Genomic DNA, 57,173 nt, shown 5'->3' with positions numbered 1-57,173 from the left:
GCAGCGCTTCGGCGGTGTGGGTCGTGGTCTGGAAATCCTCGACCACGACGCGGAAGCGATTGATCGCGGCGGTATAGTGATCGCGGCGCAGATAGTAGCGGCCGATCTCCATCTCCTTGCCCGCCAGATGGTCGAAGGCGAGGTCGAATTTCAGGATCGCGGAGCGGGCATATTCGCTGTCCGGGTAGCCTTCGATCACGGCGCGCAGGGATTGCAGCGCTTGGAAGGTCAGCCCTTGGTCGCGGCCCACTTCGTCGATCTGATCGTAATAGCTCAGCGCCAAGAGGTACTGCGCATAGGCGGCGTCGTCATCGGCGGGATAGAAATCGATGAAGCGCTGCGCGGCGGAGCGGCTGTTGGGATAGTCCTGATCCTTGTGATAGGCGAAAGCCTGCATGATCAGGGCGCGTTTGGCCCATTCGGAATATGGATAGAGACGCTCGATTTCGGCGAAATAGAATGCCGCTTCGCCGGGGTTGTTGTTGGTCAGCTCATATTCGCCGCGCTCGAAAATCTGCTCAGCCGAATAGGTTTCAAGCGGGATTTCCTGCGGGTTGAAGAAGTTCCCGTCAGAGCGTCCGTCACCACCGCCGCAGGCTGCCAATGTCGCGACCAGAAGCACCGCACTGATCGTCCGCTTGCGCGATCCCGCTACCGTCATGCCCGCACCCCTTGCATCGTCCAACCCATGGTCTTTGACCCTCTTGCGCATGTGACTAGCACAATAAACTGCGTTGCAAAACGCCCATTCCGCCCCCGTCCGCAGGCGGCTGCGCGGTGGCGCATCGCTGGGTCAGGCTTGTCACTTCGGCTTAGTGAATACAAGGCATTGGCAGGGCGTTCAATGGCACTTCGCCGCCTAAGCGCCCTGCGCTTTGCGGTGCTCCTCCCCTGTCCCGTGATCAGGCGACCTGCGGGATTTCGTCCCAGATCAGGCCGGAGCCGGGCAGCCGCGCCGTTTGCGCCGCATCGCAGGCCACCAGACGCACGGCGTCCGGCGTGGCAAAGAGCGCGCGCAGCAGCGTGTTGGTCAGCGAATGGCCCGCGCGTTTGCCGTCGTAATGGCCCAAAAGCGGTGCCCCAGCCAGCGCCAGATCGCCGAGCGCATCGAGCATCTTGTGCCGCACAGGCTCATCCGCGTGGCGCAGGCCGCCGGGGCTGACGACGGCATCGCCGTCAAAAACCACCGCGTTCTCACCCGCTTCGCCACCAAGCGCCAGACCATTGGCCTGCATGGCCTCGACATCCGCCTGACGGCAGAAGGTGCGGCTGTCGCAGAGTTCGCGCGCGAAAGAGCCATTGTTCATCACCAGCGACTTGCGCTGCTGGCCGATGGCGGCATCGGCAAAGTCGATTTCAAAGTCGATGCGCAGCGTATCGGCGGGCGAGATCGTCGCGACCGCGTCGCCATCCTGCACGGTAACGGTTTTCAGCACTTCGAAGGCCATCACGGGGGCTGCAAGCTGGCGCAGACCGCGCTGCATGATGCCGCGCACGAAAGGCACGGAGGAACCATCGAGGATCGGCACTTCGGGGCCGTCGATCTCAATCAAAAGGTTGTGGATGCCGCAGCCCGCCACGGCGGCCATCAGATGCTCGACGGTCGAGATCGACAGGCCGGTGGGGTTTTCCAGCTTGGTGCAGAGCGGCGAGCGGTTCACCGCGTCCCAGCGGGCGGGGATCAGACGGTCACCGACCGCCACATCGCTGCGCGAGAACCAGATGCCGTGATGGGCCGACGCCGGGCGCAGTGTCACCGTCGCAGGCAGACCGGAGTGCAGGCCTGTGCCAGTAAAACTTACCGCTGATTTGATCGTTGTCTGCACCGGGTCATCCTCAAGCTTCGAACATCTTCTTGTGTGTTGAACTCTGGATTAAGGGGCGGGTTCGTTTTGCTCAACTCAATCTTTGCAACGGTCTGAAACATCACTGCAACATTTGAGCGCGGCTGCGCTTACCCGGAGGCAAGGCGTTGTTCTAAAAAGAAAAAGGGCCGCCCTAAAGCAGCCCTTTCGTCATCTATCGTGATCAGTTCAGTTGGCCTGACGGCGCAGGAACGCGGGGATTTCGATGCGTTCTTGATCGGGATCGTTGTTTTCCTGCGGCTGCGGCGCGGCAGCAGAGGCACGGGTTTGCACCGGCGGCTGCTGACGCGCGGGGCGGGCTTGCGCCTCGCCTTCGCCGTGGCCGGTCATCCGGTTGATCAGGGAGTTGATGCCGAAACGGCCCTTATCGCCCTGCTCACCCTGCTGCTGCTGGGCCTGACGGTGCTGCTCGGGCGCGGCCTTCTGAGCGGCGGCGCGCAGACGGGCCAGCGCTTCGGGGGACGGTGTGCCGGGGGTCGGCGCACGCGGTGCGACGAAGGCTTCGGGCTCAGCTTCGATATTCTCTTCCTGACGCGGCTCGAATGCGGCGACCTCAGGTTGGTAGGCCGGTGCGGGCAGACCGTCGTCATCTTCGACAACGTTCTCGTCCTCATACTGGTCCTGCTCACGCTGTGTCGGCTGGAGGTCTTGGAACAGGGCAGCCTGTTCAACTTCCTGCGGCGCTTCGGCGGCCACAGAGGCAGCGACCGGCGCCTGTGCAGCGGACACCTGCGCCACATCGTCAACCGATACGTTCTGACGCAAAGGCTGGCTCATGGAGCGGCGCGGGACCGGGATTTCGGTGTTCACATCTGTGGCGTCGATGCCGGTGGCGACAACGCTGACGCGCATCAGGCCACCAAGGCTTTCGTCCAGCGTGGAGCCGACGATGATGTTCGCTTCGGGGTCCACTTCCTCGCGAATGCGGTTGGCCGCTTCGTCGAGTTCGAACAGGGTAAGGTCCTGACCGCCGGTGATGTTGATGAGCACGCCCTTGGCACCGCGCAGGCTGATTTCGTCCAGCAGCGGGTTGGCGATGGCTTTCTCGGCGGCTTGGATGGCGCGATCTTCGCCCTCGGCCTCGCCTGTTCCCATCATCGCCTTGCCCATCTCGTCCATCACGGCGCGGACATCGGCGAAGTCGAGGTTGATGAGACCCGGACGGACCATCAGGTCGGTCACGCCCTTCACACCTTGGTACAGCACGTCATCGGCAAGCGAGAAGGCTTCGGTGAAGGTGGTCTTTTCGTTCGCCAGACGGAAGAGGTTCTGGTTTGGAATGATGATCAGCGTGTCGACGACCTTTTGCAGCGTCTCAACGCCGTCTTCGGCTTGACGCATGCGCTTGGCGCCTTCGAATTGGAAGGGCTTGGTCACGACGCCGACGGTCAGCACGCCCAGTTCACGCGCGGCCTGCGCGATGATCGGAGCCGCCCCGGTGCCGGTGCCGCCGCCCATGCCAGCGGTGATGAAGCACATATGCGCGCCAGCAAGGTGGTCGACGATCTGCTCAATGCTCTCTTCGGCAGCGGCAGCACCGACAGAGGCACGCGCGCCCGCGCCCAGACCTTCGGTCACTTTAATGCCCAGTTGCACGCGGTTCTCGGCCTGTGCTTGCTGAAGCGCCTGTGCGTCGGTGTTGGCCACGACGAAATCAACACCGTCAAGTTGCTTTTCGATCATGTTGTTGACCGCGTTGCCGCCTGCCCCGCCAACACCGAAGACGGTGATACGGGGTTTCAGATCATCATGTCCTGGCATTGAAAGGTTGAGTGTCATGTGCTGTCCGCCTGTCCAGTTATCCGCGTTCTGCGGGAGTTTTTCGACCAAATTTACCCGACCCTACCGGGCTAGGGCCGCATCGTCACCTAAAAAACATCGTTTTGACGCTAAATATGGGCAGAAACTTGCCAGTTTCCGCCTTATCTCGGGCTTCTCACCCGATATTGGGGTCACCAGTTGTCTCTAAACCATTTCACCGCGCGTTTGAGCGAGCGGGACGGGTAGCGATCGGCGGGAATGTCGAAATCCCACCATTCGTCCTGCGGATGCGCCGCGAAAAGCGCCAGCCCCACGGCAGAGGCGAAGCCCGGCCCGGTCGCGGCCTGCGGCAGCCCATGCACGCGCAGCGGACGCCCCAGACGGACCTGTTGGCCAAGGATCTTGCTGGCCAACCCGTCAAGGCCCGGTATTTGACTGCCCGCCCCGGTAAGCACAATCTGTTGGCTTGGCAAGTGGTCGAAACCGGCGGCATCCAGCCGAACGCGGACCTCTTCGAGGATCTCTTCGACACGCGGGCGCATGATGCCGATCAACTCCGCCCGGCTGGCGGTGCGACGGTCGTGTTCGTAATCACCGGTCTCGCCGCCGATCTCGATCATGTCGCGGTCGTCCATGCCGGTGGCATGCACCCCGCCGTAGAAGGTCTTGATCCGCTCGGCATTGGCCATCGGCACTTGCAGGCCCATGGAGATGTCGGAAGTGACGTGATCCCCGCCCATCCGCACCGTATCGGCATAGATCATATGTTTCTTGATAAAGATCGACAGGCCCGTGGTGCCACCGCCAAAGTCGATACAGGCGGCACCTAGCTCCTGCTCATCTTCGACCAGCGCCGAGATGCCCGAGGCGTAGGAGGATGAGGCGATCCCGGCCAGTTCCAGATCACAGCGTTTGATGCAATGGGCCAGATGCTGCACCGTATCGGCGTCGACGGTCAACATATGCATGTCCACCGAGAGGCTGTTGCCCAACTGGCCGCGCGGGTCGGCCAGACCGGAGCGGTGATCCAGCGCGAAGTTCACCGGCTGGGCGTGCAGCACCTCGCGGCCCTCGCCATATTCCGGCACGTCGCAGCCCGCCAGCACCCGCGCCACGTCTTGCTCCGAGACCGATTGCCCCTCCAACTCGACCGAGGCGTCGAGCCCATAGCTGCGCGGCTCCCCGCCCGAGAAACAGGCGATGACGTGATCGACGCGGATACCAGCCATTTTCTGTGCGGCCTGAAGCGCAGTGCGGATCGCGCGCTCGGTCTCGCCCATGGCGCAAATCTCACCAAAGCGGACCCCGCGCGAGCGGGTGGTCGCCGCCCCGATGACCCGGAACCCCGACTGCCCGGCCAAGGACCCGATGTCGCCGCTGTCGCTATCAAGCCCCGCTCCGTCAAAGCGCAGCACCAGACAGGCGATCTTGGAGCTGCCCACATCCAAAATGGCAACCACCCCGCGTTGGATCGCCAATTTGCGCATGTGCCGCATCGAACGCTGACTGTCGTATAGGTCCATCATTTCGTTACTGTCCCGATTCCAATGGCCATCTTACTGGCCGGAAAGCTGCCTGATGTGCCACCATTCGCGGGTGGCATCTTCGTTCATTCTAAGGGTTGGTCTTGCCGCCAACCGCATGTCCACACGCGCCACGTCCCGCGTAAGAACCTCTTGTGCGCCTTCCAGCGCGATCACCCGTTCCAGCGCTTGCAGCGCGTTTTCTTCGGGCAACATGATCGTTTGATCGCGGTCCAGCACCACGTCCCAGCGGCGCTGACCAACGCGGACCAAACCGCGCAGCCGGTCGCCCAAGACATTCGCGGCCCCGATCAGCCTGAGCGCCTCCGGCACCGCTTTGTCAGCCCCTGCCCCGGCGATCAGCGGCAGGTCGGCATGATCGCGACGCGCCTCGATCCGTGCCACATGGGCACCGGTATTGTCCACCAAAGCCAGCCCCGTTTCACTGCGCCAGACGGCCACAGGCACGCGCGGCGTTACGTCGATTTGCAGCACGCCGCCGGGGCGGATGCGCACATTGGCCTGTTTTACCCCGTCGATGTCGGTGATCTTCTCGCGGATCTGCGGCAGATCGAGATCGAAGGAGGACAGCGGGAATTCCAGCGGCAGCGCGGTGCGGATTTCGGTCGAGAGCATGTCGCTCGCCCCGTCGATGGCCATGAGTTTGACCATGAACTCGGGCCGCTCTTCGATGCTGGCGCGCACGTCGGCGATGGCCTGCACCACGGTGCCGCGCCGCTCCTCGTCCGCCATATAGATCGTGCCTGCCAGCAGGCTCAGCGTGAAGGGCAGCCCCACGCGCAGGGCAAAGCGGAAACCCGGCGTCAGCATCAGGCGCTGCATGCGCCATGACCACCGCGATGGGGCGGGGTCGGCCTTGACCGTTTCCGGGCGGCGGCGGATCAGCGATCGCATGTAGCGTCCTCCACCATCCAGGCGCATAGCTCAGGGAATGAAATGCCGCAGGCGGCGGCCTGCTCGGGTGAGAGCGAAGTGGCAGTCATGCCGGGCTGGGTGTTGGTCTCCAACAGGATCAGCCCCTCGGGGCCGCGCGCCTCGTCCCAGCGAAAATCGGTGCGGCTGATGCCCTTGCAGCCAAGCGCCGCATGGGCGCGGCGGGCATAATCGAAACACAGATCGGTGATCTCTTGCGGCAGATCGGCGGGCACCACATGGCGCGAGCCGCCGGGCTTGTATTTCGCGTCATAGTCATACCAGCCGGTGGTGATGATATCCGTCACCGCCAACGCCCGGTCGCCCATCACGGTGGTGGTCAGCTCACGCCCCGGCGCGAAAGTCTCGACCATCACCTCGGCGGGCATGTCTTCGGACAGTTGCGGCGGGCCGTTGTTTTCCTCGGCCACGAGGTACACCCCAACCGAAGAGCCTTCGTTATTGGGCTTCACCACATAGGGCGGCGCCATGACATGGGCGGCCATCACATCGGCCTTGGGCGCGATGACGCTTTCCAACACAGGCAGCCCCGCGTGGCGGAACACATCCTTGGAGCGCTGTTTGTCCATCGCAAGCGCCGAGGCCAGCACGCCGGAATGGGTGTAGGGCAGCTTGAGCCATTCCAGCAGCCCCTGCAAACAGCCATCTTCGCCCCAACGGCCATGCAGGCAATTCAGAACGGCATAGGGGTTGAGATTGATCAGAACGGCTGGAAGATCGCGGTCGGCTTCGACCTCGATCACGTTATATCCGCCATGTTCCCGCAAGGCAGCGGCGCATGCACGCCCACTGGACAGGGACACCTCACGCTCGGCCGAGGGGCCACCCATCAATACCGCCACTGTCGGGGTCTGTCCGCTCGACTTACCCACCAAAGTGCCTCTTCGCCTCGGACCGTTTGCGGCCCCTATCGTTGTTTTCTTTGCTTCTGCCGTGGCTTAGCTGCTGCGCCGCGGCTTAGCTTTGCGACGCCGGATCGCCCAATTTCTCACCGACGCGCTTAATTTCCCATTCTAGCCTTATACCGCTTGAAGCGTAAACCTTTTTTCGCACCTCTTCGCCCAATGCCTCAAGATCATGGGCCGTGGCGCCGCCGGTGTTGATCAGGAAGTTTGAGTGCTTCGGGCTCATCTGCGCGCCGCCTACGGTGGCCCCGCGCATCCCGGCGTCGTCAATCACTTTCCACGCCTTCAGATCATGCACGTCATCCGCCTTCCCGGTCGAAGAGAAGCCCGCCGGGTTGCGGAAAGTGGACCCGGCGCTGCGGTCTTTAGTGGGCTGGCTCTCATCCCGCTTGGCAAGCTGCTGCTCCATCCGGGCGTGCAGCTCCTCCAGCTCGCCTTTGGGCGGCGCAAAGGTCGCCCCGATCAGCACCGCGCCCGGGGACAGATCGCTTTGCCGGTAGCGGAAGTTGAGGTCATCTGCCGTCAGGGTCACCACCTCGCCCGCGCGGGTCACGGCCCGGGCCGAGACGAAGTGATCCGCCGTGTAGCTGCCGTAACAGCCTGCATTCATGCGCAACGCGCCGCCGATGCTGCCGGGAATGGTGCGCAGAAAGGTCAGATCCAGCCCCGCATCCGCCGCTTTGCGCGCCACATGGGCGTCGAGCGCTGCGGCCCCCGCCGTCACCTGATCGCCGTCGACCTCGATCCCGTTGAAACCGCGGCCCAGCCGGATCACCACCGCCCGCAGCCCGCCGTCACGTACGATGAGGTTGCTGCCCACGCCCATGGGGAAAACCGTCACCCCTTGCGGCAAACGCCGCATGAAAAGGCACAGGTCCTCCACATCGGCGGGTTGGAACAGGTAATCCGCAGGGCCGCCGACGCGGAGCCATGTCAGGTCGCTCAGGGCGCGATTTGGGGTCAGCCTGCCGCGCAGGTCGGGAATGTTCAGCTTAATCATGGCGCCGGACTTAGCGCATTTATAAGGCGGGGCAAACCATCAAGACGACGGCGGATCGACGCGGCTCTCGCGCCAGCGTTTGGCTACCCGCCCCGCAAGCCAGCCCAGACCGAAACCGCCCACCGCATAGAATAGGACGGAAAGCTGCGCCAAAAGCGCATGCGGCTCGAACACCCGCGCATCCAGCCCGAAAACCATCCATGTGGCATTGAGCGCAAAGCCTGTCGCCAGCACAAGAAAGAACCACAGTACGCGGGCGCGAAAACCGGTCCAGATACAGGCGACCATCCAGACCGCAAAGACCGACAGCAGCGCCACGAGGGTCGGCGTCAGGGTCATTCCGCCGGGCCTTTGACCCGGCCTGCCCCGCGGCGCAGCCAGCGCACGAAATAGACCACCGGCCAGCGCAGCACCGAACAGCCCCCCGCCAGCACCAACAGGCCCAGCCACGGGCCGTGCTGCGCGGTGACGAAACCAACGATCGGTATGCCCACGGCGATCAGCAGATAGGCGCTGCGCCAATGGGAATCCTTGCTGGGCGTCATGGCAAGGATGTTCGCGATCACGAACCAGAAGCAGGCGAGGATGAGAGAGAGGCTCATTTCGGCAGCTCCGGCTTTTGGCCCCGCAGCCGCGCCCAGAGATAGCGCAGCGGGTTGCGGAACATCGACAGGAACGCCAGCAGCGCCAAAAGCGCATAGGCCCAAGACTGGGTCACACCGATGGCGATGATCAGCAAGGGCGCGGCAATCAGCAGAACCACCCCCGGCAGGTATTGAGAGCGCAGCGGCAGCATGGCCACGGTCACGGCGGCGAAGACCCAGAGGATCGACAGCCAGACGAGGGTCACGCAGCTGCCCCCTTGGCCGCGCGTAGCGCCTCGGGCAGGTCATTGGCCCAGCCGCTGATCGTGCCCGCCCCAAGGCAGACCACCATATCACCCGGGCGCGCCTCGCGCAGGACCAGCTGCGTCAGCGCCTCGGCATCCTCCACCGCATAGGCGTGGCGATGGCCGTGCTGGATCAATCCCGCGACCAGCCCGTCCCGGTCGGCACCGGGAATGGGCTCTTCGCCCGCGGCATAGACATCGGCAATGCCCACCACATCGGCATCGTTGAAACAGGCGCAGAACTCGTCGAAGTGATGCGACAGGCGGGAATAGCGGTGCGGCTGGTGCACGGCGATCACGCGGCCCGCGCTGGCCTGCCGCGCAGCTTTCAGCACGGCGGCGATCTCGACCGGGTGGTGGCCGTAGTCGTCGATGATGGTCACGCCGTCCACCTCGCCCACGCGGGTAAAGCGGCGGTTCACCCCGCCGAAGCTGCCCAAAGCGTCGCGGATTTGCTCAAGCTTCATCCCAAGGTGCCGCGCCACGGTCACCGCCGCCAGCGCGTTCGAGACGTTGTGATCGCCGGGCATAGGCAGGGCGCAGTGCTCGATCACCTTGTCTTCGGACTGAAGATGCACGTCGAAATACGCCACGCCGTCTTTGTAATGCAGCCCCACGGCGCGGACATCGGCCTGCGCGTTGAACCCATAGGTCATCACGCGGCGGTCGGTGAGCTTGCCCACAAGCGACTGCACTTCCGGGTGATCGGTGCAACAGACCGCCAGCCCGTAGAAGGGGATGTTCGAGACGAAGTTCAAAAACCCCTGCCGCAGCGTGTCGAAGTCGCCCCAATGCTCCATATGCTCGGGGTCGATGTTGGTTACGATGGCGATGGTGGCGGGCAGGCGGTTGAAACTGCCGTCGCTCTCATCCGCCTCGACCACCATCCAGTCGCCCTGCCCCATGCGCGCGTTGGAGCCATAGGCATGGATGATTCCGCCGTTGACGACCGTGGGGTCGATACCGCCTGCGACCAGCAGTTCTGCGACCAGCGTGGTGGTCGTCGTTTTCCCATGTGTCCCCGCCACGGCGATGTTGGACTTGAGCCGCATCAGCTCGGCCAGCATCTCGGCCCGGCGGACGACCGGCAAGCCACGGCGGCGCGCCTCGTCCAACTCGGCATTGCCCGGCTTGATCGCCGAAGAGATCACGACCACCGCCGCGCCTTCGATATTCTCAGCCGCCTGCCCTTCGAAGATACGCCCGCCCAATTCGGCCAGCCGCACGGTGATCTTGGTGGTTTTGAGGTCCGACCCCTGCACCTTGTAGCCGTGGTTCAAAAGCACTTCGGCGATGCCGGACATGCCGATGCCGCCGATGCCGACGAAATGGATCGGGCCGACATCGGTCGGCAGTTTGGTGGCGGCGGCGTTCATTGCGGGTGTTCCTCTTCTGCGGGGGTGAGCGTGCCTTGGGCGGCAAGCTGCTCAACCATATCGGCCAATGTCTCGGCCGCGTCGGGTTTGCCGACCGAAAGCGCGGCGCGCGCCATCTGCATTGCCCCTTCGGGCATCTCAAGCACGGCGAGGATCTGGTCGGTCATGATATCTGGATTGGCTTTGCGTTCGGGCACCATGATCGCGGCCCCGGCTTCGACCAAGCCGCGGGCATTGGCGCTTTGGTGATCCCCCGCCGCGGCGGCAAAGGGGATCAGGATCGACGGACGCCCGATCACCGACAGGTCGGCCACGCTGGAGGCACCGGAGCGGCTGATCACCAGCTGCGCCTCGGACATGCGGCGGGGCACATCGTCAAAGAAGGGGCGCACATCGGCGCTGATGCCGGATTCGGCGTAGTAGTCCGCCACCCGCTGGCCGTCTTCGTCGCGGGCCTGATGGCTGACGCGGATGTTGCGGATCATGTTCATCGGCAGGGCCGCAAGCGCCGGGGGCACCACGTCCGAAAGGATGCGCGCGCCTTGGCTGCCGCCCATGACCAATACCTCCATCGGGTAGTCACCCGGCGGGATATAGGCGGCACCGGCGCGGTCCAGAACGGCGGCGCGGACCGGATTGCCCACATGCCAGCCCTGCACGCCCTCGGGTAGCTTGGTGGGCCAGATGCCGCAGGCCACGGCGTGAACCCGTTTGGCAAAAATCTCATTCACGCGGCCCAAAATGCCATTCTGCTCGTGGATCATCCGGGGCATGCGCAGCGCCCAAGCAGCACCGAGCGCCGGGATCGACGGATAGCCGCCAAAGCCCACCACGACCGATGGCCGGTCGCGCAGCATGTTGAGGCCCGAGCGGACCACACCGGCGGCGATGCGGAAGGGCACCAGCGCCTTGGCCACCACCCCGCCGCGGGCAAATGTGGCGCTGCTGATCTGGGTGATCTCGACCGCTTCGGGAAAGCCGCCGGTATAGCGCGCGCCGCGCGCATCGGTGCTGAGCTTCACCCGCCAGCCGCGCTTCAACATCACCTCGGCCAAGGCCTGCGCAGGAAACATATGCCCACCGGTCCCCCCGGCGGCGATGATCAACAGTGGGGCAGCCATCAGCGGCGGCCCCGGCCCAGAATATCGCTGATCTCACCCTGCGGGCGGGTTCGGGTAAAGGCCAACAGCATGCCCACGGCGATGCCGCTGGCGATCACCGAAGAGCCGCCGTAGCTCACGAAAGGCAGGGTCATGCCCTTGGCGGGCAAAAGCCGCACTGCCACACCCATGTTGATCATTGCCTGTACTCCGAATGTGCAGGCCAGCCCGGTTCCGGCCAGCCGGATGAAGGGGTCACGCTCGCGCACCAGACGCAGCAGCGACCGGACGACCACGACAGTATATAGGGCGATAATGCAGACGACCATGATCAGGCCATATTCCTCGGCGGCGACGGCGATGATGAAGTCGGTGTGCGCGTCAGGCAGCGACCATTTCACCTCGCCCTCGCCGACGCCTACGCCGAAAAGCCCGCCCTCGCGGATGGCGTTGGTGGCATAGCCAAGCTGGGTGGTCGGATCGACATCGACGCTAAGAAAGCCATCAATCCGCCGCGCGAAGTGTTCGGAATTGGAATAGGCGAATGTGCCCGCCAGAACCACCAGCCCCGCCATGCCGACCAGCAGCACCATCGGCGCGCCTGCGACGAAATACATCACGCCCCAGCCGAACAGCACAAGGCAGGCCTGCCCGAAGTCGGGCTGCATCGCCAGCATCAGCACGATGGAGATACACAGCGCGAAGGACCAAGATTTGCCCGGAGGGCCATTAATCTCGGTCGCAGCAGCCATCATCCATGCGGCGGCGACCATGAAACCGGGTTTCAGAAATTCGGAAGGTTGGAACGAGGCGAAGCCCAGCGAATACCAGCGCGTCGCACCCTTGCCGAAATCGGTGCCGAAGAAAGGCAACAGCGCCAGCGCCACGAAGGCGACCACAAAGCCCAGCACCGCCAGACGCCGCACCAGCACCGGGGACATCATCGAGGTCAGCAACATCGCGATCAGCGCCAATCCGCCGAAAAACGCCTGTCGCTGCACATAGTGGAAAGCATCAAAGCCGTTTTTCGCGGCCAAGGGCGGGGATGCGGCCAGCCCCAAAAGCATGCCGACGGCAAAGAGGATCAACACGCAGGACAAAGCCCAACGGTCGACCGTGCGCCACCATTTTGGAAGGATCGGTTCACCATCCCGCACCGGGACCGCGCCATAGACCATCTCTGTCATGGGTATCTGCCTTAACTGCCTCAACGGCCCCTTTGCGGGGTCTCATCCGGGCAGAATAGCCCGAATTGTCATATGAAGCTAGTGCATTTCACCCCGCTAAGGCGGGCGGGGTCAGCGGGGCTTTGCCAAGCCCCGCTGACGGGCGATCAGGTCGCCCCTTCAACGCGCGCGATCAGGCGGCCTTATGGGTGCCGCGCACCGGGTAGCCCTTGTCGCGGACGAATTTGAGGCCGTTCAGCAGACCTTCCAACTCAGGCCGCGCGAAGGGCGCGTTGGAAATGTCGATGATCTGCACCTTGCCCTCATCGTTGATAACGAAGGTCGCAGGTTCGGCGAAGGGCCGATCGGTCTCCTGCGGGCTGCGCGGGTCAGAAATGTAGAGCCCCAGTTCCGCCATCTGGTCGAGGCTGAGGTCATAGCCGATGGGCAGGGTCAGGCTGTCTTCCTCGGCCATGGCCTTGGCCTTCTCTTCGGGGTCGCCGGAAACGGCGATCACATCGACGCCTATCTCATGGAACTGGCTTTGCAGCTTTTCCAATTGCGCGAGATACTTTTTGCAAATCGGGCAGTGCAGGCCGCGGTAAACCACCACCAACTGCCAATCGCGCCCCTCTTGTGGCTGGCCCAAGGTCAGCGTGCCGCCGCCGAGCTTGCTCACGTCCATCTTCGGAAAATCCTGTTCTGCGGTCAGTTTGGTCATTCTCTGCTCCTTTCGTCAGTTGCGTTGCACCCCAGCTATGGCGCCTTGGCAAAGCGGCAACCGGTCTCACGTCTTCTTGACCGGGGCGGCACATTGAGGCAGAGCGCGCCCATGCAAGTCGATACAGCCATTATCGGAGCCGGTGCCGCGGGTATGATGTGCGCTGCCCATGCGGGCGGGCGGGTGCTGGTGGTGGACCATGCCAAAGCCCCGGGCGAGAAGATCCGCATCTCGGGTGGCGGGCGCTGCAACTTCACCAATATGTATTGCGAACCGCAGGCCTTTCTCAGCCAGAACCCGCATTTCGCCAAATCCGCTTTGGCCCGCTACACGCAGTGGGATTTCATCGAACTGGTCGACCGCCACAGGATCGCCTGGCATGAGAAAACCTTGGGCCAGCTTTTCTGCGACACGAGCGCGAAAGAGATCATCGCCATGCTGCGCGGGTTGATGCAGAACGCCGGGGTCGATCTGCAACTGAAGAGCAGCGCCAGCAATTTCGCGAAGGTCGATGGGCAGTTCAGCTTCGACCTGCAAACGCCTGATAAGTCGGTGAAAGTCACCGCCCGCAACCTCGTGATCGCCACCGGGGGCAAGTCGATCCCCAAGATGGGCGCGACCGGTATCGCCTATGACATCGCGCGCCAATTTGGGCTGAGCGTCACCGATACGCGGGCCGGGCTGGTGCCCTTTACCTTTGCCGAAGGCCGCTTCGCGCCGCTGGCCGGTGTGGCCACCCCGGCGCGTATCACTGCCGGAGAAGCCGCGTTTGACGAAGCACTGCTCTTTACCCATCGCGGCCTCTCTGGCCCCGCCGTCTTGCAGGCGTCCTCCTACTGGCGCGAAGGCGAGGCAATCACCGTGAACCTTGCCCCCGAAGGCACCCTGCTGGACGCGCTCCGCGACCAGCGGCAACGCGCGGGGCGGCGGAACTTCACCACCGTTCTCGCGCAACACCTCCCCGCGCGGCTGGTGGAGCATTTGGGGCAGGCGTTCGACCTGTCGGGCAATCTGGCAGATTGGTCCGACGCGCGGCTTTCCGCATTCATTCAAGGCATCGAGAACTGGCAGCTTCACCCCGGTGGCACCGAAGGCTATCGCACAGCAGAGGTCACACTGGGCGGGGTCGATACCGACGGGCTATCCTCCAAGACCATGGCGGCGAAAGAGGTGCCAGGGCTCTATTTTATCGGCGAGGCCGTGGATGTGACCGGTTGGCTCGGCGGCTATAACTTTCAGTGGGCGTGGTCTTCGGGCATGGCGGCGGCACGGGCGATTGCGGGCTAGGCACCGCCCTACTCCGCCAGCACCTTCTGCACCTGCGCCACGAAATCCTCACCGCGGCGCTCGAAACTGTCGTATTGATCGAAACTCGCTGCCGCCGGGGCCAGCAGGACGACATCGCCCTCTTCTGCCTCTGCCGCCGCCCGCGCCACGGCCTGTTCCATCGTGCCGCAGACTTCGGTCTCTGCCGTGAGTTGCATGGCGAAATGCGCGGCTTCGCGCCCGATAACATAGGCTTTGCGGACCGATCCTTGCGCGTCTGCCAGCCCTTTCAGACCGCCCTCTTTCTCAAGCCCGCCGCAGATCCAGCGGATGTTCTTGAACGCCGCCAGCGCCTTGGCCGCGCTGTCGACATTGGTGGCCTTGCTGTCATTGACGTAGCGGACGCCATGCGCCTCGGCCACGGTCTGGCTGCGGTGCGGCAGGCCACCGAAACTGTGAAACGCCGCCTCGATCACCCGTGGGGCAAGGCCAAGCGCCCGGCAGGCGGCATAGGCCGCGCAGGCGTTCTGGTGGTTATGCGCGCCCGGCAGCCCTTGGATGCCGCGCAGGTCGATCGCGCCGACCTGTTTGCCGCGCCGGTATTCGCTTAAAAACCCCTTGCGGGCAAAGACATGCCAGCCGGGCCCCGCAAGCTTGGTCTCGGCGCTGATGCGGATCACACGGTCGTCGCTCGGCCCCTCGCTGAGTTGCCCGGCAAGGAAGCGGCCCTCGGCCTCATCCACGCCGATCACCGCGCGGTCCGGGCCACCTTCGGCAAAGAGGCGACGCTTCGCGGCATAGTAGCCCCCCATCCCCGCATGGCGGTCCAGATGGTCGGGGCTGAGATTGGTGAAGACCGCCACATCGGGCGTCAGCGCGCGCGCCAGTTCGGTCTGGTAACTCGACAGTTCCAGCACCACGACCTCCCCATCCACGGCGGGGTCGAGGTCCAACACACCGCGCCCGATGTTGCCCGCCAATTGGCAAGGCCGCCCGACATGCTCAAGAATATGATGGATCAGCGCCGAAGTCGTCGATTTCCCGTTCGAGCCGGTCACCGCCACCACACGCGGGGCCACGTCGTAATGATCCCATGCCAGCGTGGCGAAGCTTTGGAAAAAGAGGCCGATGTCATTGTCCACCGGCACCCCTGCAGCAAGCGCCGATGCCACCACCGGGTTCGGCGCGGGGTAGAGATGTGGGATGCCGGGGCTGACAATCAGCCGGGCGATCTTGTCCAAGGCACCGGGGGCGTTAAGATCGACACAGGCGAAGCCTTCCCGCTCGGCCCGCGCCCGTGCGGCGGGGTTGTCGTCCCAGCAGCTGACCTTGGCCCCGCCCGCTTGCAACGCGCGCGCCGCACTCAGGCCCGAGCGGCCCAATCCCAGCACCGCCACGCGTGCGCCTTCCAAGCCCTGTACTGGAATCATCTGCAATCCCCTGCTACCCGTTGACCCCAGAATGGGGGCATGATGCGCCCATCACAAGCCAGAGGCCGCCGAAGATGTCCAGCCCCGCCAAACCTGACCTTGACGATGTGTTGCCGCGCCTCAATGCCATGATGCGCGAGGATGACCACTGGGGTGACGTGGCGGCCTATATCCCGCAACTGGCCAAGGTGGACCCGGCACAGTTCGGCATCGCCGTGGTGACGGCGGATGGCAAATGTCATGTGGCGGGCGATACGCAGGTGCCCTTTTCGGTCCAGTCCATCACCAAGGTCTTTACGCTGGCCATCGCGCTTGGCCGCTCGGGCGACCAACTGTGGCACCGCGTGGGGCGGGAGCCTTCGGGCCGGGCCTTCAACTCCATCGTGCAGTTGGAGCAGGAACAGGGCCGCCCGCGCAATCCCTTCATCAACGCAGGTGCGATCGTCACCACGGATGAAGTCTTGGGCAACCGCGAGCCGCGCGAGGCGCTGGCCGAGATCCTGCGTTTCGTGCGCGAAGCGGCGGGGACCGACGACATCCACATCAATGATACCGTCGCCGCGTCAGAGACCGATTTTGGCCACCGCAATTTTGCACTGGCGCATTTTCTGGCGAGCTACGGGAACCTCATCAACGCGCCGGAACGCACGCTCGGCACCTATTTCCACCATTGCGCGATGGAGATGACGGTGGAGCAACTGGCCATGGCGGGCCGTTTCCTGATCGAAGCGCCGGACGTGCCGCGCTTGGTGGCCCCCAGCCGCATCCGACGGCTCAACGCGCTGATGCTGACCTGCGGGCATTACGACGGATCAGGCGATTTCGCCTATCGCGTGGGCCTGCCGGGCAAGTCCGGTGTGGGCGGCGGCATCCTGGCCATCGTGCCGGGGCGGGCCAGCATCGCGGCCTGGTCGCCGGGGCTCAATCGCTATGGCAACAGCCAAAAGGGCACCGAAGCACTGGCCCTTTTGGCGCGTCACATGGATTGGTCGATCTTTTAAGGGCTTAGCGCACCTTCAGCGTCGCCAGACCCAGCAGAGCGAGGATCAGTGAGATGATCCAGAAACGGATCACGATCTGCGGCTCGGCCCAGCCCTTTTTCTCGTAATGGTGGTGGATCGGTGCCATCAGGAACACCCGCTTGCCGGTGCGTTTGAAGTAGAGCACCTGCACGATGACCGAGAGCGCTTCGACCACGAAGAGCCCGCCGACCACCGCCAGCACCAATTCGTGCTTGGTGGCCACGGCGATGGCGCCCAAGGCCCCGCCAAGCGCCAGCGAGCCAGTGTCGCCCATGAAGACGGCGGCGGGCGGCGCGTTGTACCACAGGAACCCGAGGCCGCCACCGAAGAGACCGGCGGTAAAGATCAGGATCTCGCCCGTGCCCGGAACGTAATGCACGTCAAGATAATCGGTGAAGTCGACCCGGCCCACGGCATATGCGATGACGCCAAGCGCGCCTGCGGCGATCATCACCGGCATGATGGCCAGACCATCCAGTCCATCGGTCAGGTTCACCGCATTGGCCGAGCCGACGATGACGATGATGGCAAAGGGCACGAAGAGCACCCCGAGGTTGATCAACGTGTCTTTGAACACCGGCAGCGCAAGCTGGTACTGCAACTCTGCCGGATGGTATTGCGCGGCCCAGTAGCCCGCGATGCCCGCGATCAGAAAACCTAGCAAAAGCCGCAACTTACCCGGCACGCCATCGGTGTTTTGCTTACTGACCTTGGCGTGGTCGTCGGCATAGCCGATGGCGGCGAAACTCATGGTGACGAAAAGCACCAGCCAGACGAAAGGATTGTCGAGCCGCGCCCAAAGCAGGGTCGATGTCAGCAAAGCCCCCACGATCAGCAGCCCGCCCATGGTGGGCGTGCCCGCCTTGGCGAAATGCCCCTCTGGGCCGTCATCGCGGATCGGCTGGCCCTTGCCCTGCCGCTTGCGCAGCACTTCGATCAGCGGTTTGCCGAAGATAAAGCCGAACACCAATGCCGTCAGAAACGCCCCGCCCGCGCGGAACGTGATATAGCGAAACAGGTTAAAAAAATCGCCGCCATCCGACAGCAGCGTCAACCAATAGAGCATATATCGCGTCCTAACTCATCATGTGGGGTGAATCGCCGATCAGGCGGTCGGGACCGGATGGCCCATTTTGCGGATGGCGTCAACAATACCGCCCAGCTTCATCGAAAGCGACCCTTTGATCAGCACGACATCGCCGGAATCGAGCCTTGCGCGGAGTCCTTGCAACATCTCTTCGGCGGTTTCCGTCCAATCGCCGCGCTGGTGTTCGGGCAGATTGTCGTAAAAGGCTTTCATCAGCGGGCCGACGCAATGCACCACGTCGAGCGCGCGGGTAGCATCCAGATCGGCGAGACCGGCGTGCAGCGCCACGGCCTCGGGGCCGAGTTCTTTCATATCACCGACAAAGGCAATCCGCCGCCCCTTGCTGACGCGCCCGATGTCATGGGTCACTTCCGAGGCGGCCAGTACTTCGAACGCGGCGGCCATGGAGGTCGGGTTGGCATTATAGCTGTCGTCGATCAATTCCAGCGCCAAATGGGTATCGACAGTATCCAGCAAAATACGTTCGCGCACCCCGCGCCCCGCATAGGGCGACCAGCGGCCCAGCGATTGCACGGCCAGCGCCCGATCCGCGCCAAGCGCCTCGGCCACTGCCAATGCGCCAAGCGCGTTCATCGCGAAATGCCGCCCCGGCGTGGCGATCTTGAAGATCAGCGGCGCGCCTTCGACTTCGGCTTGGGCCACGGTGGCATCGCCTTGCACCTTGACCTCGCCCAGTTTGTAGTGATGCCCTGCCTGCCCAAAGGTCGTCTCGCGCAGGCCGCGCTCCAGCGCTTTGGCCAAGACGATATCGCTATGCGCGTGGTCCGCGTTGATCACCGCCACGCCACCCGGCTCCATCCCGTCAAAGATGCTGGCCTTTTCCACTGCGATGGCGGCGACATCCTTGAAGGCTTCGAGGTGGACGGCGGCGACATTCGTGACCATCGCCGCATCAGGCCGCGCCTGTTTGGCGAGGGGGGCAATCTCTCCGGGGTGGTTCATGCCGATCTCGATCACCGCGTAATCGGTATCGCGCGGCATCCGCGCCAGCGTCAGCGGCACGCCCCAGTGGTTGTTATAGCTGTCGACGCTGGCATGGGCGCGGCCCTGATCGCCAAAGATCGCCAGCAGCATTTCCTTGGTCGAGGTCTTGCCGACGCTGCCGGTCACCGCCGCCACCTTGGCCTGTGGGCCGAGGCGCGCGCGCCCTGCCCGGCCAAGCGCTTCGAGCGCCTGCTGCACATCCTCAACGATCAGCAGCGGCGCGTCTGGGGCCACGCCTTCGGGAATATGGGTCACGAGCGCGGCAGCGGCCCCTTTGTCGAGCGCTTGGGCCACAAATTCATGCCCGTCCCGCGCGGCCTTGAGTGCGACGAAGAGATCGCCGGGCTGCAAGGTCCGCGTGTCGATCGAGACACCGTTGCAAGCCCAATCGCCCTGCGCCTGTCCGCCCGTGGCCTCCGCCGCTTCGCTCGCTGTCCAAAGGCTCATGCCAATCTCCCGTCCAGTGCCGCCACGGCCACGCTGGCCTGTTCCACATCGTCGAAAGGCAGCACGTCGTCGCCCACGGTCTGCCCGGTCTCATGCCCCTTGCCCGCGATGAGCAGCGCGTCGCCCGGCTCTAGCGCATCCACACCGCGCAGGATGGCTTCGGCGCGGTCGCCGACTTCCATCGCGTCGGGTGCGCCGCCCAGCACGGCGGCACGGATGCTCGCCGGATCTTCGCTGCGCGGGTTGTCGTCGGTGACGATGACCATATCCGCATGTTGCGCCGCCGCCTGCCCCATCAAGGGGCGCTTGGCCCGGTCCCTATCACCGCCCGCGCCGACGATGGCGACAAGCCGGCCCATGACATGCGGGCGCATGGCGGCGAGTGCGGTGGCCACCGCATCGGGCGTATGGGCGTAATCGACGAAAACCGCAGCGCCATTGTCGCGGGTGGCGGCAAGCTGCATCCGGCCCCGCACGGTGGTGAGATGCGGCAGCGTGTCGAAGACCTCTTGCGGGTCGGCACCGCAGGCGATGACCAGACCGGCCGCCAGCAATACATTGTCGCCCTGAAAACCGCCGATCAGATTGAGCCGCTTTTGATAGGTCTTGCCGCGCCAGCTAAAGCGCAGGTCTTGGCCCGTGGCATCGAACCGCTGGCCTTGCAGATGCAGATCGCCCCCGTCGCGGCCCACGGTGATCACCTCACAGCCCCGCGCGCGGGCGATGGCGGCGATATCGACGCCTTTTTCATCGTCGATATTGACCACAGCCGTCCCATCTTCGGGCAGGACACGGGCGAAAAGCGCGGCTTTGGCGGCGAAATAGGCCTCGAATGTCTCGTGATAGTCCAGATGGTCTTGGGTGAAGTTGGTAAAGCCCGCCGCCTTGAGCGTCACCCCATCCAGCCGCCGCTGGTCGAGCCCATGGCTCGACGCTTCCATCGCAGCATGGGTGATGCCATTCGCCGCCGCCTCGGCCAGCGTGCGGTGCAGGGTGATCGGCTCAGGCGTGGTATGGGCCAAGGGGGCGGCCCATGCGCCCTCTACCCCGGTGGTGCCGAGGTTTACGGCAGGCAATCCCATTTCAACCCAAATCTGGCGCACGAAAGTCGAGACGGAAGTTTTCCCATTGGTGCCGGTGACCGCGATCATCGTGGCGGGCTGGCCGCCGAACCAAAGCGCCGCCGTGCGCGCCAGCGCCTCCCGCGGGAGACCGGAGACCACCAGCGCAGCATCCGAGCCTGCCAGTTCCTCGGCGGCGAGTTTGGCGCCCGCCGCATCGGTCAGCACCGCCGCCGCGCCCATGCGCAGGGCGTATTGAATGAACTCCGCCCCATGCACACGGCTGCCGGGCAGAGCCGCGAAAAGCGTGCCCTCGCGCACTTCGCGGCTGTCGACCGCGATGCCGGTGATCATGGGGTTGGCCCCCGCCCGCGCGGTCAGCCCGAGAGAGGAAAGGGGTACGGCCCGGTCGGTCATAGAGATGTCTTTTCAGTTGCTGCTGGTCAGCGTTAGCACAGCGTCGTTCACCGGTTCAACAGCGGGGCGCAGCCCCAGCAAAGGCGCGATGCGGCGCACCATCTCGGCGGCCACGGGCACGGCGGTCCACCCCGCCGTGCGGCGCGGTTTCGGGCCCGAAGTCTCAACCGGTTCGTCCAGCGTGACGATCAGCACATATTTCGGATCGTTGATCGGAAAGATGCTGGCGAAAGTGTTGATCACCTTGTCGTCGTAATAGCCGCCCGTGGGCTTGGGCTTGTCAGCGGTGCCGGTCTTGCCCGCGATCTGATAGCCCGGCACCTCGGCAAAGCTGGCCGTGCCATCGGTCACCACCTTGCGCAGCATCATCCGCGCCTGCGCGGCGGTCTCTTCGGACATGACGCGGGGGCCGAGTTGGGGGGCGGATTGTTTCAACAACGTGGGCTTTACCGCGCGCCCGCCATTGGCGATGGCGGCATAGCCCGCGGCAAGGTGCATCGGCGTGCTCGACAGCCCGTGGCCGTAGGAGATCGTCACGCTGGACAGCTCGGTCCAGCGGCTCGGCAACAGCGGCTTGCCGCCCGAGGCTTCAACGATCTCAAAGGGGGTCGGCTCAAAGAAACCGAGGCTTTTCAGGAACTCCTGCTGCCGTTCGATACCGATTTCCAGCGCCATCCGGCCCGTGCCCCGGTTCGAGGAATGCACGATGATGTCGGCAACGCTCAGCTTGCCGTAGTTCTTGTTGCGGAATTCGCCGATGCGGAAGCCGCCAACCTTCATCGGGCCGGAGGTGTCGATGATCGTGTCGGCGTTGAACAGCCCCAGTTCCACCGCCTGTGCAGCGGCGAAAATCTTGAAGGTGGAGCCGAGCTCATAGACCCCCTGCACCGCGCGGTTGAACAGCGGGCTGTCCGAGGCATCGCCTTGGGTCAAAGGCCGGGGCCGGTTGTTGGGGTCGAAGTCCGGCAGCGAGGCGACCGAGATCACCTCGCCCGTGTGCACATCCATCAGAATGCTGGTGGCCCCTTTGGCGTTCATCAGCTTCATGCCGCCATAAAGCACCCGCTCCGCCGCGGCCTGCACGGTCAGGTCGAGCGACAGCTCTAGCGGTTTGTTGCCATTGGCCGGGTCGCGCAGATAGTCGTCGAAATACTTCTCGGCCCCCGCCACGCCGATCACCTCGGCGGCATGGACGCCTTCCTTGCCATAGCTCGCCCCGCCCAGCACATGGGCTGCAAGCGAGCCGTTGGGGTAAAGACGCATGTCGCGCGGCGCGAACAAGAGCCCCGGATCGCCGATATCATGCACGGCCTGCATCTGTTCGGGGCTTATTTTCTTCTTGATCCACAGGAACTTGCGCTTGCCTGTGAAATCCTTAATCAGGCGTTCTTCTTTCAGATCGGGAAAAATTTTGACCAGCTTTTTCGCGGCCATCTCCGGGTCGATCATGTGGCGCGGCTGCGCATAGAGCGCGTGGGTCTCGAAATTGGTGGCCAGAAGGTTGCCGTTCCGGTCCGTGATATCCGCGCGCGAGGCCGAGATCACGGCCCCCGGCGCATGGCCGCGCGGCTCGGACGGTTCCGACATCGCCAGCAGACCCATACGTCCGCCAATCACGGTGAAGGCACAAAGGAAACAGACCCCGAGCACAAGAAGCCGCCCCTCGGCGCGCATCCGCGCCTTGTCGCGCATCTGCTCGTGGCGGATGCGCTTGTTCTCACGTTCGATCGCATCGGGGTTTTCCCCCTTCTCGCGGGCGTCGAGGATGCGGGCCAGCGGGCGCAGCGGGGTGCGGATCATTCAACCTTCTCCTCGGAAAGACCGTTCAGCGCCTCGTAATTCATCGTCGAGACATCCACAGGATCGGTGATCGGCAGCAAGGGCTGGGGCGGATAGGCGACTTGATCGACCTGACCAAACTGGCCGGGATGCAGCGGCAGCAGGCCCAGACGGTCAAAGTTCAGATCCGCCAGATCGCGCAGCCGGTCCGGGCGGTTTTGAAAGGCCCATTCGGCGCGCAGCACGGCCAGACGGGCGTGGGCGGCGCGGATATTGGCATGCAGCCTGTCGGCATCGCTTAGCGCCTGCTGGGTCGCGTAATTCTCGCGGTAGGCCCAGAAGGCCAATCCAACCACGGCAATGGTGGTGAGGATATACATTACCGTGCGCATCACTCAGATCCCCCTGACCATCGGCATGCCGATGGTTTTCGCGTCAATCTCACCACTGGGCGCGTCGGTGCGCGTGGCGACCCGCAGCTTGGCCGACCGGCTGCGCGGGTTCTCTGCCAATTCCTGCGCATCGGGGCCAATCGCCTTGCGGGATTTCAGCGTGAACTGCGGCGGCGCCTGCTCAAGCGCGGGGGCGAAACGGTTGGCATTGCCCCCGGCACCGGCACGCGCGGTAAGGAAGCGTTTCACCATGCGGTCCTCGACCGAATGAAAGGTCACCACCGCCAGCTTCCCGCCCGGCTTCAACGCCCGCTCGGCGGCCATAAGCCCCTGAAAAAGTTCGCCATATTCATTGTTCACCGCAATCCGCAGCGCTTGGAAACTGCGGGTTGCCGGATGGCTCTGGCCGGGCTTAGAGCGCGGCAGGCACCCTTCGACCAGCTTTGCCAATTCCAACGTGGTGGTGATCGGCGCTTCTTCGCGGGCACGGACAATGGCCTTGGCGATCCGTCGCGAGGCGCGCTCTTCACCGTATTGAAAGAGGATATTGGCGATCACCTCTTCCTCGGCCTCATTGACCAGATCGGCAGCCGAAGGGCCATCTTGGCTCATCCGCATGTCGAGCGGGCCATCTTTCATGAAGGAAAAGCCACGCTCCGCCTGATCGAGCTGCATGGAGGAAACGCCGAGGTCCAGCACCACGCCATCGAGGTCTTGGGCATATTCGTCCATCCGCGAGAAGACGCCCTGTTGCATGGTGATCCGATCGCCATAGTCACCGGCCCATGAAGCCGCCATCTCAAAGGCCAGCGGATCGCGGTCGACGGCCACCACACGCGCGGCCCCGGCCTCAAGCAAGCCACGGGTATAGCCGCCCGCGCCAAAGGTGCCATCCAGCCAGACCCCCTCTACGGGCGCCACGGCAGATAGGATCGGGCGCAGCAGAACGGGGGTGTGAGGGGCGGAAGGGTCAGAGGCAGCAACCATTCCCTCAGATCTCCATATCACCATCAAGGAACGAGAGCGGATCGACATCGTCGGGCAGTTCCTGCTGCCATGCCTCTTCCTCGGTCTCGTAGGTTTCGGGCTTCCAGATTTGGAAGGTGTCACCGGCGGCGATAAAGAACGCTTCACCGTTGAGTTCAATCTTGTTGCGCAGTTTGGCGGGCAGCACCAAACGGCCCGTCTCATCTACCGTCGTGGGGAAAGACTGGCCGTGGAACAGACGCTGAAGCGCCTTGCGCTGCATGGAGCCACGCGGCATGCGGTCGATCTTGGCGTCAACCTCTTCGATGGCTTCCATGGTGTAGCATTCAAGGTAGTTGCGGCGGTGGTCGCCATAGACGATGACCAGTTCGGGATTGTCGCCGTTCTTCCAGTTCGGGTCGCCAGCCTCCAACACACGCCGAAAAGAGGCTGGGATAGACACCCGCCCCTTCGTATCGACCTTGTGGTGGCTTTCGCCTCTGAACCTGCGGCTCACTTGTTGTCCCTGCCTCTTGCGCCTTTGCGCTTAAACTCGTTGTCCGCCTCAATCCCCTGCCCCGGAAATGGAAACGGCGGGTTGATCTGCTGCCACTGATCAACCCGCCGCCCACGTCCCGCAGCTTGGCGGGGGAAGTCCGACTGCGCGCGCCACCTGGGGGGATGTCTGCTCGCTCGCGCGCCGGATCTCTTTGGTCTGATGAAAGCGAGGTGCCTGTATGAAACCTGCTAGGTTTTGATTTATTTTGGGGTCGTTTGCTGCCCCGTGTCCCGTTCTCATCCGATGCATTAGGGATGCCATGGGAATTGATGGGCGTCTAGATATTTTTTGGATTTCCGCCCAATATTTTGTTTTGCACAGGCTGTGAGAACAACATCTGGTATAACTTTTCGGGTGCCGCGTGGCTTAATTTGGGATTATTTAAGTCCGAAACACTATATCTTGTTAACGAATTGCGACCTGCACAATATCCCACAGTTTCCCACTAAAATTTGCTCACATAGTTATCCACAGGACGTGTTCGTTGCTTGTTCCGCAGAATGCGTCCAGGGCGTTCGAATTGCACGCCAATTCCCGTGGCTGCGAATCGGGCAAGACCCCCAATAGCGCAAGGGGCGCCCATGATTTCCCAGACTTCCCATGCATTCCCGCGACTTTTCCCATGACCTCCCAGCGGCCCATGCTTTCCCAGCCGCACAGCCCCTGCTGTCAGCGGTATCTTGTCCTTTCGGCCCACGCACGGCATGTAATGGCGCGAAACGGAGGGAGTGCATCATGATCCAAGCCACGGCTCTATTCACCCACGCGCTGAACATGCTGTTTCACGCGCCCTCAACCACGCTGCGGGTGATCCTGCCTGCGGTGCTTTGGGTGATGGGGGCCGCCGCTGCAGCGGGCTTGCTGGCGGGGGATGCGCTTGGGGCCATGGATCAGGTGATCGAGAACGCCGCCCCGCCGCCTGCGGGTCAACTTCTGATCCTGATCGCCTGCGGGCTGGCGGGCATCCTTGGCTATGCGCTGATGGCCATCCTCTGGCACCGCTATGTCTTGCTTGATCACGACGGGAGCGCCCTGCGCCCGGGCATGGGGCTTTTCTGGGCCTATGTCTGGCGGGCCATCGTTCTGGGTTTCGTGCAGTTTCTCGCGGCCATTCCCATCGGCCTCGCCATGCTACTCTTGGGCGGGCTGACCGGGTCGAGCCCGGCGGCACTGCTGTTGATCGGGCTGGTGGCGGGGGTGGCCTTTCTTTGGCTGGCGCTGCGGCTCAGCCTCGTGCTGCCCGCCGCCGCTCTTGGCCACGTCATGTCGGTCCGCGACAGCTGGCGCGCGACCGAGCCTTTGGCCGGCACGCTTTGGGCGCTGGCCGTGTTGCTGGCGGTGGTGAACACGTTGCTCGGCGTGATCGCCAGCATGTTGCTGCCCGCCGACCCCGGCCTGCGACTGATGCTGGATTCCCTGCTCTACCTTATAGAGGGGCTGGTTTTCGTCTCGATGCTGACCACACTTTATGGCTACCTGATCGAAGGGCGCGAGCTGGGTTAACCGCCCGCGCCGCCCCCATCAGGCCATGCCACCCTCAATCAAGCCCTTTGCGAGCCGGGCATAGGCATCGGCCATCGGCCCCTCGCCCGCGGCGACTGGCGTACCGCTATCCCCAGCCAAACGGGTATCGAGATCAATCGGCAGGCTGCCCAAAAGCGGCACGCCCATCTTTTCGGCCTCCGCCGCCACACCGCCTTGGCCAAAGATCTCATGCTGAGAGCCACAATCGGGGCAGACGAATGTCGACATATTCTCGATCAATCCTAGCACCGGGGTTTTCAATGTGGCGAACATGTCGAGCGCCTTGCGCGCGTCGATCAGCGCCACGTCCTGAGGCGTGCTGACCACGATGGCGCCCGAAAGCTCGGACTTGGTGCAAAGCGTCAGTTGCACATCGCCGGTGCCGGGTGGCAGATCGACAAGCAGCACGTCCAGTTCACCCCATTCCACTTGCCCGAGCATCTGCTGCAGCGCGCCCATCAGCATCGGCCCACGCCAGACAACGGCCTTGCCCTCCTCCAACATGAAGCCGATCGACATCATGGTGACGCCATGGGCCTGCAAGGGAATGATCGTCTTGCCGTCGGGGCTGGCGGGGCGCTTGTTGACCCCCATCATGCGCGGCTGGCTGGGCCCATAGATATCGGCATCCAGAAGCCCCACCTTGCGCCCGGCCCGCGCCAGCGCCACGGCAAGGTTGGAACTGACGGTGGATTTACCCACACCACCCTTGCCCGAGCCGATGGCGAGGATGCGCTTCACGCCGCTGGGTTTCATCGACCCCTCTTGCGGTTTGGGATGCCCGCCGACCTTGAGACTGGGCGCTTTCGGTGCGGGGCCATGCGCGGTCAGCGCGACCGATACATCACCCACCCCCGGCAGATCGCGGACCACCTGCTCTGCTGCGTCGCGCAAAGGTGCCATCTGCCGCGCGACATCGGCATTGGGCGCTTCGATGACGAATCGAACCTTATCACCTTCGACCACCAGCGCGCGGACCAGATCATGGGACAGCAGGCTCTTGCCGTCGGGCAGTTGCACCCGCGCCAGCGCCGCTTCGACTTCTGCTTTGGTCACAGACATGCGCAAATTCTCCTCTATTACGGCTTCTGAAATGGCAGGTTCTGCGCCAAGCGCAAGGGGACGGCCCCTTTTGCATAGGGAAGAGGCGCAATGCCCAAGGATTACGCAGGGGTACCATGTTTTTGCCGCATAGCAGCATTGCAAAAAGAAATATTGTGCAAGCGCAGCAATTAGCGCTAACTTAGGTTCATAGGCAGAGCCAAGCGCCCCGCTTTCGGAAAGACCAGACACATTCTTCCTCCTCCCGAATGTGTCTGATTTTACCAAGACTTGGATGCATCCACTCCTCCTCCCGGATGCAGGCAAGTTTGGAAAGACCAGACGCGTCCATCCTCCTCCCGGATGTGTCTGTTATTGGCGGCGACATCTACCTCCTCCCAGATGTCGTCGCCCCCTTTCCCCCCACCCCATATATGACAGTTTTATGACCCTGCGCCCTTTTGCCGCGCGGGCAAAACCGTTTTTTATCAACAAGTTGCACCACTCAGAACCTATGCGCTTTCTGCATAGCGGCATTGACTTTATGCCCGTTGTGCAAATGCAGAAAGGGCGTAAATAGCAGGCAACGAGATGATCCACAGATGAAAAAAGAGGCGCCGAAATGGCTTACATGAACACAACCACCGCAAACACAACTTCCGTCTTCGCCCGTATCGGCGGCGCATTCGAAGCACTGGCAACCCGCTACAAGCAGCACCGTCTGTACCGCGAAACTTTCGACGGTCTGAGCGCGTTGAGCAACCGTGAACTGGCCGACCTTGGTCTGAGCCGTTCCGAACTGCGCCGCGTCGCATGGGAATCTTCCCGCGGCTAAGCAGAGATAGAGATCGGACGTCAGAACCCCTCCCTGTTCTGTCGTCTGAAAGCCGGGGTGCGCATCAATTTCCTCCTCCCTGAATGAGGCGGACCCCGCAAGGAGACCCGAAGCCGACCCTCCCTCGACGCTTCGGGCCGACATAGAAACGGCGGCACCTTCCTCCCAAGGTGTCGTCGTTTTTGTTTGTAAGGCCCTGTTTGGACAGGCTTTCGGTAGCCCGCCACAGGATACGCTTTTAGAAGGGCACGTCTTTCCCGCCGGTCAAGAAGCGCGAGACGACCTTTTTGGTCCCGGCCTTCTCAAAGGCGACTTCCATCTTGTCACCTTCGATGCCAATCACTTCGCCATAGCCGAATTTATCGTGGAAAACACGCTCGCCCATCTCAAAGGCGGCGACCGCTTGCATGTCGATCGTGACATTGCGGCTTTCGCGCGGCTGGCTGGTGCCCCGCGCCCCGCTGCGTGATTGCAGGCGTTTCCACCCCGGTGAATTATAGACATTCGCGCTTGCCGCGCGGTCATGTAGATCCGATTGCGGCATGGCCGCGCCAAAACCACCGCCGTAAAGCCCCGGCGGGGTCAGCACATCCACATGTTCTTCGGGCAGCTCATCAATGAAACGCGACGGCATCGCATTCTGCCATTGGCCAAAGACCCGGCGATTGGCGGCGAAAGAGATGGTGCAAATCCGCTCTGCCCGGGTGATGCCGACATAGGCCAGCCGCCGCTCCTCTTCGAGCCCCTTCATCCCGCTTTCATCCATCGAACGCTGCGACGGGAACAGCCCATCTTCCCAGCCTGGCAGGAAAACCATGGGGAATTCCAAGCCCTTGGCCGCGTGCAACGTCATGATCGAGACCTTCTCGCCATCGCCCTCCTGCTCATTATCCATGATCAGGCTGACATGTTCGAGGAAGCCCTGCAGGTTCTCGAACCCTTCCAAGGCTTTGACGAGTTCCTTAAGGTTTTCCAGCCGCCCCGGCGCTTCGGGCGTTTTGTCATTCTGCCACATGCCGGTGTAGCCGCTTTCGTCGAGAATCATCTCGGCCAATTCGACATGGGACACTTCGGGCGGGCCGTAATCCACCCGCAACGGCGCGGCACCATCATCGAGCACCGAGTCGTCCTCGCTGATCTCGATCCGCGGACCTTGCAGCATGGACGACCAACGGTCGATCCCGTCGATCAAAAGCCGCAGTTGCGCCGCCCCTTTGCCGCTGATCCCGCCATGGGCGAGAAGGATTCGTGCGCCTTCGACAAGGTTCACCCCATGATCCCGCGCCGTGCGCTGGATTTTCTGCTGCGCCTTTTCGCCCAAACCCCGCTTGGGCGTGTTCACGATCCGCTCGAAAGCCAGATCATCATCGGGGCTGGTGACCACGCGGAAATAGGCCATGGCGTCGCGGATTTCCAAACGCTCATAGAACCGCGGGCCGCCAATCACCTTATAAGGCAGGCCAATGGTCAAAAACCGGTCCTCAAAGGCGCGCATCTGGTGGCTCGCCCGGACGAGAATCGCCATATCGTCAAGCGAGAAGGGGTCGAGCCCCCTCGTTCCACGCTGCGCGGATTCGATCTCATCCCCGATCCAACGGGCCTCTTCCTCGCCATCCCAATGGCCGATCAGGCGGACCTTTTCGCCCTCGGTCTCTTCGGTCCAGAGCGTCTTGCCCAAGCGCCCCTCATTGCCCGCGATCACGCCCGAGGCGGCGGCGAGGATATGCGGGGTGGAGCGGTAATTCTGCTCAAGCTTGACCACATGGGCGCCGGGAAAATCCGTTTCAAACCGCAGGATGTTGCCCACTTCAGCCCCGCGCCAGCCATAGATCGACTGGTCGTCGTCGCCCACGCAACAGATGTTCTTGTGCCCCTGCGCCAAAAGCCGCAGCCACAGATATTGGGCCACATTGGTATCCTGATATTCGTCGACGAGGATGTATTTGAACCAGCGCTGATACTGCGCCAACACATCCGGGTGCGCCTGGAAAATCGTCACCATATGGAGCAGCAAATCGCCGAAATCGGTCGCGTTCAATTCGATCAGACGACGTTGATATTGCGCGTAAATCTCCGGCCCGCGGTGGTTGTATGCCCCGGCATCCGCGCTCGGGATCTTGTCCGGGGTCAGCGCGCGGTTTTTCCAGCCGTCGATGATCCCCGCCAGCATCCGCGCGGGCCAGCGCTTGTCGTCGATCCCTTCGGCGGCGACCAATTGTTTGAGCAGGCGCAACTGGTCATCCGTATCGAGAATCGTGAAATTGCTTTTCAGTCCCACCAATTCCGCATGCCGCCGCAGCAGCTTGACGCAGATCGCGTGAAAGGTGCCGAGCCATGGCATCCCCTCAACCTGCTGGCCCAGCATCTGGCCCACGCGGGTCTTCATTTCCCGCGCGGCCTTGTTGGTGAAGGTGACCGCCAGAACCTCATGCGGGCGCGCGCGCCCGGTGTTGAGCAGATGCACGATTCGCGCCGTCAACGCCCGCGTTTTGCCGGTGCCCGCCCCGGCGAGCATCAGTACGGGGCCATCCAACGTCTCGACCGCGGCCCGTTGGGCGGGGTTCAACCCCTCCAGATAAGGCTGCGGACGCGCGGCCATGGCGCGGGCGGACAGGGAGGCACCCTCAAAGGCGTCCATTTCGTCAAAATCACTCATGCCCGCAATCTAGCGCGTCCGGGGTACGAGATAAAGAGACGTTCCTCAAATGTTCTTTCGAAAGATATTCAAGTCCCGATTTTGCGCCACTGCGGGCAAAACCGGGTGAATTTAAAATGCGGGGGAAATCTTTACCCGTTGATAATGCTTTGGCGGCAATCTGCTGCCACAACGATAAACAAGAGGAACCGCTCATGTTCAGAAACGATGATACTTCGGTCCTGCGCCGAGAGATTGACCGGTTCAAGCTGCCGATGTTCATTGCGGAATTGAACGCGGACAGCGGGCATTTCGAACTTTTGGCCCTTAACACCGCGCATGAGGCGCATAGCGGCATGGTGATGAGTGAGGTGATAAACCGCCCCCTGCACAGTTTCATGCCCCATGAAGAGGCCGAGGCGGTCAATGAACGCTATGCGCGCTGCGTCTCGAACGCGGGGCAAATCCGCTATCGCGAGATGCTGCATATGCCGCGCGGGCCGCTGATTTGGGACACCACGTTGCATCATGTGCAATCCTACCGCGGTCTTGACCGGGTGGTGGGCAGCGCCATTGTCGTGGAGCGGGTGCAGCGGGACAACCGCGATACCCTCGCTTTTGAGGATGTGCGCTATTTCGCGGCGACATCTTCGTTCAAACTCGAACAAATCTCGACGGTGCTGGATGCCGCCGAAAAGGGGCTGATCGATCCGGCGAAGCTTACCGGGTCGGCGGGGATGCTGGCCGGGCTCTGCCGCGCCATCGACAGCACCATGCAAGAGCTACGCTCGATCGCGCAGGAACGGCTGGACGCCGAGGCCAATCCGACCGTTCATCTGATCGACATGGAAGGCGCCGCCGCCAGCGAAGGTGACGAAATCGAAGCAGCCATCGCGGCGCTTGTCGATATGGCCGACAACCTACCGACACCGCCGGGCCGCAAGGTAAGCGAGGCCGCACCGCTCGCCCGGTCCGTTTTCCGACAGTAACTGGTTGCGCCCCACCCGGACGGCAGCACCCTCACCCCGGCTCCGACGCAGCCACGCCATCTGGACAATCCGTAACCCTTTGGCGCAAATGCCGCCATGGACCTACATGCAACCTACCCCGCCCTCTCGGACCTTCGCAGCCGCGCGCAGTCGCGCCTGCCTAAATTCGTTTGGGAATACCTTGATTCCGCCACCGGGACGGAGGCCACCAAACACCGCAACCGCGCGGCCCTAGACCGCGTCGGGCTGATGCCTTCGGTGTTGCACGGCGAATTCACACCTGACCTCAGCGTCGATCTGATGGGGCAAAAGCTCCCCCTGCCCTTCGGCATGTCCCCCTTGGGCATGTCCGGCCTGATCTGGCCCGATGCCGAAGCCCATCTTGCCCGCGCGGCGGGTCGCGCCGGCATCCCCTTCGGCCTGTCCACCGTGGCCGCGACCTGCCCGGAAGATGTAGCGCCCCATTTGGGCGCGCATGGTTGGTTCCAGCTCTACCCCCCGCGCGACCCGGAAATTCGAACCGATATGCTGGCGCGGGCCAAGGCTGCGGGTTTCACGACTTTGGTCCTGACCGTCGACGTACCGGTCGCCTCGCGCCGTGAGCGGCAAACCCGTTCGGGCCTGACCAGCCCGCCCAAACTGACCCCGCGGCTGATGGCGCAGGTCGGGTTGCGCCCGGCTTGGGCGATGGGCATGGCGCGCCGGGGTCTGCCACATATGAAAATGCTCGACAAATACACCGAAGGCACGGCCACCGCGAACCTGCCGCCGACCGCGCATGTGGGCTATCTGCTGCGCACCGCGCCCGATTGGGATTATCTGCATTGGCTGCGCGACCACTGGCCGGGGCCGCTGGTGATTAAAGGCGTGCTGCGCCCCGAAGACGCCACGGAGATGGAAAGGGCCGGGGCCGATGCGATCTGGGTCTCGAACCACGCTGGCCGGCAGTTCGACGCGGCCCCCGCCAGCGCTGAGGCGCTGCCCGCCATTCGTGCCGCCACGAAACTGCCCGTGATCTTTGACAGCGGCGTGGAATCGGGCCTTGATATCCTGCGTGCCTTCGCGCTCGGCGCGGATTTCGTCATGCTGGGCCGGGCCTTCCACTTTGCCCTCGCCGCCCTTGGGCCGCGCGGGGTAGATCACCTGATCGATGTGCTAGCCCGCGACCTGACCGCCAATATGGGGCAGCTGGGCGCACGGAACCTGCGCGACCTCCCTCCCCCCTTTGATCTGTCGCCGCTCTGATCGGAAAGCTTGCAGAAATGTGACAAAGACGGCCACAGCCCTCTTGCGCTGCACCGCAGCATCCCTAAGCTGCCTTTAAAACCAGCAGGGGAGACCAGCCAGTGACCGATTTTAAAAAGATCCTGATCGCGAACCGTGGTGAGATCGCGATCCGCATCATGCGCGCCGCCAATGAGATGGGCAAGAAAACGGTCGCGGTCTACGCCGAAGAGGACAAGCTGGGCCTGCACCGTTTCAAAGCGGATGAGGCCTATCGCATCGGTGAAGGTCTCGGCCCCGTCGCGGCCTATCTCAGCATCGACGAGATGATCCGTGTGGCCAAGGCGTCGGGTGCCGATGCCATCCATCCGGGCTATGGCCTGCTGTCGGAAAACCCGGAATTCGTCGATGCCTGCGAGAAGAACGGCATCACCTTCATCGGCCCGCGGGCCGAGACGATGCGCGCCTTGGGGGACAAAGCCTCTGCCCGCCGCGTCGCGATGGAGGCGGGCGTGCCGGTCATCCCCGCCACCGAAGTGCTGGGCGAAGACATGGACGCGATCCGCGCCGAGGCGGCCGAGGTCGGCTATCCGCTGATGCTCAAAGCTTCTTGGGGTGGCGGCGGGCGCGGGATGCGGCCGATCATGTCCGAAAAGGAACTGGAGGAGAAAGTCCGCGAAGGACGCCGCGAGGCCGAAGCCGCTTTCGGCAATGGCGAGGGCTATCTGGAAAAGATGATCCTGCGCGCCCGCCATGTCGAAGTGCAGATCCTCGGCGATAAACAGGGCGACATTTACCATCTGTACGAACGCGACTGCTCGGTCCAGCGCCGCAACCAAAAGGTCGTCGAACGCGCCCCCGCCCCCTATCTGTCTGAAGACCAACGCGCCGAAATCTGCGAATTGGGCCGCAAAATCTGCGCCCATGTGAACTATGAATGCGCGGGCACCGTCGAATTCCTGATGGATATGGAAACCGGCAATTTCTACTTCATCGAGGTGAACCCCCGCGTCCAGGTCGAACATACCGTGACCGAAGAGGTCACCGGCATCGACATCGTCCGCGCCCAGATCCTCATTGCCGAGGGCAAACCGCTGGCCGAAGCGACGGGCAAGGCGCGGCAAGAGGACATCACCCTCACCGGCCATGCGCTGCAAACCCGCGTCACCACCGAAGACCCGCAGAACAATTTCATCCCCGACTATGGCCGCATCACCGCCTACCGCTCGGCCACCGGCATGGGCATCCGGCTCGACGGTGGCACGGCTTACGCAGGCGGGGTCATCACGCGTTATTACGACAGCCTGCTGACCAAGGTCACCGCCAAGGCGCCGACGCCCGAGATGGCCATCGCCCGCATGGACCGCGCCCTGCGCGAATTCCGGGTGCGCGGGGTCAGCACCAACATCGCCTTTGTCGAGAACCTGCTGAAACACCCGACGTTTCTGAACAACGAATACACCACCAAATTCATCGACGAGACGCCCGAGCTGTTCCAGTTCGAGCAGCGCCGCGACCGCGCGACCAAGGTGCTGACCTATATCGCCGACATCACCGTAAACGGCCATCCAGAGACCAAGGGCCACGCCCTGCCCGCCGCCCATGTCCGTGACCCGAGGCCGCCCGCGCTGCGCGGCGAGCCGCAGATGGGCACGCGTAACCTCTTGGAACAAAAGGGCCCCGAGGCCGTGGCCGAGTGGATGGGCCAACAGCGTCAACTGCTCATCACCGACACTACCATGCGCGATGCGCATCAGTCGCTCTTGGCCACGCGGATGCGCAGCCTCGATATGATCAAGGTGGCCCCCGCCTATGCCGCCAATCTGCCGCAGCTCTTCTCGGTCGAATGCTGGGGCGGGGCGACCTTCGATGTGGCCTATCGCTTCTTGCAGGAATGCCCGTGGCAACGCCTGCGCGACCTGCGCGCGGCCCTGCCCAATGTGATGACCCAGATGCTGCTGCGCGCCTCCAACGGGGTGGGCTATACCAATTACCCCGACAATGTGGTGCAGAAATTCGTGTCTACGGCGGCCAATACCGGCGTCGATGTGTTCCGCGTGTTCGACAGTCTCAACTGGGTTGAGAACATGCGCGTGGCGATGGACGCAGTCGTAGAATCCGGCAAGATTTGCGAGGGCACGATCTGCTACACGGGCGACATCTTTGACCCGGACCGGGCGAAATACGACCTTCAGTATTACGTCAATATGGGCAAGGAACTGAAAGCCGCCGGCGCGCATGTGTTGGGGCTGAAAGACATGGCAGGCCTGTTGAAACCCGCTCAGGCCCGCGCGCTCGTCAAGGCGTTGAAATCCGAGGTTGGTCTGCCGATCCATTTCCACACCCATGACACGGCGGGCAGTGCCACGGCCACCATCCTCGCCGCCTCTGAGGCGGGCGTCGATGCGGTCGACTGCGCGATGGATGCGCTTTCGGGCAACACCTCTCAGGCGACGCTCGGCACAGTGGTTTCGGCCCTGCAACATACCGACCGCGACACCGGGATCGACATGAAAGCCGTGCGCGAAATCTCTGATTACTGGGAAGAAGTGCGCGGCCATTATGCCGCCTTTGAGACCGGGATGCAGGCGCCCTCCTCCGAGGTTTACCTGCACGAAATGCCCGGTGGGCAGTTCACGAACCTCAAAGCGCAGGCTGCCTCTATGGGGCTGGAAGACCGCTGGCCCGAGGTGGCGCGCACCTATGCGGACGTGAACCAGATGTTCGGCGATATCGTGAAGGTCACGCCCTCGTCCAAAGTCGTGGGCGACATGGCGTTGATGATGGTCTCCCAAGGGCTGACCCGGGCGCAGGTCGAAGACCCGAATGTCGATGTCTCCTTCCCCGACAGCGTGATCGACATGATGCGCGGCAACCTCGGCCAGCCGCCGAACGGCTTCCCGGCAGGCATCGTCAAGAAGGTGCTGAAAGGCGAGACGCCGAACACCGAACGCCCCGGCAAACACCTGGAACCCGTCGATATCGAAGCCGTGCGCAAAGAGCTTTCCGAGCAGTTGGACGGCCTGCAGATCGACGACGAAGACCTCTGCGGCTATCTGATGTATCCCAAGGTTTTCCTCGACTACATGGGCCGCCACCGCGTCTATGGCCCGGTGCGCACCCTGCCCACACATACCTTCTTCTACGGCATGGAACCGGGGGCAGAGATCTCGGCCGAGATCGATCCCGGCAAAACCTTGGAAATCCGTCTTCAGGCCGAATCTGAGGCCGGAGAGGATGGCGAGGTGAAGGTCTTCTTTGAACTCAACGGCCAGCCGCGGGTGATCCGCGTGGCGAACCGGCTGGTCAAGGATGCCACCGTGCAGCGCCCAAAGGCCGAGGCGGGCAATCCCGATCACATCGGCGCGCCGATGCCGGGGGTCGTGGCCTCCGTCGGGGTGAAGGCGGGCCAGCAGGTCAAGGCGGGCGACCTGATTTTGACCATCGAAGCGATGAAGATGGAGACGGGCCTCCACGCAGAACGCGATGCGGTGGTAAAGGCCGTGCATGTGCAGGCCGGTGGCCAGATCGATGCGAAGGACCTGCTTGTCGAGTTAGAGTAAATCACCCCCGGGCGCGGCCCCTTGCCGCGCCCCCACAAGGAGCGAGCCGATGCATCTCTCTGCGATAACCCTGATCGTCCCCGACTATGACGCCGGCATCGCCTTTTACTGCGGCGTCATGGGGTTCGAACTGACTGAGGACGTCGACCAAGGCCGCAAACGCTGGGTCCGCGTCACCCCGCCCGGCGCTGAGACGGGGTTTGTTCTGGCCCGGGCGGACGGAGAGGCGCAGCGCGCCGCCATCGGCAATCAGGGTGCGGGCCGTGTTTGGCTGTTCTTGAAGGCTAAGGATTTCGCGGCGGAATTCGACCGTCTGACCGCTGCGGGCGTGACCTTCGAAGAAGAACCGCGTCATGAGCCCTATGGCAAAGTGGCCGTTTTTCGCGATCCTTTCGGAAACCGTTGGGATTTGCTGGGTGATTGACCCCTCCCGCGGCTCCGCGCCGCATTGCCATTGCCCGGCCCATCGCTATTTTGGCTTTTGACTGAGCCTGAGCGATCCCATGCCCTACGAATGGACCACCCCGCCCCGCGCCACTCCGCAGCAGATGCGCCTTTGGCCGCATCAATCCCTGCCCGCGCGCGGTTTTGCGGCCTTTATGCTGGCCACTTTTACGCTGGCTATGATTCCGCTTTTCGCCATGCTCGGCACCGCCCTGCTCTGGGGGCTGCTGCCCTTCGTGCTTCTGGCCTTGGGGGCGGTCTATTGGGCCTTGCAACACAATCACCGCGCCCGCCAGATCGAAGAGGTGCTGACCCTCGACGACACCACGGCGCGGCTGGTGCACACCACCGCCAAGGGCGAGGTCAAGGATTGGGACTGTAACCGCTATTGGACCCAAGTGAAGAAATACGACGATGACGGCCCCGTGCCGCATTACGTCACCCTACGCGGCGAGGGCCGCGAGGTTGAGATCGGCGCCTTTCTCAGCGAAGAAGAGCGCATCGCGCTTTACGACGATCTGGCACGGCATCTGCGGAACTGAAAAGGGCCAGACACCGAAAAGGGCCAGACCTTACGGCCCAGCCCTCTGTTTTTCAACTCAAGCGCGGCTCAGCTCAGGCGGTCTTTAATGACCGGTCCCACTGCGCCGAAATCCATTTGGCCGGTATAACGCTCTTTCAGCAGCCCCATAACCTTGCCCATGTCGCGGATCGAGGTCGCACCGACATCGGCCACGGCCTTATCCACGGCGGCGGCGGTTTCGGTGACGCTGAGCTGCCTTGGCAGGAATTCTTCGATCACCTCGACCTCTTCGCGCTCGCGCTCCGCAAGGTCCAGCCGTCCGCCCTCTTCATAGGCGCGCGCCGATTCCTGACGCTGTTTGGCCATTTTGCTGAGGATGCCCAGCACCTCGGCATCCGACACGCCTTCATCCTTGCCGTTGGCCCGGGCGGCGATGTCCTTGTCCTTGATCGCGGCATTGATCAGCCGCAGCGTCGAAAGCCGGTCCGCCGCCTTGTCTTTCATGGCCTGTTTCAAAGCATCCGAGATGCGCATCCGCAATGACATGGTGGTTTCCTGTGTTTCGCTAAATCCAAGGGTCGCAGCTTAGCGGCTCTCTCGCTGCGGAGCAATGGGGGGCGACCACAGGTAAACCCCTGTTCTGAAACGATATCTCATTTCCCTCCGCCTATTGACCCCGCGCCCGCGCGGGATTAGGTTGCCACCCGTTTACCCGCCCCTTTCTGCCCGGAGACTGCCCCATGTCCGCGCCCGCTCGCCCACGCCCAACCGCCTGCCTTGCCCTTGCGGATGGATCGATTTTCTACGGCATGGGGTTTGGCGCGACCGGCCAGACCGTGGCGGAGTTGTGCTTCAACACCGCGATGACCGGCTACCAAGAGATCATGACCGACCCGTCCTATGCGGGCCAGATCGTGACCTTCACCTTCCCGCATATCGGCAATGTGGGCACCAATCCCGAAGATGATGAGACGGGCGATCCGGTCGCTGCGGGCATGGTCGTCAAATGGATGCCCACCACGCCCAGCAGCTGGCGCAACATTCAGCCGCTGTCGGATTGGCTGGCGTCGCGCGGGCGCATCGCCATCGGCGGTGTCGACACCCGCCGCCTGACCCGCGCAATCCGCCAGCAAGGTGCGCCGCACGCCGCCCTCGCCCACGACCCGGATGGTAACTTCGACATCGAAGCGCTGGTCGCCGCCGCGCGCGATTTTGCCGGGCTCGAAGGGATGGATCTGGCCAAGGACGTGACCTGCGCCCAGACCTATCGCTGGAACGAAATGCGGTGGGCATGGCCCGACGGCTACGCGCCGCAAACAGAAGCCAAGCACAAGGTCGTCGCCGTGGACTATGGCGCGAAACGCAACATCCTGCGCTGCCTCGCTTCTGCGGGCTGCGATGTCACCGTGCTGCCTGCCACCGCGACCTATGACGACATCATGGCCCATGAGCCCGATGGCGTCTTCCTCTCCAACGGTCCGGGTGATCCGGCGGCGACGGGCGCCTATGCCGTGCCGATGATCCGCGAGGTTCTGGACAAAACCGATCTGCCGGTCTTTGGCATTTGTCTTGGCCACCAGATGCTTGCACTGGCCCTCGGCGCGACCACGGTCAAGATGAGTCACGGCCACCACGGCGCCAACCACCCGGTCAAGGATTACGACACCGGCAAGGTCGAGATCACCTCGATGAACCACGGTTTCGCGGTCGACGGGCAATCCCTGCCCGAGGGCGTGCGCGAGACGCATGTCTCGCTCTTTGACGGGTCGAACTGTGGCATCCGCGTCGATGGCCGCCCGATCTGGTCGGTCCAGCACCACCCCGAAGCCAGCCCCGGCCCGCAAGACAGCTACTACCTGTTCGAACGGTTCAGCGAAGCGATGGCCGAGCGCAGCGCGTAAAATTTTCTACATGCACTGATTGCACAGGCGGCTTTTAACTCTCGATTAACGGTCGCCTGCCAGTCTCATTCCGGAACCTCGATGGGGCACGGAATGAGCAACCTTCGCCTGAAACTCTCAGCGCCGCGGATGGCCACCGCGCCCGCCCGCCGGATGCGGTTGGGCCAACATTTGATCGCCGCGGGGGTCATCGGCCCGCGCGATCTGCTGCACGGGCTTGACCTACAGCGCCGCATCGACGCCCCTCTGGGCGAAGTTCTGGCCACCGAAGGCTTGGTCGCCCCCGATGACATCGTCAAAGCGCTTGCCCGGCAATATGGCGCCCAACCTGTCGACTTGACCCGCAGCCCCTGCGATCAACGTCTTGCGGCTCGGATACCCGCGCGTCTCTGTCTGCAATTCGGTGCCGTGCCATGGCTAGAACTGGGGGACCGGCTTTTCGTGGCCAGCGGTCGCCCCGCGGATTTTCCTCACCTTTGCAACGCCTTGGGGGAGCGGGGGAAAACTTTGGTGCTGGTCGTCGCCGACCCCCGGCAGGTGCAGACCCAGATCGGCAGGCTCTATGCCGCGGAACTGGCGGAACATGCCGTCACCCGCGTGGCGGATGCAGAAAGCTGTCGAAACTGGGGCGTGCGCAGCTGGAAACGGCGGTTTGCGCTGCGGGGTATTCTGCTGTCGCTCTTTGCGCTATTGGTGCTTTTCCCCTCCGCCCTCCTTACGATCGCTCTCCTCTGTGGCGCGCTCACTCTGCTGCTAGCCAGCGGACTCAAAGCCGCGGCCCTTTGGGCCTCTCTCACCCGGCCCAAGCCCCCACGGTCGCCGCCGAATGCCGCAGAGATTAAGGGATTTCGCCTGCCCCGTGTCTCGGTCCTCGTGCCCTTGCTGCATGAGGAAGAGATCGCGCAGGCGCTGATCGCGCGGCTTTCGCGGCTCACCTACCCGAAATCGCTGCTGGAGGTGGTTCTGGTCCTCGAAGCGAGTGACAAGCTCACCCGAGCGACCATCGCACGCACACCCTTGCCGCCATGGATCAGCGCGATCGAAGTGCCCGATGCCGGCGCGCTTAAAACCAAACCCCGCGCGCTGAATTACGCGCTCAATTTCTGCCGCGGCAGCATTATCGGCGTTTGGGATGCGGAGGATGCGCCGGAGCCGGACCAGATCGAACAGATTGTCACCCGCTTTCACAACGCGCCCGAAAATACCGCTTGTTTGCAGGGGGTTCTGGATTTCTACAACAGCCGCGGCAATTGGATGGCCCGCTGTTTTGCGATCGAGTATGCGACTTGGTGGCGGGTGATCCTACCGGGCGTGGCCCGGCTGGGGCTGGTCGTCCCGCTGGGCGGCACCACGCTGTTTTTCCGGCGCGACATCCTCGAACGGCTCGGCGCTTGGGACGCCCATAACGTGACCGAGGATGCCGATCTGGGCCTCCGGCTGGCGCGGCGCGGCTATGTGACCGAACTGATGCGCACCACCACTTTTGAAGAGGCCAATTGCCGCCCCTGGCCTTGGGTGCGGCAACGATCCCGTTGGCTGAAGGGATATCTCATCACTTGGGCGGTCCATATGCAAAGACCGCGCGCCCTGCTGAAAGACCTCGGCCCCCTGCGGTTCATCGGCGTGCAGGCGATCTTTCTCGCCACGGTTTCACAATTCGCCCTCGCGCCACTTCTCTGGTCGCTGTGGCTGAGTTTTTTCGGGCTGTATCACCCGGTCACGGACTGGCTTGCGCCACCCGTCCTGACGGCGATCTTCGCGCTGTTCATTATGTCGGAAATGCTGAACTTCTGCGCCGCCACCATCGCGGTCTCAAACCGGGGTCAACGGCATCTACTGCCTTGGGTCATCACCTGCCCGCTCTACCTCGGATTTGGCGCCTTGGCCGCCGCCAAAGCGCTGATTGAGCTCTATCGCAGCCCACATTTCTGGGACAAAACCGCCCATGGGCATACTCTGCCGCGCTATGTAAAACCCCGCAAAAGGCTCAAAAATCATCCTCGCGCCGGGCCGCTTCCTGCTTCAAACGCGTCATGAAGGCGACGGAGATATGCGTGCGCAGCGCCTCATCCGCGCCATCCTCATCGCGGGCTTCGATCATCTCCACGATGCGGTTATGTTCGGCCTGCGCAATCTCCCCCCGCCCCTCCACCGCGAGGGATGAGGTCGCCATCAAGGCCATGGAGCGATGCACGAGATCAAGCTGCTGCACCAAATAGCGGTTGTGCGACGCCAGATGGATCTGCTTGTGAAACCGTTTGTTCGCCCGTGCCAGCGCGTTGGGATTGCCCGCCAGCGCGTTGTCGGCATCCACCATCTCGCGCAGCACGCGCACCTCCTCGGCGGTGGCATGGCGCGCGGCCAGACGCGCGGCCAGCCCCTCCAGCTCGCCCCGGACGACGTAAAGCTCGGCCATCTGGTTGTGATCCAGCGAGGCCACGATCAGGCTACGCCCGTCACGCATCAGCAAGGATTGCGTCTCAAGCCGTTGTAATGCCTCACGGATCGGCGTTCGCGAGACGCCGAAACGCTCGGCCAATTCGCTCTCCACCAAGCGGTCACCAGGGCGATAGGTGCCAATGTCGATGGCCTCCAGAATCATCGAATAGGCGTCGGTCGGGCCGGTCTTGGGGTCGGGCATCAGCTATCAGTCCTTGAAAGTTGCGCCACCTTACTCACCGCGACCATTTGCGCAACCCGGCAGGGCTTGCGCGGCTGCGCGTCTCGGCCTACCTCTGCGCCATGCCGCGCGATGCTTTTTCTCATGTCACCACTTGGGTCTTCGACCTCGACCAAACGCTTTACCCGCCCGAGGCGCGGCTTTTCGACCTGATCGAAGCGCGTATGGTCGATTGGGTGATGCGCGCGATCAAGGTCGACCGCGCCGAGGCCAACCACCTGCGCCAGCATTATTGGCAGACATACGGCACCACGCTGGCCGGCTTGATGCGCGAACACGGCGTCGACCCCGGCCCCTACCTGACCGAGGTGCATGACATTCCGATGGATCGGCTCACCCCCGACCCGCTGCTCGCTCAGGCCATTCGCGTGCTGCCGGGGCGGCGTATCGTCTACACCAACGGCTGCGCGCCCTACGCCGAACGGGTACTTGAGGCCCGCGGCCTTTCGGGGCTTTTCGACGCGGTCTATGGTGTCGAACACGCTGATTTCCTGCCCAAACCCGAAGCCGCCGCCTATGATAAGGTCTTTGGCATCGACGGGTTCCAGACCGCCTACGCCGCCATGTTCGAGGATGATCCGCGCAACCTCGCCGCGCCCCACGCTTTGGGGATGCGCACGGTGCATGTGGCCCCGGAACGTGGCGAAGGCGATCACATCCACTACCATACGCAAGATCTTTGCGAATTCTTAACACGGGTGGCGGGCTGATGACCTTCGATTGCGATATTCTGATTTCCGGTGGCGGCATCGCCGGGCTGACCGCGGCGGCGGCCTTTGGCGCGGCGGGCTTCGATGTGATCTGCGTCGACCCCACCCCGCCCGTCACCGATGGCGCCGCCAAGGGGGCGGACATGCGCTCCACCGCGCTGCTGCAACCGGCGCGTCTGCTCTTAGAAGACGCCGGTCTTTGGGACCGTCTTGCCCCCCATGCCGCCGCCCTGCAAATCATGCGGATCGTCGATGCGGGCGGCGAAGACCCGACGCCGCGGGTGACCCGCGAGTTCGACGCCGCCGATATCTCTGACGCACCCTTCGGCTGGAACTTTCCCAATTGGCTGCTGCGGCGCGAAATCCTGACCCGGCTGAACGAATTGCCTAGCGTCGATTTCCGCCCCGGCACCGGCACCACCACGCTTTTCACCCGCCAAAGCGAAGCGCGTGTCGGGCTGAGCGATGGCAGCCGGATCAGAACCCGGCTGGTGATCGCCGCCGACGGGCGCAATAGCCCGATGCGCGAGGCCGCGGGGATCGAGGTCAACACCCGCCGCTACGGGCAAAAGGCACTGGCCTTCTGCGTGACACACCCGATCCCGCATGAAAATGTCTCGACCGAGGTACACCGCTCGGGCGGGCCCTTCACCCTCGTGCCCCTACCCGATCGCGACGGCATGCCCTGTTCCGCCGTGGTCTGGATGGACGATGGGCCCGCAACCCAAGCCCGCGCCACGCTCGATCCCGCCGCCTTTGAGGCCGAGGCGACCGCCCGGTCGGCCAATCTCTTCGGCCCGCTCACCCTCGCCAGCCCCCGCGCCCTCTGGCCCATCATCAGCCAAGAGGCCAAATGTCTTTCTGCCGAACGGCTGGCTCTCGTGGCGGAAGCCGCCCATGTGCTGCCCCCCATCGGGGCACAGGGGTTGAATATGTCGCTGACCGATATGGCGACTCTGCTGGAGCTCGCCCGCGCCGCGCCAGAACGCCTCGGCGATGCCGAGATGCTGGAGGCCTATCACAAGGCCCGCCACGCCGATATCGCGCTCAGGGTCCGGGGCATCGACTTGCTGAACCGCGCCAGCCAAGCCAGCAGCCCGCTTGCCCGAGACGCGCGCGCGGCGGGGCTCAACGCGCTTTACGCCCTGCCCCCGGTGCGCAAAATGCTGATGCAAATGGGGCTGGGCCTGCGCCGCTGAACCGCGGCGCAGAGGGTCTTACAGAACCTCGTCCAACACCGCCGTCAGCCGCGCCACAGTCGCGTCGACGTCATAGAGCTTGTCCAATCCGAACAGCCCCAGACGGAAGGTGCGGAAATCATCCGGCTCCCCCACCTGCAACGGCACCCCGGCGGCGATCTGCATGCCATGGGCGGCGAAAGCCTTGCCGTTTTGCACATCGGGATCGGCGGTATAGCACACAACCACCCCCGGCGCGGCGAACCCCTCTGCGGCGACCGATGTCACGCCGCGGTCGGCCAAGGCCTGACGCACCGCTTCGCCCAAACGCCACTGCGCCTCTTTCAGCCGGTCGAACCCATAGTCCCGCGTCTCTCTCACCGTATCGCGGAACACGCGCAGCGCGTCCGTCGGCATGGTGGCATGATAGGCATGACCGCCCGCCTCATAGGCCTTCATAATGTCGCGCCACTTGCGCAGATCGATGGCGAAACTGTCCGAGGTGGTCTCATTCAGCCGCGCCTCGGCCCGCGCCGACAACATCACCAAACCGGCCGAGGGCGAGGCACTCCACCCCTTCTGCGGGGCCGAGATCAGCACATCGACCCCAAGCGCCTTCATATCCACCCAGACACAGCCCGAGGCGATGCAATCCAACACCATCAGCGCGCCCACCTCATGGGCCGCCGTGGCCATTTCCTTGATATAGTCATCCGGCAGGATCATGCCCGAGCTTGTCTCCACATGCGGCGCAAACACCACCTGCGGCTTCTGCGCGCGGATCGCGGCGGTGACCTCGTCGATCGGGGCGGGCGCAAAGGGCGCGGGGCTGGCATTGCCCTGCATCCGCGCCTTCATCACCTCGGCACTATTGGTCAGATCGGCACTCTCGATGATCTGGCTCCAGCGGTAAGAGAACCAGCCGTTGCGCACCACCAGCACATCCTGCCCCCGCGCGAACTGCCGCGCCACGGCCTCCATCGCATAGGTGCCGCCACCGGGCACCAGCGCCACGGCATCGGCGTTATACACCTCACCCAGCCAGGTCGAGAGGTCGCGCATGACCTGCTGAAACTCCGCCGACATGTGGTTGAGCGACCGGTCGGTAAAGACCACGCTGAATTCATCAAGCCCCGAAGGGTCTACCGTGTCGAGCAATGCCATTGTTCTTCCTCCATCATTCGAAGCAAAGGCATATGGCCCGCCACGGCAAAAGGCAAATGCGGCTAAAGCGGCCCCGGCAGGCGCTCTTCGCTTAACAGCACATTCGCCTCCACCTCCCCCGCGCCGGGCAGGGTCATGATCCGCCGCCTGAGAACACGTTCGAAATCCGGCAGGTCCCGCGCCACGACCCGCAGACGATAGTCGAACAGTCCCAAAACATGTTCCACCGTCTGCACCTCGGGAATGGCCGAAACCGCCCGCTCGAAATCCTCCAAACTGACCCGCCCGCGCGTGGCCAGCTTGATGCCCAGAAACACCGTGACACCAAAGCCCAAAGCCTCTGCATTCAAGCGCAACCGCCGCCCGGCAATCGCGCCGCCCTCCTCCAGCCGTTTGATCCGCCGCCATGTCGCAGGCTGCGACAGACCAAACCGCCGCCCCAAGGCACTGGCACTTTGATTGGCGTCCCGCGCCAGCGCCTGCAGCAAGGCGCGGTCAATGTCATCAAGCTCGATCACAGCGGCAGCCCCTCCTGCGTCTTGATCCGCGCCACATGCATCAACGCCTCGATCTCAGCGATATGCGGCAGGGTCAGGATGCGACTGCGGTAAATCTGCTGATAATGCCCCATGTCCCGCGCAATGATCGACAGCCGCAGATCGACCCGCCCCAAAAAGGTCTGCAACTCGATCACCTCAGGCACCTGGCGCGCCTGTGCCATGAAGACATCAAAAGCATTCGCCTGCGTTTTGTCCAAGGTCACCCGCAAGGACACTTCCAAAGCATAGCCAAGCGCCGCCCAATCGATCACCACCCCGCTGCCCTGCACGATCCCCTGATCTTGCAGCCGCGCAATCCGCCGCGCCGCTTTGCCGGAGGTGATATTGCACCGCTCCGCCAATTCCCCGGGGCTGAGACTCGGCTCCGCCTGCCAATACCGTAGAATACGGCGATCCAGATCATCAAGCATGATTTTTCCGTTTTAGAGCGATACCACGAATAACTATCTTCATCCTTTCACAAATACCTCTGCGATGACAATGGCTACTGCGCGCGACTTCGCTATGGTGAGACCCAGAACGAGACAAACCAAAGGACAAGATCATGCGCGTTTACTACGACCGCGACTGCGACGTGAACCTCATCAAGGACAAGAAGGTGGCGATCCTCGGCTATGGCTCCCAAGGCCACGCCCACGCGCTGAACCTGCGCGATTCCGGTGCCAAGAACCTCGTCGTCGCCCTGCGCGAAGGCTCCGCTTCCGCCGCCAAGGCCGAGGGCGAAGGCCTCAAGGTCATGGGCATCGCCGAAGCCGCCGCTTGGGCCGACCTGATCATGTTCACCATGCCCGATGAACTTCAGGCTGAAACTTACAAGAAATACGTGCATGACAACATCCGCGAGGGTGCCGCCATTGCCTTCGCCCACGGTCTGAACGTCCACTTCGGCCTGATCGAGCCGAAAGAAGGCGTCGACGTGATCATGATGGCCCCCAAAGGCCCCGGCCACACCGTGCGCGGCGAATACACCAAAGGCGGCGGCGTGCCCTGCCTCGTGGCCGTCGACAAAGACGCCTCCGGCAAGGCGCTGGAAATCGGCCTCTCCTACTGCTCCGCCATCGGCGGTGGCCGCTCTGGCATCATCGAGACCAACTTCCGCGAGGAATGTGAAACCGACCTCTTCGGCGAGCAGGCCGTGCTCTGCGGCGGTCTGGTTGAACTGATCCGCATGGGCTTCGAGACGCTGGTCGAAGCCGGCTACGCCCCTGAGATGGCCTATTTCGAATGTCTGCACGAAGTGAAGCTGATCGTCGACCTGATCTATGAAGGCGGCATCGCCAACATGAACTACTCGATCTCGAACACCGCGGAATACGGCGAATATGTCTCCGGCCCCCGCATTCTGCCCTACGACGAGACCAAGAAGCGCATGAAAGACGTGCTGACCGACATCCAGAACGGCAAATTCGTGCGTGACTTCATGCAAGAAAACGCTGTTGGCCAGCCTTCGTTCAAAGCGACCCGTCGCATCAACGACGAGCACCGCATCGAACAGGTCGGCGAGAAGCTGCGTGAGATGATGCCGTGGATTTCCGCAGGCAAGATGGTGGACAAGGCCAAGAACTGAGCCAAATCTCCCCAAAGATAAGACGACATCGACCCCGGCCTCGCGCCGGGGTCTTTGCCTTTACGCCGGAGCCCCGATGAACACCACGCCTCAAATCACGCTGACAAGCTGGCTGCTGATCGCCCTTTTGGGGTTTGTTTGGGGGGGCACCTTTCTTTTTACCGAAGTGGCGCTCACCGGGATCACGCCCTTCTGGCTCGCCGCCTCGCGGATCGGGTTGGCGGCGGTGGTGATGCTGGCGCTCTGGGCCCTGCGGGGGTTCGCGCTTTTCACCGCGCGCCCCTCTGCCTCCGACATCCTCGTGCTGGTGACCATCGGCATCATCAGCTCGGCCCTGCCCTTTTCGCTGCTCGCATGGGGGCAGCAATATGTGACCTCGGGCTTTGCCGGGGTGACCATGGCTTCTGTCGCACTGATCGTCCTACCCATGGCCCATTTCCTGCTGCCGGGGGAGCGCATGACCCCGCGCAAGGTCGGCGGCTTTGTCATCGGTTTCATCGGCGTCGTCGTGTTGATCGGCGGGCAAGCCTTTGAAAGCACCGGCGCTGCGATGGAGACGGCAGGGCGTATGGCCTGCGTCGCCGCGGCCTCTTGTTATGCGGTAAGCTCAATCCTCATGCGGCGGCTGCCTTCGGTTGATCCGATCGGGCTCGGGACGGTGCTGATGCTGATCGGCGCCGCGGTGATGCTGCCCGCAGCCTTCCTCAGCGAGGGCGCGCCATCCCTGCCCGCGCCTAAAATACTCGCCGTTTTGGCCTTTCTCGGCCTAATCCCAACCGCGGGCGCGGCCTTCCTTCGGGTCTATGTGGTGCGCACCGCGGGGCCGGTCTTCATGTCCTTGGTGAATTACCAAGTGCCGGTCTGGTCGGTCCTGCTGGGCGCGCTGGTGCTGTCAGAGCCGCTGCCAATGTCGTTGCTTTACGCGATGGCGCTGATCCTTGCGGGGGTCGGGCTCAGCCAATACGGCGCGCTGAAACGGTTGTTCCGGGGAAGCTGAGGTAGGCTCGCGGCCGACGAACGCGCCCGCGAACCCGTCGGATCAGTAGCGTCCTAAGGCCATCTTGGTCTTTGCAGTAACTTTTCCGGCACCATTGACGGCCTTCACCACGGCCTCATAACTGTTGCCCTTTCCCCCTGAACAGGGTGGCAGATAACCGGCAGAGCGGTAGTCGCCCGTCCCCCTTGCCGCTTTGATGACCCGCACGCCACGCGGCATTTTCGCGGTCAGCCCCGGAACCGCGGGCAATTTGGCGCTACTGCCCTTTACGTTATAGCCGATTGTCCCATGCCCACCGCCGGAGGACAGAGGGCCATAACTACGGTCATTGAACTCGACCACGACCATCGCGGTCCCGGTGGGAAGACCGGTGACCTGAAAGGGCGGTGTCATCCCCTTACCGCCGAACAGGGTGCATTGCTGTCCGGCGGGGACAGTCTTGCCATTCCACGGCGCGAGAACTTGCGCCTTCATATCGGCAAATGCAGGGACGGCGAGAAACAGGGTGGCGCAGAAAGTCAGCGAAAAGCGCATTGTGGAAATCCTATAAAGTTAAACCATCAAACTATGCACGCCGACCAATGCCGATCAACCTTAAATTGTAGCGACCACCCTACCCACCGCCTCGACCACGCTGTCGACGGCACGCTCCATCAGCGCCGCGTCCTCATGTTCGGCCATGACGCGCACCAAGGGTTCCGTGCCCGATTTGCGGATCAACAGCCGCCCACCCTGCGCCAGATCGGCCTCTGCCTGCGCGATGGCGGCTTTGACCTGCGCGTCTTCCAGCGGGGCCTGCCCGGCGGAGAAGCGCACGTTTTTCAGCAGCTGCGGGACCGGGTCGAATTGGTAGAGCAGTTCCGAGGCAGGTTTGCCCGAGCGTACCATCTCGGCCAGAAACTGCATCCCAGCCATCAGCCCGTCGCCCGTGGTCGCATAGTCGGTCATCACGATATGGCCCGACTGCTCCCCCCCGAGGTTGAAGCCCCCATCGCGCATCCGCTCCACCACATAGCGGTCGCCGACGCCGGTCCGCTCCAGCCGCACACCGCGGTCATTCAGAAAACGCTCCAGCCCCAGATTGCTCATCACCGTAGCGACGAGCGCCTTGCCCGCAAGACGCTCCTCTTCGGCCCAACGCGCGGCCATCAGCGCCATGAACTGATCGCCGTCGCCGATGCGGCCATTCTGATCGATCAGGATCACCCGGTCAGCGTCGCCATCAAGGCAGATGCCCACATCGGCGCCATTGGCCACCACGGCCTCCGCCGCCGATTGCGGCTGGGTGGAACCGCAGCCATCGTTGATGTTGAACCCGTTCGGGTCCACGCCCACGGGGATCACATTCGCGCCCAATTCCCACAGCGCCATCGGCGCCACATGGTAGGCCGCGCCATGGGCGCAGTCGATCACCACCTTGAGCCCATCGAGACGCATCTGCCGCGGGAAGGAGGATTTGACCCGTTCGATATAGCGAAATCGGCTGTCGTCGATCCGCTTGGCCCGGCCAATCTGATCCGGCGCCGATGGCTCGACCCCCTCGGCGACCAACGCTTCGATTTCCTGCTCGACCTGATCGGAGAGTTTGAACCCATCCGGGCCGAAGAACTTGATGCCATTGTCGCTGGCCGGGTTGTGGCTGGCAGAGATCATCACCCCCAGATCGGCCCGCATGGAGCGCGTCAAAAGCCCCACCGCCGGTGTCGGCACCGGCCCCAGCAGCAACACGTTCATGCCGGTGCTGGTGAGGCCCGCAGTCAGCGCGTTTTCGAACATATAGCCTGACAGGCGCGTGTCTTTGCCGATGACCACACGGTGCACGCCGCTTTTCTCACGCCGGAAATAGCGCCCGACGGCGGCACCGATACGCAGCGCCATGTCGGCGGTCATGGGGTGAATATTGGCGGTGCCCCGCACGCCGTCTGTACCAAAAAGCTTTGTCATATCTATTTTCCTGCCAGTGCCGAACGATAAAGTAAAATGGATTGAATGGTTTGCGCCACATCGTGAACGCGTAAGACTTGGACCCCGTGGTTCAGTGCCGCCAGGGCCACCGCGATAGAGCCGGGCGCGCGATCTTCCCCCGCCGCGCCGCCGCCGATCGTGCCGATGAAACGTTTGCGCGACGCACCGAGCAAGATCGGCACCCCGAGGCTGTGGAACAGGCTCAGCCGCGCAAGCAGCGCAAGGTTGTGTTCCAGCGTCTTGCCAAAGCCAATGCCCGGATCGGCGATGATATTTTCGCGCGGTATGCCCTGCGCCTCAAGCGCCGCGATCCGCTCGGCCAGATAGTCATAGACGTCGAGCAGCACGTCATCATAGCGCGGGTCGCGCTGCATCGTGGCCGGGCCGCCTTGGGCGTGCATCACACAGACCGGCAGCCCCCGCGCCGCGCAGAAGGGCGCAAGCGCCGGGTCAAAGGTCAGCCCCGCCACGTCATTGACCAGATCCGCCCCCGCCGCCACGGCGGCTTCGGCCACAGCAGCTTTGCGGGTGTCGATGCTGATCGCCCCTTCCCCGGCCGCCCGCAGCCCTTCGATCACCGGTCGAACACGCGCGATTTCTTCCTCCTCCGGCACGGTCTCCGCACCCGGGCGGGTGGATTCCCCGCCGATGTCGAGCATATCAACTCCCGCCGCCCGCATCGCCACCCCCGCGGCGACCGCGACCTGCGGGTCTACATGGCGGCCCCCGTCGGAGAAACTGTCAGGCGTGGCATTGAGGATGCCCATCACGCGGGGGCGGTCGAAACTTAACCCCGCGATGGCCGGGCGCGGCGTGGTGAGGGCATCGCGCGCGGCGGTGGAGAGCGCATCTGCCGGGATCACGCGCGGCGTCTGCCCCCGCGACAAGAGCTCAACATGGGTGAACCAGCCCCAACCGCTCGCGAGGGTTAGCGCGCCTTCGGGCCGTGCGGGGCCGATCTGAACCAAGGGGCGATGGTACTCGGCCATCAAACGATCTCCGCGCTGTCGACGTCAAGCAGACGTAGCGGCAGTTTCGCGCCCTCGGACCGCTCCGCGCCGATCAAGACCAATTCGCAGGCCGATGAACTCTCCGCGAACCATGCGGCTAGGGCGGGTGCCGCGCTTGGCGGGGCGGCGGGGCCGTCCACTGCGTCGAGCACGATTCGCGCAGGCGCCCAGATGCTGATCTGGCCGTTCTTCATCGCCCAGTCTAACTCCGTCCGGCTGCCGACCACCGCGCCCCGCGGATCGCGGGTTGAAAGCAACCAAGCGTTCTGTTCGATCGCCAAGAGGTCGATGTGGCGCTGCGCTTTCTCATCCTCGGCCTGTGGCACGGCAATGTCCGGGGGGCCAACGCAAAGGATCACCGGCTCCGCCGCCGCTTCCAATTGATCCAACCATCTCGGCAAACGCGTCGAGGCAATCGCCGCATTGGAGAGGTATACCACGCGCGGCTGCGGGGCCTTTTGGGCCGCGTCATGCGCTGCCGCCTCCTCCCGCGCGCGGACGATCTCGACCCCAAGCGCACCGGGGCCACGGTCGAGCTTTTCGATCCGCACGAAGACCCGCATCGCCTGCGGCTCAATCAAGATACGGTCGGCCACCCGTTCGGCCAGTGTCTCCAAGAGGTTGAGCCGTTCGGCGGCAAGCTCGGCAGCGATAGCCTCGGTCACGCGGTCGTAGGAAAGGATGCGGTCCACATCATCGTCGACCACCCCCGTCAGGGGGGCCACCTCGACCACCACGTTGAAACAGACCCGCTGGGTGACGTCCCGCTCGGCCTGAAAAGCGCCGATCTCGACCTCGACGATGTGATCGCGGAGCGAGATACGATCACGCGGCTCGGGGCCGGCCATCGTCTCTGCCCGCTCGGAAGGGTGGGCAAAGGCAAGTCGAATTTCGTCGTCGGACATCGGCAGCGCCTATCGGATCAGGGTAATGGCCCCACCGGGGGCGCTTCGATGCACATTTAGCAGGCCCACCGGCGGCAGGCCAGCACCCGAAGGCACATCCCGCCCCTCAGTTCGAGGCGGTCTTCCATGTGTGGCGATAGAAAAGATGCTGCCCGATCCGCGCGGTCTTGGTATAGACCCGCGCCCAGTTGGGGTTCACTGCGGTGGTGTGGTAGTGCGTCGCGCCGTTGGTCAGCTTGGGCGCGCTGCCGTCGATGATCGCACGCGCGACTTTTGAAACACGGGCAAAGGCACGCGGCTCGTTGATGACCTCTTTGTGGCCGTCGCAGGTGTAGGTGAACTGGCACTGATACTTGCGCCCCGTCCCTTGATTGATCACGCCACAGAGCGTGCCGGGGAAACGGGCGGATTTCACCCGGTTCATGATCACTTCGGCCACGGCGAACTGGCCTTTGACCGTCTCACCGCGCGCCTCAAAATAGAGCGCTTCGGCAAGGCACTGCAACTCGGCGTTGCCTTCGGCCTTGGGCTGGCTGTCGATCCAAGCCGTGGAGAATTTCACATCTGTCTCGCTGGCCGACACGGGCTGTGCGACCATCTCCTGAAGCCGCGCCGCACCGGCGGACTTCAGACCTTGAATTTCAATCTGCGCAAGATCGCTCGCACTTTCAGAGCTGGCCTGAACCGCCAGCGGGCTGCTGCACAGCGCCATGGAAAGAGCAAAAGAGATCGACCGGATAAAACGCATTATGCGCCTCGCATCATTGTTAGGGCTGCGGGGCGGATAGCCAAAAGGTTCCCGGCGGTAAACCCAACCAGACGTTATGTGCAGAAACTCGCCGAATTATGGTATAAATTGGGCTGGAGCCCGCCGCCCCTACCCGATCTTGTGGGCAATGGCGAGTTGGGCGGCGGCCAGACGTGCAACTGGTACGCGAAATGGCGAACAGGAAACATAATCGAACCCCGATTCGCGGCAAAACGCGATGGATTCGGGGTTACCGCCATGCTCCCCACAGATGGAAAGGGTGATTCCAGGCTGCGCCTTGCGTCCTCTTTCTGCCCCGAGTTGCAGCAATTCGCCGACCCCATCGGTGTCGAGCACATGGAAGGGATCCTCTGGATAGACCCCCTGCTGGACGTAGTTCGACATGAAGCGGCCCGCGTCGTCGCGCGAGAGACCGTAGGTCATCTGCGTCAGGTCGTTGGTCCCGAAGCTGAGGAAGGCGCAATGCGGCGCGATATCATCGGCGCGCAGACAGGCGCGCGGGGTCTCCACCATGACGCCAAGGCGGTAGGTAAAGCTCGCGTCACGCTCGCTGCGCACAGCGGCGGCCACGGCATCAACGCTGGCTTTCACCAGTTCCACCTCGCGCCGGGCGCTGACCAGCGGGATCATGATCTCGGGCACCACCGGCTCGCCATCGCGGCTGGCCTCAATAGTGGCCTCGAAAATGGCGCGTGCCTGCATCTCATAGATCTCGGGCACCGTGACCCCCAAACGCACGCCGCGCAGGCCCAGCATCGGGTTATATTCCGTCATCGCCGCCACGCGGCGCGTCACGTCGGACATTTGCAGGCCAAGCGCCTCGGCCAATTCGCGCTGCCCGGCTTTGTCGGAGGGCAGGAATTCGTGCAACGGCGGGTCGAACAGGCGGATGCAGACCGGCTGCCCCTGCATGATGCGGAACAGCTGGGTGAAATCCTCGCGCTGCATGGGCAACAGACGTTCCAGCACGGCGCGACGGTCCTCGCCGCTTTCGGCAAAGATCATCTCGCGCATCACGGTGAGGCGGCCCGGCTCGAAGAACATATGCTCGGTCCGGCACAGGCCGATGCCATGGGCGTTGAAGTTGCGCGCGGTTTGCGCGTCGGTCGGCGTATCAGCATTGGCGCGAATGCCGATATCGGCCACATCCTCGGCCCAGCCCATCAGGCGGTTGAAGGTATCGTCAAGCGCGGCCTCCTGCATCTTGGCAGCCCCGGCCAATACCTGCCCGGTGGAGCCATCGACGGTGACCTGATCCCCTTCGACAAAGACCCGCCCGTCGGGGGCGATGATCTGCCGTTGGGTCACCACAAAGCGCATGTTCGAGGCACCAACCACGCAAGGCAGCCCCATGCCGCGCCCGATCACCGCCGCATGGCTGGTGATGCCGCCGCGTTCAGTCAGCACGGCGGCGGCGGCATGCATGCCGCGAATATCCTCGGGCGACGTCTCACGCCGGACGAGGATGCAAGGCTCCCCCCGCGCGGCGCTGGCCTGCGCGTCGCTGGCGGAAAAGACGATCCGCCCGGTGGCTGCGCCGGGGCTGGCGGCGATGCCGCGGCCGATCACGTCCCGCTTGGCGCTTGGGTCGACTTGGCGGTGCAGCAGTTCCGACAGCGTGCGCGGCTGCACCCGCATGAGCGCCTCTTCGCGGCTGATGATCCCCTCATCGGCCAGCGCCACGGCGATCCGCACCGCAGCCCGGGAGGACCGCGCGACCTTCACGCCGTCCAAGATATGCAGCTTGCCCTGATCGATCACGAATTCGACCTGCATCTCGGCCCGCAGCCTCTTGCGCATCAGCGCCGCGTGATCCTTCAACTCGGCAAAGGCTTCGGGCACCAATTCTTCAAGCGATGGCCCGCGCGGATCACGGGTGAGATACATCGCCGCCGCATCGCCTTCGAGCGCATCGCGGCCTTGGCTTTGGCTCAGATAGCGCCCGGTGATCTGCGGCAGGCCGGTGTCGCTGTCGACCAGTTGCAACACGCCCGAGCCGCATTGCCCCTGCCCCACGCCAAAGGCCATCTCTTGCACCACCAGCCCCAGCCCCGCATCCGCAGGCGCGCCCTTGGCCTGCCGCAGCAGCCGCGCCGAGGTGCCGTTCCACGCCCGCGCCATGGAGCGCAGCACGGCGGCCAGTTGCGTTGCCGGGTCTTGGGGGAAACGCTCTTCGGTCTCGGCCTCATAGGCGCGCAGGGATTCCATCAGCGCCGCGCGGCCATCTCCATTCACATCGTCGAACATATCCGGGTCGAGACGGGCCACATTGACCGCGTAGGACTGCACGAAACGCGAATAAAGCGCCGCCGCTGGCCCTTCGCCAATGCTGCCCGCGTAGCTTTCGAAGAGCGCGTCGTTAATCCCAATGTTCAACACCGCCCCCGGCCCGCCCCAATCGGGGTCTTGGCTGGAGGGCCGCACGCAAAGCAGCGCACCTTTCGGGAACTGATCGACCACCGCCTGCACGTCGGGCATCTGGCCCCGCGCGATCTGCTGCACCGCGTCAAAGGACAGCGCGATGGTGCGCGGCACCGGCAGGTCGAGCCGCACGAGACGTTGCAGGCATTTGGCCCGCCCGCCGTGGGTGGTATTGGCAATCGGCGCGGTGGGGGTCACCAGCGTGGTATGGGGATCGTTCTGCACTGCGGCACCTTAATCGTTCCGGTGCAGCATAGGGGTTGAGGCTGAAGGGGCAAGGGATCTCGCCCCCTCTGGGGTCAGCCGTCCAGTTTGGTCAAATCCGCCACGGCGCTACAGATCGTGCGGATGCGGCTCAGCAGATTAAGCCGGTTGCGCCGCACCGTGGGGTTCTCGGCGTTGACCTGTACCGCCTCAAAGAAGGCATCGATCGGCCCGCGCAATTCCGCCATGGCCGCCATCGCGGTCGAGAAATCCTGCGCCGCCATTGCAGGGGTGATCTTGGCCTCTGCCTTGTCGAGTGCGGCGAAGAGGTCTTTCTCGGCCTCCGTCTCGGCAAACTTCGGGTCGGCGCCAAAGGAGTATTCCACGCCGTCGGCCTCTTCGGCTTGGCTGAGGATGTTGTTGGCGCGTTTGAAGCCTTGGATCAGGTTTTCGCCATCGTCGGTTTTGAGCGTTTCCGACAGGGCACGGGCGCGTTTGACCAGCAGCGTGAGGTCATCGCTGCCCTGCATGGCGATGCAGGCGTCTATGACGTCATGGCGGATGCCTTGGTCGCGCAGGTAGACTTTGAGGCGGTCGTGGATGAAGCCCAGAATGTCGGCAGTGTCAGCCCGGCCTGCGTCACGCTCTCCGACGATCTCGGCGCTTTGGCCCAGCACGTCGTTCAGCGACAGCGACACATCATTCTCCACCAGAATCCGGATCACGCCCAAGGCCGCACGACGCAGCGCAAAGGGGTCCTTGCTGCCGGTGGGCTTTTCGTCGATGGCCCAGAAGCCGGTGAGCTTGTCGATCTTCTCGGCCAAAGCCACGGCAATTGACACAGGCGCCGTCGGCACATCATCGGATGGCCCGAGCGGCGCGTAATGGTCTTTGGCGGCGTCTGCGACGGCATCCGACATCCCCGCCTTGCGCGCGTAGTAGCTGCCCATCAGGCCCTGCAACTCGGGGAATTCGTAGACCATCTCGGAGCTGAGGTCGGCCTTGGCGACGCGAGCAGCCTTCTCGGCCTCGTCAGCGTCCGCGCCAACCAGCGGCGCCAATTCGCGCGAGAGCGTCGCCATGCGGTCGATCAACTCGGCCTGCGTACCCAGTTTGTTATGGAAGGTCACGTTTTCCAGCGCCTTCACCCAAGTCTCCATGCCCGCGCCGGTGGTGACTGTGCGCAGGTCATTGTCCCAGAAGAACTTGGCGTCCGACAGCCGCGCGCCCAGCACCTTTTCATTGCCCGCGAGGATCGTGGCGCCCTCGTCAGCGGTGGTGCGGTTGGCGACGGTGATGAATCGCTCGATCTGCCCCGACTTCGGATTGCGGACCGAGAAGAACTTCTGATGCTCCTTCATCGAGGTCTGCAGCACTTCCGGCGGCAGGCCGAGGAAATCCTGGCCGATGCGGCCCATCAGGACGACGGGATATTCCACGAGTCCCGCGACCTCGGCCAGAAGCCCTGCATCCTCAACCACTTCCAGCCCGGCGGCAAAGGCCATGTTGGTGGCGTCATGCCAGATCGTATCGGCGCGCGCGGCGGGGTCGAGCACGACAAAGGCTCGGCTGAGCTTGTCCTGATAATCCTCGAAGCCCGCGACTTCGATCTCGTCGGGGGCGAGGAAACGGTGCCCGCGCGTGGTGTTCCCGGCGGTGATCCCGTCGATGGT

51 protein-coding genes (1 of these 51 running past the window's edge) are annotated in these 57,173 nt (G+C 63.5%); 15 read left to right on the top strand and 36 right to left on the bottom strand.

Translation table 11 applies throughout. The annotated features are described in order from the left end of the window. The 14 genes from ACGYLA_RS13395 to ACGYLA_RS13330 form a co-directional block, all read right to left on the bottom strand. Positions 1-661, bottom strand: partial view of an outer membrane protein assembly factor BamD gene (locus ACGYLA_RS13395; protein WP_067263264.1) — the 5' portion only. It extends 206 nt beyond the left edge of the window; 661 of the gene's 867 nt are visible here — the first part of the coding sequence; the start codon lies at positions 659-661; its stop codon lies beyond the left edge, outside the window. A 241-nt stretch (positions 662-902) separates the two neighbouring features. Beyond that, positions 903-1,826, bottom strand: a complete 924-nt coding sequence (lpxC, locus tag ACGYLA_RS13390) for a UDP-3-O-acyl-N-acetylglucosamine deacetylase (RefSeq protein ID WP_394433093.1) — start codon at positions 1,824-1,826, stop codon at positions 903-905. 207 nt (positions 1,827-2,033) lie between these two features. After that, positions 2,034-3,644, bottom strand: a complete 1,611-nt coding sequence (gene ftsZ, locus ACGYLA_RS13385) for a cell division protein FtsZ (RefSeq protein WP_394433091.1) — start codon at positions 3,642-3,644, stop codon at positions 2,034-2,036. A 173-nt stretch (positions 3,645-3,817) separates the two neighbouring features. Then, the gene (ftsA, locus tag ACGYLA_RS13380) at positions 3,818-5,152 is read right to left on the bottom strand and encodes a cell division protein FtsA (protein ID WP_067263257.1); all 1,335 of its coding nucleotides are present in this window, start codon (positions 5,150-5,152) and stop codon (positions 3,818-3,820) included. A 30-nt stretch (positions 5,153-5,182) separates the two neighbouring features. After that, positions 5,183-6,064: a cell division protein FtsQ/DivIB gene (locus ACGYLA_RS13375; RefSeq protein WP_322327986.1), complete on the bottom strand. Its 882-nt coding sequence runs from the start codon at positions 6,062-6,064 to the stop codon at positions 5,183-5,185. Then, positions 6,052-6,975, bottom strand: coding sequence for a D-alanine--D-alanine ligase (locus ACGYLA_RS13370; RefSeq protein WP_394433089.1), 924 nt, complete (start codon positions 6,973-6,975; stop codon positions 6,052-6,054). Before ACGYLA_RS13370 ends, ACGYLA_RS13375 begins: the two co-directional genes overlap by 13 nt. Positions 6,976-7,060: 85 nt before the next feature. Further along, positions 7,061-8,008, bottom strand: coding sequence for a UDP-N-acetylmuramate dehydrogenase (murB, locus tag ACGYLA_RS13365; RefSeq protein WP_394433087.1), 948 nt, complete (start codon positions 8,006-8,008; stop codon positions 7,061-7,063). A 39-nt stretch (positions 8,009-8,047) separates the two neighbouring features. Continuing rightward, on the bottom strand, positions 8,048-8,347 hold the full coding sequence (locus ACGYLA_RS13360) for a hypothetical protein (RefSeq protein ID WP_168611998.1): 300 nt from the start codon (positions 8,345-8,347) through the stop codon (positions 8,048-8,050). After that, a complete protein-coding gene (locus ACGYLA_RS13355; RefSeq protein ID WP_067263246.1) occupies positions 8,344-8,610 on the bottom strand; it encodes a DUF2484 family protein in 267 nt (88 codons plus the stop codon). Before ACGYLA_RS13355 ends, ACGYLA_RS13360 begins: the two co-directional genes overlap by 4 nt. Next, complete coding sequence (locus tag ACGYLA_RS13350; RefSeq protein WP_067263245.1) at positions 8,607-8,858, bottom strand: DUF2484 family protein; 252 nt, start codon at positions 8,856-8,858, stop codon at positions 8,607-8,609. Before ACGYLA_RS13350 ends, ACGYLA_RS13355 begins: the two co-directional genes overlap by 4 nt. Further along, positions 8,855-10,273 carry a UDP-N-acetylmuramate--L-alanine ligase gene (gene murC / locus ACGYLA_RS13345; RefSeq protein WP_394433084.1) on the bottom strand — a complete coding sequence of 473 codons (1,419 nt, stop codon included), beginning with the start codon at positions 10,271-10,273 and terminating at the stop codon, positions 8,855-8,857. Before murC ends, ACGYLA_RS13350 begins: the two co-directional genes overlap by 4 nt. Then, positions 10,270-11,394 (bottom strand): UDP-N-acetylglucosamine--N-acetylmuramyl-(pentapeptide) pyrophosphoryl-undecaprenol N-acetylglucosamine transferase, encoded by a 1,125-nt coding sequence (locus tag ACGYLA_RS13340; protein ID WP_394433082.1) that lies wholly within the window; start codon positions 11,392-11,394, stop codon positions 10,270-10,272. Before ACGYLA_RS13340 ends, murC begins: the two co-directional genes overlap by 4 nt. Next, a complete protein-coding gene (gene ftsW, locus ACGYLA_RS13335) occupies positions 11,394-12,560 on the bottom strand; it encodes a putative lipid II flippase FtsW (RefSeq protein WP_067261784.1) in 1,167 nt (388 codons plus the stop codon). Before ftsW ends, ACGYLA_RS13340 begins: the two co-directional genes overlap by 1 nt. Positions 12,561-12,732: 172 nt before the next feature. Further along, the gene (locus ACGYLA_RS13330; RefSeq protein WP_394433079.1) at positions 12,733-13,260 is read right to left on the bottom strand and encodes a peroxiredoxin-like family protein; all 528 of its coding nucleotides are present in this window, start codon (positions 13,258-13,260) and stop codon (positions 12,733-12,735) included. A 111-nt stretch (positions 13,261-13,371) separates the two neighbouring features. Here ACGYLA_RS13330 and ACGYLA_RS13325 point away from each other — a divergent pair, with 111 nt between their 5' ends. Further along, positions 13,372-14,547, top strand: coding sequence for an NAD(P)/FAD-dependent oxidoreductase (locus tag ACGYLA_RS13325; protein ID WP_394433077.1), 1,176 nt, complete (start codon positions 13,372-13,374; stop codon positions 14,545-14,547). Positions 14,548-14,555: 8 nt separating this feature from the next. Here ACGYLA_RS13325 and murD read toward each other — a convergent pair whose 3' ends face one another. Further along, a complete protein-coding gene (murD, locus tag ACGYLA_RS13320) occupies positions 14,556-15,956 on the bottom strand; it encodes a UDP-N-acetylmuramoyl-L-alanine--D-glutamate ligase (protein ID WP_394433075.1) in 1,401 nt (466 codons plus the stop codon). 74 nt (positions 15,957-16,030) lie between these two features. Between murD and ACGYLA_RS13315 the strand changes: the two genes are divergently transcribed. Further along, entirely contained in the window at positions 16,031-16,957 is a 927-nt protein-coding gene (locus tag ACGYLA_RS13315) for a glutaminase (RefSeq protein WP_394433073.1), read from the top strand. A gap of 4 nt (positions 16,958-16,961) precedes the next feature. Here ACGYLA_RS13315 and mraY read toward each other — a convergent pair whose 3' ends face one another. From mraY to mraZ, 7 genes are read right to left on the bottom strand one after another with little or no spacing between them, the layout of a single operon-like run. Beyond that, positions 16,962-18,044 carry a phospho-N-acetylmuramoyl-pentapeptide-transferase gene (mraY, locus tag ACGYLA_RS13310; RefSeq protein WP_168611989.1) on the bottom strand — a complete coding sequence of 361 codons (1,083 nt, stop codon included), beginning with the start codon at positions 18,042-18,044 and terminating at the stop codon, positions 16,962-16,964. Positions 18,045-18,083: 39 nt separating this feature from the next. Then, positions 18,084-19,517, bottom strand: coding sequence for a UDP-N-acetylmuramoyl-tripeptide--D-alanyl-D-alanine ligase (gene murF / locus ACGYLA_RS13305; RefSeq protein ID WP_394433071.1), 1,434 nt, complete (start codon positions 19,515-19,517; stop codon positions 18,084-18,086). After that, positions 19,514-20,995 (bottom strand): UDP-N-acetylmuramoyl-L-alanyl-D-glutamate--2,6-diaminopimelate ligase, encoded by a 1,482-nt coding sequence (locus tag ACGYLA_RS13300; protein ID WP_394433069.1) that lies wholly within the window; start codon positions 20,993-20,995, stop codon positions 19,514-19,516. Before ACGYLA_RS13300 ends, murF begins: the two co-directional genes overlap by 4 nt. Positions 20,996-21,007: 12 nt before the next feature. Beyond that, positions 21,008-22,795, bottom strand: coding sequence for a peptidoglycan D,D-transpeptidase FtsI family protein (locus ACGYLA_RS13295; protein WP_394412074.1), 1,788 nt, complete (start codon positions 22,793-22,795; stop codon positions 21,008-21,010). Then, on the bottom strand, positions 22,792-23,166 hold the full coding sequence (locus ACGYLA_RS13290; protein WP_394412071.1) for a cell division protein FtsL: 375 nt from the start codon (positions 23,164-23,166) through the stop codon (positions 22,792-22,794). Before ACGYLA_RS13290 ends, ACGYLA_RS13295 begins: the two co-directional genes overlap by 4 nt. Before the next feature lie 3 nt (positions 23,167-23,169). Next, positions 23,170-24,153, bottom strand: a complete 984-nt coding sequence (gene rsmH, locus ACGYLA_RS13285; RefSeq protein ID WP_394433066.1) for a 16S rRNA (cytosine(1402)-N(4))-methyltransferase RsmH — start codon at positions 24,151-24,153, stop codon at positions 23,170-23,172. Between the two features lie 4 nt (positions 24,154-24,157). Beyond that, the gene (mraZ, locus tag ACGYLA_RS13280) at positions 24,158-24,649 is read right to left on the bottom strand and encodes a division/cell wall cluster transcriptional repressor MraZ (RefSeq protein ID WP_082851962.1); all 492 of its coding nucleotides are present in this window, start codon (positions 24,647-24,649) and stop codon (positions 24,158-24,160) included. Positions 24,650-25,426: 777 nt separating this feature from the next. Here mraZ and ACGYLA_RS13275 point away from each other — a divergent pair. Beyond that, the gene (locus tag ACGYLA_RS13275; RefSeq protein ID WP_394433064.1) at positions 25,427-26,194 is read left to right on the top strand and encodes a hypothetical protein; all 768 of its coding nucleotides are present in this window, start codon (positions 25,427-25,429) and stop codon (positions 26,192-26,194) included. Positions 26,195-26,212: 18 nt separating this feature from the next. Here ACGYLA_RS13275 and ACGYLA_RS13270 read toward each other — a convergent pair whose 3' ends face one another. Next, positions 26,213-27,277, bottom strand: coding sequence for an Mrp/NBP35 family ATP-binding protein (locus ACGYLA_RS13270; protein ID WP_394433062.1), 1,065 nt, complete (start codon positions 27,275-27,277; stop codon positions 26,213-26,215). 601 nt (positions 27,278-27,878) lie between these two features. Here ACGYLA_RS13270 and ACGYLA_RS13265 point away from each other — a divergent pair. After that, positions 27,879-28,091 (top strand): DUF1127 domain-containing protein, encoded by a 213-nt coding sequence (locus ACGYLA_RS13265; RefSeq protein WP_067262642.1) that lies wholly within the window; start codon positions 27,879-27,881, stop codon positions 28,089-28,091. Positions 28,092-28,329: 238 nt separating this feature from the next. On the opposite strand, the gene ACGYLA_RS13260 is transcribed toward ACGYLA_RS13265, so the two are convergent. Then, positions 28,330-30,747 (bottom strand): ATP-dependent helicase, encoded by a 2,418-nt coding sequence (locus tag ACGYLA_RS13260; RefSeq protein ID WP_394433060.1) that lies wholly within the window; start codon positions 30,745-30,747, stop codon positions 28,330-28,332. A gap of 194 nt (positions 30,748-30,941) precedes the next feature. Here ACGYLA_RS13260 and ACGYLA_RS13255 point away from each other — a divergent pair, with 194 nt between their 5' ends. From ACGYLA_RS13255 to ACGYLA_RS13235, 5 genes are all read left to right on the top strand, one after another. After that, positions 30,942-31,715 carry a hypothetical protein gene (locus ACGYLA_RS13255; protein ID WP_394416395.1) on the top strand — a complete coding sequence of 258 codons (774 nt, stop codon included), beginning with the start codon at positions 30,942-30,944 and terminating at the stop codon, positions 31,713-31,715. 96 nt (positions 31,716-31,811) lie between these two features. Continuing rightward, entirely contained in the window at positions 31,812-32,960 is a 1,149-nt protein-coding gene (locus ACGYLA_RS13250) for an alpha-hydroxy acid oxidase (RefSeq protein ID WP_394433058.1), read from the top strand. Positions 32,961-33,061: 101 nt separating this feature from the next. Continuing rightward, on the top strand, positions 33,062-36,502 hold the full coding sequence (locus tag ACGYLA_RS13245) for a pyruvate carboxylase (RefSeq protein ID WP_394433056.1): 3,441 nt from the start codon (positions 33,062-33,064) through the stop codon (positions 36,500-36,502). A 49-nt stretch (positions 36,503-36,551) separates the two neighbouring features. Further along, positions 36,552-36,926 carry a VOC family protein gene (locus tag ACGYLA_RS13240; protein WP_394433054.1) on the top strand — a complete coding sequence of 125 codons (375 nt, stop codon included), beginning with the start codon at positions 36,552-36,554 and terminating at the stop codon, positions 36,924-36,926. Between the two features lie 79 nt (positions 36,927-37,005). Beyond that, the gene (locus ACGYLA_RS13235) at positions 37,006-37,488 is read left to right on the top strand and encodes a DUF2244 domain-containing protein (protein ID WP_168611976.1); all 483 of its coding nucleotides are present in this window, start codon (positions 37,006-37,008) and stop codon (positions 37,486-37,488) included. A 68-nt stretch (positions 37,489-37,556) separates the two neighbouring features. On the opposite strand, the gene ACGYLA_RS13230 is transcribed toward ACGYLA_RS13235, so the two are convergent. After that, positions 37,557-38,015, bottom strand: a complete 459-nt coding sequence (locus tag ACGYLA_RS13230; protein ID WP_067262660.1) for a GatB/YqeY domain-containing protein — start codon at positions 38,013-38,015, stop codon at positions 37,557-37,559. 194 nt (positions 38,016-38,209) lie between these two features. On the opposite strand from ACGYLA_RS13230, the gene carA reads away from it, so the two are divergent. Together carA and ACGYLA_RS13220 are read left to right on the top strand one after the other, a co-directional pair. After that, complete coding sequence (gene carA, locus ACGYLA_RS13225; protein ID WP_271693360.1) at positions 38,210-39,370, top strand: glutamine-hydrolyzing carbamoyl-phosphate synthase small subunit; 1,161 nt, start codon at positions 38,210-38,212, stop codon at positions 39,368-39,370. Between the two features lie 93 nt (positions 39,371-39,463). Beyond that, positions 39,464-41,407 carry a glycosyltransferase family 2 protein gene (locus tag ACGYLA_RS13220; protein WP_394433051.1) on the top strand — a complete coding sequence of 648 codons (1,944 nt, stop codon included), beginning with the start codon at positions 39,464-39,466 and terminating at the stop codon, positions 41,405-41,407. On the opposite strand, the gene ACGYLA_RS13215 is transcribed toward ACGYLA_RS13220, so the two are convergent. Further along, entirely contained in the window at positions 41,358-42,011 is a 654-nt protein-coding gene (locus tag ACGYLA_RS13215) for a GntR family transcriptional regulator (protein ID WP_209217897.1), read from the bottom strand. The genes ACGYLA_RS13220 and ACGYLA_RS13215 overlap by 50 nt on opposite strands. Before the next feature lie 101 nt (positions 42,012-42,112). On the opposite strand from ACGYLA_RS13215, the gene ACGYLA_RS13210 reads away from it, so the two are divergent. Then, a complete protein-coding gene (locus ACGYLA_RS13210; protein WP_394433154.1) occupies positions 42,113-42,760 on the top strand; it encodes a pyrimidine 5'-nucleotidase in 648 nt (215 codons plus the stop codon). Further along, on the top strand, positions 42,760-43,959 hold the full coding sequence (locus ACGYLA_RS13205; RefSeq protein ID WP_394433049.1) for a UbiH/UbiF family hydroxylase: 1,200 nt from the start codon (positions 42,760-42,762) through the stop codon (positions 43,957-43,959). The genes ACGYLA_RS13210 and ACGYLA_RS13205 overlap by 1 nt, the downstream gene beginning before the upstream one ends. Before the next feature lie 18 nt (positions 43,960-43,977). On the opposite strand, the gene ACGYLA_RS13200 is transcribed toward ACGYLA_RS13205, so the two are convergent. The 3 genes from ACGYLA_RS13200 to ACGYLA_RS13190 form a co-directional block, all read right to left on the bottom strand. Further along, positions 43,978-45,102, bottom strand: a complete 1,125-nt coding sequence (locus ACGYLA_RS13200; protein WP_394433047.1) for an aminotransferase class V-fold PLP-dependent enzyme — start codon at positions 45,100-45,102, stop codon at positions 43,978-43,980. Positions 45,103-45,164: 62 nt separating this feature from the next. Then, a complete protein-coding gene (locus ACGYLA_RS13195; RefSeq protein ID WP_394433045.1) occupies positions 45,165-45,620 on the bottom strand; it encodes an Lrp/AsnC family transcriptional regulator in 456 nt (151 codons plus the stop codon). After that, complete coding sequence (locus ACGYLA_RS13190; RefSeq protein ID WP_394433043.1) at positions 45,617-46,072, bottom strand: Lrp/AsnC family transcriptional regulator; 456 nt, start codon at positions 46,070-46,072, stop codon at positions 45,617-45,619. Before ACGYLA_RS13190 ends, ACGYLA_RS13195 begins: the two co-directional genes overlap by 4 nt. 134 nt (positions 46,073-46,206) lie before the next feature. Here ACGYLA_RS13190 and ilvC point away from each other — a divergent pair, with 134 nt between their 5' ends. Then, on the top strand, positions 46,207-47,229 hold the full coding sequence (gene ilvC, locus ACGYLA_RS13185) for a ketol-acid reductoisomerase (protein ID WP_168611968.1): 1,023 nt from the start codon (positions 46,207-46,209) through the stop codon (positions 47,227-47,229). Positions 47,230-47,305: 76 nt separating this feature from the next. Beyond that, on the top strand, positions 47,306-48,226 hold the full coding sequence (locus ACGYLA_RS13180) for a DMT family transporter (RefSeq protein ID WP_394433041.1): 921 nt from the start codon (positions 47,306-47,308) through the stop codon (positions 48,224-48,226). A gap of 42 nt (positions 48,227-48,268) precedes the next feature. Here the strand turns inward: ACGYLA_RS13180 and ACGYLA_RS13175 are convergent, their stop codons facing one another. The 7 genes from ACGYLA_RS13175 to glyS form a co-directional block, all read right to left on the bottom strand. Further along, positions 48,269-48,760, bottom strand: coding sequence for a hypothetical protein (locus ACGYLA_RS13175; RefSeq protein WP_394433038.1), 492 nt, complete (start codon positions 48,758-48,760; stop codon positions 48,269-48,271). 60 nt (positions 48,761-48,820) lie between these two features. Continuing rightward, positions 48,821-50,170: a phosphoglucosamine mutase gene (glmM, locus tag ACGYLA_RS13170; RefSeq protein ID WP_394433036.1), complete on the bottom strand. Its 1,350-nt coding sequence runs from the start codon at positions 50,168-50,170 to the stop codon at positions 48,821-48,823. 2 nt (positions 50,171-50,172) lie between these two features. After that, positions 50,173-51,180 (bottom strand): dihydropteroate synthase, encoded by a 1,008-nt coding sequence (gene folP / locus ACGYLA_RS13165; RefSeq protein ID WP_394433034.1) that lies wholly within the window; start codon positions 51,178-51,180, stop codon positions 50,173-50,175. Then, on the bottom strand, positions 51,180-52,106 hold the full coding sequence (locus ACGYLA_RS13160) for a dihydroneopterin aldolase (RefSeq protein ID WP_394433032.1): 927 nt from the start codon (positions 52,104-52,106) through the stop codon (positions 51,180-51,182). The genes folP and ACGYLA_RS13160 overlap by 1 nt, the downstream gene beginning before the upstream one ends. Positions 52,107-52,212: 106 nt before the next feature. Then, on the bottom strand, positions 52,213-52,854 hold the full coding sequence (locus tag ACGYLA_RS13155; RefSeq protein WP_067262593.1) for a cell wall hydrolase: 642 nt from the start codon (positions 52,852-52,854) through the stop codon (positions 52,213-52,215). Positions 52,855-52,983: 129 nt separating this feature from the next. After that, positions 52,984-55,521 (bottom strand): pyruvate, phosphate dikinase, encoded by a 2,538-nt coding sequence (gene ppdK, locus ACGYLA_RS13150; protein ID WP_394412025.1) that lies wholly within the window; start codon positions 55,519-55,521, stop codon positions 52,984-52,986. 74 nt (positions 55,522-55,595) lie between these two features. Then, positions 55,596-57,173: glycine--tRNA ligase subunit beta (gene glyS / locus ACGYLA_RS13145; RefSeq protein WP_394433030.1), on the bottom strand; the 1,578-nt coding region annotated here is incomplete at its 5' end.

It is taken from the genome of Sulfitobacter sp. 1A13679, from assembly GCF_043557115.1.
GTDB lineage: Bacteria > Pseudomonadota > Alphaproteobacteria > Rhodobacterales > Rhodobacteraceae > Sulfitobacter > Sulfitobacter faviae.
This window is presented reverse-complemented; position numbering and strand designations above follow the sequence as displayed.

Bases quoted from the DNA above. Each gene is read 5' to 3' on its own strand.
- ftsZ (WP_394433091.1), bottom strand. From the start codon at position 3,644: ATGACACTCAACCTTTCAATGCCAGGACATGATGATCTGAAACCCCGT.
- ftsA (WP_067263257.1), bottom strand. From the start codon at position 5,152: ATGATGGACCTATACGACAGTCAGCGTTCGATGCGGCACATGCGCAAA.
- ACGYLA_RS13375 (WP_322327986.1), bottom strand. From the start codon at position 6,064: ATGCGATCGCTGATCCGCCGCCGCCCGGAAACGGTCAAGGCCGACCCC.
- murB (WP_394433087.1), bottom strand. From the start codon at position 8,008: ATGATTAAGCTGAACATTCCCGACCTGCGCGGCAGGCTGACCCCAAAT.
- ACGYLA_RS13360 (WP_168611998.1), bottom strand. From the start codon at position 8,347: ATGACCCTGACGCCGACCCTCGTGGCGCTGCTGTCGGTCTTTGCGGTC.
- ACGYLA_RS13355 (WP_067263246.1), bottom strand. From the start codon at position 8,610: ATGAGCCTCTCTCTCATCCTCGCCTGCTTCTGGTTCGTGATCGCGAAC.
- murC (WP_394433084.1), bottom strand. From the start codon at position 10,273: ATGAACGCCGCCGCCACCAAACTGCCGACCGATGTCGGCCCGATCCAT.
- ACGYLA_RS13340 (WP_394433082.1), bottom strand. From the start codon at position 11,394: ATGGCTGCCCCACTGTTGATCATCGCCGCCGGGGGGACCGGTGGGCAT.
- ftsW (WP_067261784.1), bottom strand. From the start codon at position 12,560: ATGACAGAGATGGTCTATGGCGCGGTCCCGGTGCGGGATGGTGAACCG.
- ACGYLA_RS13330 (WP_394433079.1), bottom strand. From the start codon at position 13,260: ATGACCAAACTGACCGCAGAACAGGATTTTCCGAAGATGGACGTGAGC.
- ACGYLA_RS13325 (WP_394433077.1), top strand. From the start codon at position 13,372: ATGCAAGTCGATACAGCCATTATCGGAGCCGGTGCCGCGGGTATGATG.
- murD (WP_394433075.1), bottom strand. From the start codon at position 15,956: ATGATTCCAGTACAGGGCTTGGAAGGCGCACGCGTGGCGGTGCTGGGA.
- ACGYLA_RS13315 (WP_394433073.1), top strand. From the start codon at position 16,031: ATGTCCAGCCCCGCCAAACCTGACCTTGACGATGTGTTGCCGCGCCTC.
- mraY (WP_168611989.1), bottom strand. From the start codon at position 18,044: ATGCTCTATTGGTTGACGCTGCTGTCGGATGGCGGCGATTTTTTTAAC.
- murF (WP_394433071.1), bottom strand. From the start codon at position 19,517: ATGAGCCTTTGGACAGCGAGCGAAGCGGCGGAGGCCACGGGCGGACAG.
- ACGYLA_RS13300 (WP_394433069.1), bottom strand. From the start codon at position 20,995: ATGACCGACCGGGCCGTACCCCTTTCCTCTCTCGGGCTGACCGCGCGG.
- ACGYLA_RS13295 (WP_394412074.1), bottom strand. From the start codon at position 22,795: ATGATCCGCACCCCGCTGCGCCCGCTGGCCCGCATCCTCGACGCCCGC.
- ACGYLA_RS13290 (WP_394412071.1), bottom strand. From the start codon at position 23,166: ATGCGCACGGTAATGTATATCCTCACCACCATTGCCGTGGTTGGATTG.
- rsmH (WP_394433066.1), bottom strand. From the start codon at position 24,153: ATGGTTGCTGCCTCTGACCCTTCCGCCCCTCACACCCCCGTTCTGCTG.
- ACGYLA_RS13275 (WP_394433064.1), top strand. From the start codon at position 25,427: ATGATCCAAGCCACGGCTCTATTCACCCACGCGCTGAACATGCTGTTT.
- ACGYLA_RS13270 (WP_394433062.1), bottom strand. From the start codon at position 27,277: ATGTCTGTGACCAAAGCAGAAGTCGAAGCGGCGCTGGCGCGGGTGCAA.
- ACGYLA_RS13265 (WP_067262642.1), top strand. From the start codon at position 27,879: ATGGCTTACATGAACACAACCACCGCAAACACAACTTCCGTCTTCGCC.
- ACGYLA_RS13260 (WP_394433060.1), bottom strand. From the start codon at position 30,747: ATGAGTGATTTTGACGAAATGGACGCCTTTGAGGGTGCCTCCCTGTCC.
- ACGYLA_RS13255 (WP_394416395.1), top strand. From the start codon at position 30,942: ATGTTCAGAAACGATGATACTTCGGTCCTGCGCCGAGAGATTGACCGG.
- ACGYLA_RS13250 (WP_394433058.1), top strand. From the start codon at position 31,812: ATGGACCTACATGCAACCTACCCCGCCCTCTCGGACCTTCGCAGCCGC.
- ACGYLA_RS13240 (WP_394433054.1), top strand. From the start codon at position 36,552: ATGCATCTCTCTGCGATAACCCTGATCGTCCCCGACTATGACGCCGGC.
- ACGYLA_RS13235 (WP_168611976.1), top strand. From the start codon at position 37,006: ATGCCCTACGAATGGACCACCCCGCCCCGCGCCACTCCGCAGCAGATG.
- ACGYLA_RS13230 (WP_067262660.1), bottom strand. From the start codon at position 38,015: ATGTCATTGCGGATGCGCATCTCGGATGCTTTGAAACAGGCCATGAAA.
- carA (WP_271693360.1), top strand. From the start codon at position 38,210: ATGTCCGCGCCCGCTCGCCCACGCCCAACCGCCTGCCTTGCCCTTGCG.
- ACGYLA_RS13220 (WP_394433051.1), top strand. From the start codon at position 39,464: ATGAGCAACCTTCGCCTGAAACTCTCAGCGCCGCGGATGGCCACCGCG.
- ACGYLA_RS13215 (WP_209217897.1), bottom strand. From the start codon at position 42,011: ATGCCCGACCCCAAGACCGGCCCGACCGACGCCTATTCGATGATTCTG.
- ACGYLA_RS13210 (WP_394433154.1), top strand. From the start codon at position 42,113: ATGCCGCGCGATGCTTTTTCTCATGTCACCACTTGGGTCTTCGACCTC.
- ACGYLA_RS13205 (WP_394433049.1), top strand. From the start codon at position 42,760: ATGACCTTCGATTGCGATATTCTGATTTCCGGTGGCGGCATCGCCGGG.
- ACGYLA_RS13200 (WP_394433047.1), bottom strand. From the start codon at position 45,102: ATGGCATTGCTCGACACGGTAGACCCTTCGGGGCTTGATGAATTCAGC.
- ACGYLA_RS13190 (WP_394433043.1), bottom strand. From the start codon at position 46,072: ATGCTTGATGATCTGGATCGCCGTATTCTACGGTATTGGCAGGCGGAG.
- ilvC (WP_168611968.1), top strand. From the start codon at position 46,207: ATGCGCGTTTACTACGACCGCGACTGCGACGTGAACCTCATCAAGGAC.
- ACGYLA_RS13180 (WP_394433041.1), top strand. From the start codon at position 47,306: ATGAACACCACGCCTCAAATCACGCTGACAAGCTGGCTGCTGATCGCC.
- ACGYLA_RS13175 (WP_394433038.1), bottom strand. From the start codon at position 48,760: ATGCGCTTTTCGCTGACTTTCTGCGCCACCCTGTTTCTCGCCGTCCCT.
- glmM (WP_394433036.1), bottom strand. From the start codon at position 50,170: ATGACAAAGCTTTTTGGTACAGACGGCGTGCGGGGCACCGCCAATATT.
- folP (WP_394433034.1), bottom strand. From the start codon at position 51,180: ATGGCCGAGTACCATCGCCCCTTGGTTCAGATCGGCCCCGCACGGCCC.
- ACGYLA_RS13160 (WP_394433032.1), bottom strand. From the start codon at position 52,106: ATGTCCGACGACGAAATTCGACTTGCCTTTGCCCACCCTTCCGAGCGG.
- ACGYLA_RS13155 (WP_067262593.1), bottom strand. From the start codon at position 52,854: ATGCGTTTTATCCGGTCGATCTCTTTTGCTCTTTCCATGGCGCTGTGC.